Source organism: Citrobacter sp. CK194, assembly GCF_030333395.1.
In the GTDB taxonomy this organism is placed as follows: domain Bacteria; phylum Pseudomonadota; class Gammaproteobacteria; order Enterobacterales; family Enterobacteriaceae; genus Citrobacter_B; species Citrobacter_B koseri.
In genome coordinates, this window is record NZ_JAOWGA010000015.1 from 1 (window position 1) to 57671 (window position 57671).

The 57671-nt window shown below is 55.9% G+C and carries 56 protein-coding genes (1 of these 56 running past the window's edge); 15 read left to right on the forward strand and 41 right to left on the reverse strand.

From position 1 onward, the window contains the following. The 9 genes from tuf to fkpA form a co-directional block, all read right to left on the reverse strand. Positions 1-1148 (reverse strand): elongation factor Tu (tuf, locus tag OGX80_RS05515; RefSeq protein ID WP_275149288.1); only part of this gene is annotated, 1148 nt, incomplete at its 3' end. Between the two features lie 70 nt (positions 1149-1218). After that, complete coding sequence (fusA, locus tag OGX80_RS05520; protein ID WP_012135435.1) at positions 1219-3333, reverse strand: elongation factor G; 2115 nt, start codon at positions 3331-3333, stop codon at positions 1219-1221. 97 nt (positions 3334-3430) lie between these two features. After that, positions 3431-3901 (reverse strand): 30S ribosomal protein S7, encoded by a 471-nt coding sequence (gene rpsG / locus OGX80_RS05525; protein ID WP_002920113.1) that lies wholly within the window; start codon positions 3899-3901, stop codon positions 3431-3433. 96 nt (positions 3902-3997) lie between these two features. Next, positions 3998-4372: a 30S ribosomal protein S12 gene (rpsL, locus tag OGX80_RS05530; protein WP_000246815.1), complete on the reverse strand. Its 375-nt coding sequence runs from the start codon at positions 4370-4372 to the stop codon at positions 3998-4000. Between the two features lie 125 nt (positions 4373-4497). Next, entirely contained in the window at positions 4498-4785 is a 288-nt protein-coding gene (gene tusB, locus OGX80_RS05535) for a sulfurtransferase complex subunit TusB (RefSeq protein WP_024131005.1), read from the reverse strand. A 7-nt stretch (positions 4786-4792) separates the two neighbouring features. Further along, positions 4793-5152, reverse strand: a complete 360-nt coding sequence (gene tusC, locus OGX80_RS05540; RefSeq protein WP_012135437.1) for a sulfurtransferase complex subunit TusC — start codon at positions 5150-5152, stop codon at positions 4793-4795. Further along, complete coding sequence (gene tusD, locus OGX80_RS05545; protein ID WP_012135438.1) at positions 5152-5538, reverse strand: sulfurtransferase complex subunit TusD; 387 nt, start codon at positions 5536-5538, stop codon at positions 5152-5154. Before tusD ends, tusC begins: the two co-directional genes overlap by 1 nt. Beyond that, positions 5538-6260, reverse strand: coding sequence for a helix-turn-helix transcriptional regulator (locus tag OGX80_RS05550; protein WP_012135439.1), 723 nt, complete (start codon positions 6258-6260; stop codon positions 5538-5540). Before OGX80_RS05550 ends, tusD begins: the two co-directional genes overlap by 1 nt. Positions 6261-6426: 166 nt before the next feature. After that, positions 6427-7245 carry an FKBP-type peptidyl-prolyl cis-trans isomerase gene (fkpA, locus tag OGX80_RS05555; protein WP_233644199.1) on the reverse strand — a complete coding sequence of 273 codons (819 nt, stop codon included), beginning with the start codon at positions 7243-7245 and terminating at the stop codon, positions 6427-6429. A 232-nt stretch (positions 7246-7477) separates the two neighbouring features. Here fkpA and OGX80_RS05560 point away from each other — a divergent pair, with 232 nt between their 5' ends. Further along, complete coding sequence (locus OGX80_RS05560; RefSeq protein ID WP_012135441.1) at positions 7478-7696, forward strand: protein SlyX; 219 nt, start codon at positions 7478-7480, stop codon at positions 7694-7696. Positions 7697-7807: 111 nt separating this feature from the next. Here the strand turns inward: OGX80_RS05560 and slyD are convergent, their stop codons facing one another. The 4 genes from slyD to kefG all read right to left on the reverse strand — a co-directional run bounded on the left by slyD (position 7808) and on the right by kefG (position 11056). Continuing rightward, a complete protein-coding gene (gene slyD / locus OGX80_RS05565; protein WP_012135442.1) occupies positions 7808-8395 on the reverse strand; it encodes a peptidylprolyl isomerase in 588 nt (195 codons plus the stop codon). Between the two features lie 94 nt (positions 8396-8489). Continuing rightward, entirely contained in the window at positions 8490-8690 is a 201-nt protein-coding gene (locus OGX80_RS05570; protein WP_047460809.1) for a YheV family putative zinc ribbon protein, read from the reverse strand. A 9-nt stretch (positions 8691-8699) separates the two neighbouring features. Continuing rightward, complete coding sequence (gene kefB, locus OGX80_RS05575; RefSeq protein ID WP_012135445.1) at positions 8700-10505, reverse strand: glutathione-regulated potassium-efflux system protein KefB; 1806 nt, start codon at positions 10503-10505, stop codon at positions 8700-8702. Next, positions 10505-11056: a glutathione-regulated potassium-efflux system ancillary protein KefG gene (gene kefG / locus OGX80_RS05580; protein ID WP_024131006.1), complete on the reverse strand. Its 552-nt coding sequence runs from the start codon at positions 11054-11056 to the stop codon at positions 10505-10507. Before kefG ends, kefB begins: the two co-directional genes overlap by 1 nt. Before the next feature lie 128 nt (positions 11057-11184). Here kefG and OGX80_RS05585 point away from each other — a divergent pair, with 128 nt between their 5' ends. Together OGX80_RS05585 and OGX80_RS05590 are read left to right on the forward strand one after the other, a co-directional pair. After that, a complete protein-coding gene (locus OGX80_RS05585; RefSeq protein ID WP_115181050.1) occupies positions 11185-13086 on the forward strand; it encodes an ABC transporter ATP-binding protein in 1902 nt (633 codons plus the stop codon). Between the two features lie 16 nt (positions 13087-13102). Then, positions 13103-14035, forward strand: a complete 933-nt coding sequence (locus OGX80_RS05590; RefSeq protein WP_024131007.1) for a LysR family transcriptional regulator — start codon at positions 13103-13105, stop codon at positions 14033-14035. 95 nt (positions 14036-14130) lie between these two features. Here OGX80_RS05590 and mdcH read toward each other — a convergent pair whose 3' ends face one another. The 8 genes from mdcH to mdcA all read right to left on the reverse strand — a co-directional run bounded on the left by mdcH (position 14131) and on the right by mdcA (position 21180). Then, complete coding sequence (gene mdcH, locus OGX80_RS05595; protein ID WP_047460795.1) at positions 14131-15027, reverse strand: malonate decarboxylase subunit epsilon; 897 nt, start codon at positions 15025-15027, stop codon at positions 14131-14133. Then, positions 15028-15645: a malonate decarboxylase holo-ACP synthase gene (locus OGX80_RS05600; RefSeq protein ID WP_115181049.1), complete on the reverse strand. Its 618-nt coding sequence runs from the start codon at positions 15643-15645 to the stop codon at positions 15028-15030. A 3-nt stretch (positions 15646-15648) separates the two neighbouring features. Then, positions 15649-16608, reverse strand: coding sequence for an AEC family transporter (locus OGX80_RS05605; protein ID WP_115181048.1), 960 nt, complete (start codon positions 16606-16608; stop codon positions 15649-15651). 124 nt (positions 16609-16732) lie between these two features. After that, a complete protein-coding gene (gene mdcE, locus OGX80_RS05610) occupies positions 16733-17533 on the reverse strand; it encodes a biotin-independent malonate decarboxylase subunit gamma (protein WP_071259392.1) in 801 nt (266 codons plus the stop codon). Further along, the gene (locus OGX80_RS05615) at positions 17533-18366 is read right to left on the reverse strand and encodes a biotin-independent malonate decarboxylase subunit beta (protein WP_058668181.1); all 834 of its coding nucleotides are present in this window, start codon (positions 18364-18366) and stop codon (positions 17533-17535) included. Before OGX80_RS05615 ends, mdcE begins: the two co-directional genes overlap by 1 nt. After that, a complete protein-coding gene (gene mdcC, locus OGX80_RS05620; protein ID WP_047460783.1) occupies positions 18359-18658 on the reverse strand; it encodes a malonate decarboxylase acyl carrier protein in 300 nt (99 codons plus the stop codon). Before mdcC ends, OGX80_RS05615 begins: the two co-directional genes overlap by 8 nt. Positions 18659-18667: 9 nt before the next feature. Beyond that, complete coding sequence (locus tag OGX80_RS05625; RefSeq protein WP_115181047.1) at positions 18668-19525, reverse strand: triphosphoribosyl-dephospho-CoA synthase; 858 nt, start codon at positions 19523-19525, stop codon at positions 18668-18670. Beyond that, the gene (mdcA, locus tag OGX80_RS05630; protein WP_047460778.1) at positions 19525-21180 is read right to left on the reverse strand and encodes a malonate decarboxylase subunit alpha; all 1656 of its coding nucleotides are present in this window, start codon (positions 21178-21180) and stop codon (positions 19525-19527) included. Before mdcA ends, OGX80_RS05625 begins: the two co-directional genes overlap by 1 nt. Positions 21181-21429: 249 nt before the next feature. Here mdcA and OGX80_RS05635 point away from each other — a divergent pair, with 249 nt between their 5' ends. Genes OGX80_RS05635 through OGX80_RS05645 form a run of 3 tightly spaced genes read left to right on the forward strand, consistent with a single transcriptional unit; the run spans position 21430 to position 23590 of the window. Beyond that, complete coding sequence (locus OGX80_RS05635) at positions 21430-22452, forward strand: hydrolase (protein WP_012135458.1); 1023 nt, start codon at positions 21430-21432, stop codon at positions 22450-22452. Next, complete coding sequence (locus tag OGX80_RS05640; protein ID WP_047460774.1) at positions 22449-22667, forward strand: YheU family protein; 219 nt, start codon at positions 22449-22451, stop codon at positions 22665-22667. Before OGX80_RS05635 ends, OGX80_RS05640 begins: the two co-directional genes overlap by 4 nt. Before the next feature lie 53 nt (positions 22668-22720). Further along, on the forward strand, positions 22721-23590 hold the full coding sequence (locus tag OGX80_RS05645) for a phosphoribulokinase (protein ID WP_012135460.1): 870 nt from the start codon (positions 22721-22723) through the stop codon (positions 23588-23590). Between the two features lie 149 nt (positions 23591-23739). Here the strand turns inward: OGX80_RS05645 and OGX80_RS05650 are convergent, their stop codons facing one another. After that, a complete protein-coding gene (locus OGX80_RS05650; RefSeq protein WP_012135462.1) occupies positions 23740-24144 on the reverse strand; it encodes an OsmC family protein in 405 nt (134 codons plus the stop codon). 307 nt (positions 24145-24451) lie between these two features. Here OGX80_RS05650 and crp point away from each other — a divergent pair, with 307 nt between their 5' ends. Together crp and OGX80_RS05660 are read left to right on the forward strand one after the other, a co-directional pair. Further along, entirely contained in the window at positions 24452-25084 is a 633-nt protein-coding gene (gene crp, locus OGX80_RS05655) for a cAMP-activated global transcriptional regulator CRP (protein WP_000242758.1), read from the forward strand. 51 nt (positions 25085-25135) lie between these two features. Further along, entirely contained in the window at positions 25136-27223 is a 2088-nt protein-coding gene (locus tag OGX80_RS05660; protein ID WP_012135464.1) for a YccS/YhfK family putative transporter, read from the forward strand. A gap of 112 nt (positions 27224-27335) precedes the next feature. On the opposite strand, the gene argD is transcribed toward OGX80_RS05660, so the two are convergent. The 5 genes from argD to ppiA form a co-directional block, all read right to left on the reverse strand. Next, on the reverse strand, positions 27336-28553 hold the full coding sequence (gene argD, locus OGX80_RS05665) for a bifunctional acetylornithine/succinyldiaminopimelate transaminase (protein WP_115181046.1): 1218 nt from the start codon (positions 28551-28553) through the stop codon (positions 27336-27338). Positions 28554-28626: 73 nt separating this feature from the next. After that, positions 28627-29190 carry an aminodeoxychorismate synthase component 2 gene (gene pabA / locus OGX80_RS05670; protein WP_115181045.1) on the reverse strand — a complete coding sequence of 188 codons (564 nt, stop codon included), beginning with the start codon at positions 29188-29190 and terminating at the stop codon, positions 28627-28629. Between the two features lie 31 nt (positions 29191-29221). Beyond that, positions 29222-29824, reverse strand: a complete 603-nt coding sequence (locus OGX80_RS05675; RefSeq protein WP_012135469.1) for a putative adenosine monophosphate-protein transferase Fic — start codon at positions 29822-29824, stop codon at positions 29222-29224. Then, positions 29814-29981, reverse strand: coding sequence for a FicA/YhfG family antitoxin (gene ficA, locus OGX80_RS05680; protein ID WP_012135470.1), 168 nt, complete (start codon positions 29979-29981; stop codon positions 29814-29816). Before ficA ends, OGX80_RS05675 begins: the two co-directional genes overlap by 11 nt. Before the next feature lie 106 nt (positions 29982-30087). After that, positions 30088-30660: a peptidylprolyl isomerase A gene (ppiA, locus tag OGX80_RS05685; RefSeq protein ID WP_012135471.1), complete on the reverse strand. Its 573-nt coding sequence runs from the start codon at positions 30658-30660 to the stop codon at positions 30088-30090. Between the two features lie 280 nt (positions 30661-30940). Here ppiA and tsgA point away from each other — a divergent pair, with 280 nt between their 5' ends. From tsgA to OGX80_RS05720, 7 genes are all read left to right on the forward strand, one after another. Further along, positions 30941-32122: an MFS transporter TsgA gene (gene tsgA, locus OGX80_RS05690; protein ID WP_012135472.1), complete on the forward strand. Its 1182-nt coding sequence runs from the start codon at positions 30941-30943 to the stop codon at positions 32120-32122. 370 nt (positions 32123-32492) lie between these two features. Further along, positions 32493-35036, forward strand: coding sequence for an NADPH-nitrite reductase large subunit (gene nirB / locus OGX80_RS05695; protein ID WP_115181044.1), 2544 nt, complete (start codon positions 32493-32495; stop codon positions 35034-35036). Next, a complete protein-coding gene (nirD, locus tag OGX80_RS05700) occupies positions 35033-35359 on the forward strand; it encodes a nitrite reductase small subunit NirD (RefSeq protein WP_012135476.1) in 327 nt (108 codons plus the stop codon). Before nirB ends, nirD begins: the two co-directional genes overlap by 4 nt. Positions 35360-35541: 182 nt before the next feature. Beyond that, positions 35542-36351, forward strand: coding sequence for a nitrite transporter NirC (gene nirC, locus OGX80_RS05705; protein ID WP_012135477.1), 810 nt, complete (start codon positions 35542-35544; stop codon positions 36349-36351). Between the two features lie 11 nt (positions 36352-36362). Further along, complete coding sequence (gene cysG, locus OGX80_RS05710) at positions 36363-37736, forward strand: siroheme synthase CysG (RefSeq protein WP_115181043.1); 1374 nt, start codon at positions 36363-36365, stop codon at positions 37734-37736. Between the two features lie 327 nt (positions 37737-38063). After that, on the forward strand, positions 38064-43592 hold the full coding sequence (locus tag OGX80_RS05715) for a pectate lyase-fold domain-containing protein (protein WP_286471151.1): 5529 nt from the start codon (positions 38064-38066) through the stop codon (positions 43590-43592). A gap of 208 nt (positions 43593-43800) precedes the next feature. Next, positions 43801-43971 carry a YhfL family protein gene (locus OGX80_RS05720; RefSeq protein WP_012135480.1) on the forward strand — a complete coding sequence of 57 codons (171 nt, stop codon included), beginning with the start codon at positions 43801-43803 and terminating at the stop codon, positions 43969-43971. A gap of 455 nt (positions 43972-44426) precedes the next feature. Here OGX80_RS05720 and OGX80_RS05725 read toward each other — a convergent pair whose 3' ends face one another. The 14 genes from OGX80_RS05725 to aroB all read right to left on the reverse strand — a co-directional run. After that, positions 44427-45503 (reverse strand): aminotransferase class I/II-fold pyridoxal phosphate-dependent enzyme, encoded by a 1077-nt coding sequence (locus OGX80_RS05725; RefSeq protein ID WP_115181041.1) that lies wholly within the window; start codon positions 45501-45503, stop codon positions 44427-44429. A gap of 12 nt (positions 45504-45515) precedes the next feature. After that, on the reverse strand, positions 45516-46820 hold the full coding sequence (locus OGX80_RS05730; RefSeq protein WP_047460741.1) for a YhfT family protein: 1305 nt from the start codon (positions 46818-46820) through the stop codon (positions 45516-45518). A gap of 11 nt (positions 46821-46831) precedes the next feature. Continuing rightward, entirely contained in the window at positions 46832-47185 is a 354-nt protein-coding gene (locus OGX80_RS05735; RefSeq protein ID WP_012135484.1) for a DUF2620 domain-containing protein, read from the reverse strand. 10 nt (positions 47186-47195) lie between these two features. Then, positions 47196-48074 (reverse strand): phosphotriesterase-related protein, encoded by an 879-nt coding sequence (locus tag OGX80_RS05740; RefSeq protein ID WP_012135485.1) that lies wholly within the window; start codon positions 48072-48074, stop codon positions 47196-47198. Next, entirely contained in the window at positions 48071-49297 is a 1227-nt protein-coding gene (locus OGX80_RS05745; protein WP_115181040.1) for a phosphopentomutase, read from the reverse strand. The genes OGX80_RS05740 and OGX80_RS05745 overlap by 4 nt, the downstream gene beginning before the upstream one ends. Continuing rightward, positions 49297-50460 carry a YhfX family PLP-dependent enzyme gene (locus tag OGX80_RS05750; RefSeq protein ID WP_114848055.1) on the reverse strand — a complete coding sequence of 388 codons (1164 nt, stop codon included), beginning with the start codon at positions 50458-50460 and terminating at the stop codon, positions 49297-49299. Before OGX80_RS05750 ends, OGX80_RS05745 begins: the two co-directional genes overlap by 1 nt. Positions 50461-50544: 84 nt before the next feature. After that, complete coding sequence (locus OGX80_RS05755; RefSeq protein WP_049011738.1) at positions 50545-50907, reverse strand: hypothetical protein; 363 nt, start codon at positions 50905-50907, stop codon at positions 50545-50547. A 20-nt stretch (positions 50908-50927) separates the two neighbouring features. Continuing rightward, positions 50928-51833 carry a GntR family transcriptional regulator YhfZ gene (yhfZ, locus tag OGX80_RS05760; RefSeq protein ID WP_024131011.1) on the reverse strand — a complete coding sequence of 302 codons (906 nt, stop codon included), beginning with the start codon at positions 51831-51833 and terminating at the stop codon, positions 50928-50930. Positions 51834-52070: 237 nt separating this feature from the next. Continuing rightward, the gene (gene trpS / locus OGX80_RS05765; protein WP_012135491.1) at positions 52071-53075 is read right to left on the reverse strand and encodes a tryptophan--tRNA ligase; all 1005 of its coding nucleotides are present in this window, start codon (positions 53073-53075) and stop codon (positions 52071-52073) included. Then, positions 53068-53826: a phosphoglycolate phosphatase gene (gph, locus tag OGX80_RS05770; protein WP_115181039.1), complete on the reverse strand. Its 759-nt coding sequence runs from the start codon at positions 53824-53826 to the stop codon at positions 53068-53070. The genes trpS and gph overlap by 8 nt, the downstream gene beginning before the upstream one ends. Next, entirely contained in the window at positions 53819-54496 is a 678-nt protein-coding gene (rpe, locus tag OGX80_RS05775) for a ribulose-phosphate 3-epimerase (protein ID WP_012135493.1), read from the reverse strand. The genes gph and rpe overlap by 8 nt, the downstream gene beginning before the upstream one ends. Before the next feature lie 17 nt (positions 54497-54513). Continuing rightward, on the reverse strand, positions 54514-55350 hold the full coding sequence (gene dam / locus OGX80_RS05780; protein ID WP_115181038.1) for an adenine-specific DNA-methyltransferase: 837 nt from the start codon (positions 55348-55350) through the stop codon (positions 54514-54516). A 72-nt stretch (positions 55351-55422) separates the two neighbouring features. Then, on the reverse strand, positions 55423-56697 hold the full coding sequence (gene damX / locus OGX80_RS05785; RefSeq protein ID WP_115181037.1) for a cell division protein DamX: 1275 nt from the start codon (positions 56695-56697) through the stop codon (positions 55423-55425). A gap of 96 nt (positions 56698-56793) precedes the next feature. Next, positions 56794-57671, reverse strand: the 3' portion of a protein-coding gene (gene aroB, locus OGX80_RS05790) for a 3-dehydroquinate synthase (protein ID WP_047460717.1). 211 nt of this gene lie beyond the right edge of the window; 878 of the gene's 1089 nt are visible here — the last part of the coding sequence; its start codon lies off the right edge, out of view; its stop codon occupies positions 56794-56796.

The window sequence follows — 57671 nt, forward strand, 5'->3', positions numbered from 1 at the left end:
GTACGGCCGCCTTCACGGATTGCGAAACGCAGACCGTCGTCCATCGCGATCGGGTGGATCAGGGTAACAACCATTTTGATGTTGTCGCCCGGCATTACCATCTCTACGCCTTCCGGCAGTTCGATGGTGCCAGTCACGTCAGTTGTACGGAAGTAGAACTGCGGACGGTAGCCTTTGAAGAACGGAGTATGACGGCCGCCTTCATCTTTAGACAGAATGTACACTTCAGATTCGAACTTGGTGTGCGGCTTGATGGTGCCCGGCTTAGCCAGTACCTGACCACGTTCGATTTCTTCACGTTTGATACCACGCAGCAGAACACCTACGTTCTCACCAGCACGGCCTTCGTCCAGCAGTTTGCGGAACATTTCAACGCCAGTACAGGTAGACTTCGCAGTCTCTTTGATACCAACAATTTCAACTTCTTCGCCCACTTTGATGATACCGCGCTCTACACGACCGGTAACAACGGTACCACGACCGGAGATGGAGAATACGTCTTCGATCGGCAGCAGGAACGGCTTGTCAATCGCACGCTCTGGTTCCGGGATGTAGGAATCCAGGTAGCCAGCCAGTTCGATGATTTTCGCTTCCCACTCAGCTTCGCCTTCCAGCGCTTTCAGAGCAGAACCACGAACGATCGGCGTGTCGTCGCCCGGGAAGTCGTACTGAGACAGCAGTTCACGCACTTCCATCTCAACCAGTTCCAGCAGCTCTTCGTCATCAACCATGTCGCATTTGTTCAGGAACACGATGATGTACGGAACGCCTACCTGACGACCCAGCAGGATGTGCTCACGGGTCTGCGGCATCGGGCCGTCAGTCGCAGCAACAACCAGGATCGCGCCGTCCATCTGCGCAGCACCGGTGATCATGTTTTTAACATAGTCGGCGTGGCCCGGGCAGTCTACGTGCGCGTAGTGGCGAGTCGGGGTGTCGTATTCAACGTGAGAAGTGTTGATGGTGATACCACGAGCTTTTTCTTCCGGCGCGTTATCGATCTGGTCGAATGCACGAGCAGCACCGCCGTAGGTTTTAGCCAGTACGGTAGTGATTGCAGCAGTCAGAGTAGTTTTACCATGGTCAACGTGGCCGATGGTGCCGACGTTAACGTGCGGTTTTGTACGTTCAAATTTTTCTTTAGACACGGCTATATTCCTTACTATAGTGCTCTCCCCTTCAGGAGAGAGCACGGGACTTAGGTTTTAATCCTGTGGATTATTTACCACGGGCTTCAATAACGGCCTGAGCAACGTTGCTCGGTGCATCATCATACTTCAGGAATTCCATAGTGTATGATGCGCGACCTTTGGTCAGAGAACGCAGCTGAGTTGCATATCCGAACATTTCAGACAGCGGTACTTCAGCGTGGATCTTAACGCCAGTAACTTCGGATTCCTGACCGCGCAGCATACCGCGACGACGGCTCAAGTCACCAATTACGTCACCGGTGTTCTCTTCCGGCGTTTCTACCTCAACCTTCATGATCGGCTCAAGCAGAACAGGTTTCGCTTTCTTAAAGCCTTCTTTAAAGGCAATAGACGCAGCCAGTTTAAACGCCAGTTCAGAGGAGTCAACGTCATGGTAAGAACCGAAGTGCAGACGGATACCGATGTCAACAACCGGATAGCCAGCCAGCGGGCCTGCTTTCAGCTGCTCCTGGATACCTTTATCAACGGCCGGGATGTATTCGCCAGGGATTACACCACCCTTGATGTCGTTGATGAACTCGTAGCCTTTCGGGTTGGAACCCGGCTCCAGCGGGTACATGTCGATAACAACATGACCGTACTGACCGCGACCACCAGACTGCTTGGCGTGTTTACCTTCGATATCGGTAACTTTCGAGCGAATCGCTTCGCGGTAAGCAACCTGAGGTTTACCGACGTTCGCTTCAACGTTGAATTCACGCTTCATACGGTCAACGATGATGTCGAGGTGCAGCTCACCCATACCGGCGATAATGGTCTGGTTAGATTCTTCGTCAGTCCATACGCGGAAAGACGGGTCTTCTTTAGCCAGACGGCCCAGAGCCAGACCCATTTTTTCCTGGTCAGCTTTGGTTTTCGGTTCTACTGCGATGGAAATTACCGGCTCAGGGAATTCCATACGTTCCAGAATGATCGGCGCGTCCGGGTCACACAGGGTGTCACCCGTAGTTACGTCTTTCAGACCGATAGCAGCAGCGATGTCGCCCGCGCGAACTTCTTTGATCTCTTCACGTTTGTTAGCGTGCATCTGAACGATACGACCGAAACGCTCACGTGCGGATTTCACGGAGTTCAGTACGGTATCACCAGAGTTAACCACACCAGAGTACACACGGAAGAAGGTCAGGTTACCCACGAACGGGTCGGTAGCGATTTTGAATGCCAGTGCAGAGAAAGGCTCATCATCGCTAGCATGACGCTCAGCCGGAGTATCTTTACCGTCGTCCAGGATACCGTTGATCGCAGGTACGTCAACCGGGGATGGCAGGTAATCAATTACCGCATCCAGCATCGCCTGAACACCTTTGTTCTTAAATGCAGAACCACAGGTTACCAGGATGATTTCGTTGCTCAGAACACGCTGACGCAGAGCTTTTTTGATCTCTTCTTCAGTCAGTTCTTCGCCACCCAGGTATTTTTCCATCAGCTCTTCAGAAGCTTCCGCAGCGGACTCGATCAGGTTCTGGTGCCATTCTTCAGCCAGTTCCTGCATGTCAGCCGGGATATCTTCGTAAGTGAAGGTAACGCCTGCATCTGCTTCGTTCCAGTTGATGGCTTTCATTTTCACCAGGTCAACAACACCGGTGAACGCTTCTTCAGCGCCAATCGCCAGTTGCAGCGGAACAGGGTTCGCGCCCAGACGGCTTTTGATCTGACCAACAACTTTCAGGAAGTTCGCACCCATACGGTCCATTTTGTTAACGAACGCAATGCGCGGAACTTTATATTTGTTTGCCTGACGCCATACGGTTTCAGACTGCGGCTGAACACCACCAACTGCGCAGTAAACCATTACTGCACCATCAAGAACACGCATGGAACGTTCTACTTCGATAGTGAAGTCAACGTGCCCCGGGGTGTCGATGATGTTTACGCGATGCGGTTCATACTGCTTAGCCATACCAGACCAGAATGCAGTAGTCGCTGCGGAGGTGATGGTAATACCACGCTCCTGCTCCTGCTCCATCCAGTCCATGGTAGCTGCGCCGTCATGAACTTCACCGATTTTATGGTTTACACCGGTGTAGAACAGAATACGTTCGGTAGTAGTGGTTTTACCGGCGTCGATGTGCGCACTGATACCGATGTTACGGTAGCGTGCGATGGGTGTTGTACGAGCCATTTGATTCCTCGTTTTATCTTCTAGGCGTTCAATTTAAGTAGCCCAAAGCGGGCTGCTTGCTGGAAGCGCCCGCCTGGTGACTAAAATTCCGAAGGGATTACCAACGGTAGTGTGCGAACGCCTTGTTGGCTTCTGCCATACGGTGAACGTCTTCACGTTTCTTAACTGCAGTACCTTTGTTGTCTGCAGCATCAGTGAGTTCGTTCGCCAGGCGCAGAGCCATGGATTTATCACCGCGTTTACGAGCAGCTTCAACGATCCAACGCATTGCCAGAGCATTACGACGAACCGGACGGACTTCAACTGGTACCTGATAAGTAGAACCACCAACGCGGCGAGACTTAACTTCGACAGTCGGGCGCACGTTTTCGAGAGCTACTTCGAAAGCTTCCAGTTCAGATTTACCAGAACGCTGAGCCAGGGTCTCCAGCGCGCTGTATACGATAGTTTCGGCAGTAGATTTTTTACCATCTACCATCAGGATATTTACAAATTTAGCCAGCAGTTCTGATCCGAACTTCGGATCCGGAAGAATTTTACGCTGACCAATGACGCGACGACGTGGCATGGAAATACTCCGTTGTTAATTCAGGATTGTCCAAAACTCTACGAGTTTAGTTTGACATTTAAGTTAAAACGTTTGGCCTTACTTAACGGAGAACCATTAAGCCTTAGGACGCTTCACGCCATACTTGGAGCGAGCTTGCTTACGGTCTTTAACGCCGGAGCAGTCAAGCGCACCACGTACGGTGTGGTAACGAACACCCGGGAGGTCTTTTACACGACCGCCACGGATCAGGATCACGGAGTGCTCCTGCAGGTTGTGACCTTCACCACCGATGTAGGAAGTCACTTCAAAACCGTTAGTCAGACGAACACGGCATACTTTACGCAGCGCGGAGTTCGGTTTTTTAGGGGTGGTAGTATATACACGAGTACATACGCCACGTTTTTGCGGGCATGCTTCCAGCGCAGGCACGTTGCTTTTCGCAACTTTGCGAGCACGTGGTTTGCGTACCAGCTGGTTAACTGTTGCCATTAAATAGCTCCTGGTTTTAGCTTTTGCTTCGTAAACACGTAATAAAACGGCCTCACACAATATGAGGACGCCGAATTTTAGGGCGGTGTCGAAAAGGTGTCAAGAAATATACAACGATCCCACAATCACCAGGCCATCTGGCTGGGATGCTTAACCGCAAGTCTGACGAAGTCAGTATAGTCAACCCTGACGACACTGTCTGAAATTTGACCGCTCAAACCGCGAGCATCGATATCTTCTTTCAGTGCGTAAACCGTTATGGGGGCGTTACGCAAACTTTCAAGGAAACGGCTACCTTCGATGGCCGCCGTAACGCCATCCTGTAGCAATAAAAGCGCATCGCCTTCTTTGCACACGCGAAGAAGCGCGGAAACGTCACTGAGCCATGCGGAACGATGTAATGTATGCAGGATAGTCACGTCAGAACCTCAGGATAACATCATAATTGTCCAGTTCACCGCGCAACGCTTCAGGTTCAAGCGGCGTCGCATCCACAATGAAACTCGCCCCCGTCTCCAGACCGCGCTCACGCAACGAAGCGGCGCACAGCCAGCATTGCTCGATATCGTACAGCCCCAGCAGTTTGAAGGTGGCGATGTAATCCCGCGCCAGCACGACATCAGGCGTTTGTCCCGAAAGAATCTGAAAAACGCCGTCGCCGATAAAAAAGACGCCAGTCTCTTCCGTCAGCGCCGACGTCGCCAGTAACGCATCCAGTCCTTCGCGGCCCGACGCGCTGCCGTGCGGCGTGGTGGAAAATACAAAAGCAATACGTTTCATCAAAACTGCACCACGCGATCGCAGGTCAGGGAGGCTTCCGCCAGCGCGCCAAGCCCGCTCAACGAAAACCCTGGCTGTAAGTTGGCTGATGCCAGCGCCAGCCTTTTTGCTTCGGTCTCATCCACAATGCCGCGACGTAGCGCCGCCGCAACGCAGATATTCAACGCGACGCCATGCTGCGCGCCCAACTGCTGCCATGCGCGCACCAGGTCGAATTCATCGCTGGCCGGAGAGGTCAACTGGTTGGCGTTATACACGCCTTCCCGGTAGAAAAAGACGCTGCTCAACTCATGCCCTTCGTTAACTAAGGCATGTGCAAACTGCAACGCGCTGCTCGCTTGCTGCGTTCCGTACGCTGGCCCCGTCACCACAATGGCAAAACGCATTACTTATCTTGCCCCTGGAAGTCGCCGCTTTTGAACTGACGAATATAGAGGTAGACCGTATGTTTGGAGATGTTCAGGCGGTCAGCCACCTGGTTAATCGCATCTTTAATATCGAAGATCCCCTTCTCATACAGATTCAGCACAATCTGACGATTCTTCGCGTTATTAGAGACATTGCGATCGGCATTCACCTCTTCAATGGTGAATTCCAGCGTCTGAGTGACCAGATCCTCCACCGAGGAGGCAAAGTTCACGGCGGAACCCACTTCCGGCGTTTCCGGAGGAATAAAGGTATTCATAATCTGCGAGAACGGCACATCAAGGTTCATGTTGATGCACAGCAGACCAATTACGCGATGCTCGCGGTTGCGAATGGCAATCGTCACTGACTTCATCAGGACACCGCTTTTCGCGCGTGTGAAGTAACACTTCGATACGCTGCTATCCGCACCCGTCATATCATGCAGCATGCGCAATGCAAGGTCAGTGATCGGCGAGCCAATTTTGCGCCCCGTGTGTTCACCGTTGGCAATGCGAATGGCTGAGCATTTCAAATCCTGCAAAGAGTGCAATACGATTTCACAATGGGAACCAATGAGCATCGCTAACCCGTCCACCACCGCTTCGTAGGATTTCAGAATATCAAAGTCGGTTTGATCGAAAGGACGTTGATCCAGTAAGTCAAGCTCACTGGTTTCGTTGGTTAAAAGCGACCTGGTCATGAAAAAAAACACTCCTTTTCAGGAGCCTGTCGTTATGTTTTCAGGGCAGGCTCATTATTTACGCGGATGATTAAATTAATACAGCGGGGGTTCCGCTTTCCAGTATTAATTATATCCGGCCTGCAATAAAAAAACCGCCGCCATGACAGGCGGCGGTTCTCAGTTTTTATTTTTTAGCAGCATCTGCCGATTTGGCGTCGGCCGCTGCGTCTGGTTTCGCATCGGCTTTCGGCGCCGGTTTGATGTCCAGCAGCTCTACATCGAATACCAGCGTGGAGTTAGCCGGAATACCCGGAACGCCCGTTTTACCGTAGGCCAGATCCGGTGGGATAACCATCTGAATCTTACCGCCTTTCTTAATGTTCTTCAGGCCTTCAGTCCAGCCTGGGATCACGCCGTCCAGACGGAAAGAGAGCGGTTCGCCACGGGTGTAGGAGTTATCGAACTCTTTACCGTCGATCAGCGTACCTTTGTAGTTAACCACAACGGTGTCGCTGTCTTTTGGCGCTTCGCCAGTACCGGCTTTCTCTACTTTATAAACCAGACCTGTTGAAGAGGTTTTCGCCCCTTTCTCTTTAGCAAATTTCTCGCGGAACACTTTACCTTTCGCTTCGTTATCAGCGGCGTCTTTTTCCATCTTCGCCTGAGCGGAGGTCTTCACGCGCGCTTCAAATGCCTGCAAGGTCTGCTCGATTTCCTGGTCAGACAGTTTGCTCTTGTCTGCAAATGCATCCTGGACACCCGCGATCAGCTGATCTTTATCCAGTTTGATCCCCAGTTTTTCTTGTTCCTTCAGGGAGTTTTCCATGTAACGACCCAGCGAAGCGCCCAGCGCATAAGCAGATTTCTGGTCGTCATTCTTGAACGCGGCTTTGCTGTCAGCAGTTGCAGCTGGTTTCGCGGCGTCCGCAGCGAAAGTGAGCGGTGCATGCAGAGCAACGGCCATCGTGGTCGCCAGCAGCGTTACTTTAAACAGTGATTTCATCCATATCTCCAGGGCCGGGGCATCTCACCCCAAGGTTAACTTACATGAGAAGCGTACTATAAAACGTTGTAGAACAAATCAACATACGGACACGCCCTATTATCACCCCTTTTCAGACTCTTTTTGTTTAAATTAGTTTCGTAGAGGGCGAATGAGTGCTGTGTAATCCGATAAAGTTCAGTAGAATCCGCCGCGACCCAAGAAGTGCCGGAGACAACAAGAGAGGTGAATCATGCAAGATATAACGATGGAAGCTCGCCTGGCTGAACTGGAGAGCCGTCTGGCGTTTCAGGAGATCACCATTGAAGAACTCAACGTAACGGTGACCGCGCACGAGATGGAGATGGCGAAACTACGCGATCATCTGCGCCTGCTGACGGAGAAGCTTAAAGCCAGCCAACCGTCGAATATCGCCTCGCAGGCCGAAGAGACGCCGCCACCGCATTATTGAGACGTAAAAAAAGCGGGATATTCCCGCTTTTTTGTGCCGATGGCGGCGTAAACGCCTTATCCGGCCTACTGTAGCCCTGATAAGCGTAACGCCATCAGGCATTACAGACGATTAATGGCAACCGCAGCCGCCGTTACCGCCACAACCACCTTTGCCATGCTCATGACCGTGGTCATGATCGTGGCCGTGGCCGCCGCAGCAACCGTCGTGACCGTGGTCGTGGTCGTGACCGTGCGCGCCGTGAACGTGGCCATGAGCCAGTTCTTCTTCGGTCGCTTCGCGGATCGCCACAACTTCCACGTTAAATTTCAGGTTCTGGCCAGCCAGCATGTGGTTACCGTCAACCACAACGTGGTCGTCTTCCACTTCGGTAATTTCTACCGGTACCGGGCCCTGGTCAGTTTCCGCCAGGAAACGCATGCCAACCTGCAACTCGTCAACGCCCATGAAGACGTCTTTAGGCACGCGCTGCACCAGGTTTTCGTCATACTGACCGTAAGCGTCGTTCGCGCCAACAGCCACATCGAATTTGTCGCCAACGTCGTGACCTTCCAGCGCTGTTTCCAGGCCAGAGATCAGGGAACCGTGACCATGCAGGTAGTCCAGCGGCGCACTCACCGGAGACTCATCAACCAACACACCGTCTTCTGTACGTACCTGATAGGCCAGGCTGACCACCAGGTCTTTTGCTACTTTCATGATATCTCCTGAGCATGGGAAGAATAGTGGCGCAGATTGTAGCGGAATTCTGCACCCGTGTACCCACTAGCTTAAAAAAACCTGCGGCATATCGCTAGTCTGGATGAAAAATCCCGATCACTTGCTCTTCTTTGCGAACGTGCTCGCGGGCCGCTTTATCGGCTTCACGCATCTGATGGCCGCACTTAACACACTCAACAATATCGACATTATTTTCGCGCCACATCGCCATTGAATCCTGCGCCTGGCAGGCCGGACACGTCGCCCCTGCAATAAAACGTTTACGAATCGCCATACCTATCCTCTACTCAAACTCATCCCAGCCATCCAGCTGGCGCCGCTCTTGCTGCATCTCTCGCTGGAAAATCTCCTCCAGTTCGCGTCTGGCTTCTCTGGCACGAGAAATTTGCACCATATCGGTATGCATCGGAATAAGCTCCCTTAGCATACGCATATCCAGCCGACGGAAATGCAGTTGCGCACGCTGCGCCTGGTGTGGGTGCATCCCTAACGACACCAGCGTCTTACGCCCCAGTTCCAGCGCGCTGGAAAACGTCTCGCGGGAAAACTGCGTGACACCCGCCTGTAATAACTCATGCGCTTCCACACGTCCGCGCGCTCGCGCAAGAATATGCAAATGCGGGAAATGCTGCCGGCATATCTCTACCAGCTTCATGGTGTCTTCCGGTTCATTACAGGTAATGACGATAGACTCCGCCGCTTCCGCTCCCGCCGAACGCAGTAGCTCCACCTGAGTCGCATCGCCGTAATACACTTTGTAGCCATATTTTCGCATCAGGTTAACGGCGCTGATATCGCGCTCCAGTACGGTGATGCGCATTTTATTCGCCATCAACAAACGGCCAATTACCTGACCAAAACGCCCGAATCCCACGACAATCACCTGCGGTTTATCATCATCCACCCAGGGCTTTTCATCTTCCTCTTCCGGGCCGTTAAGCTGTCTGGAGAGCCATTTATCAACGAGCTTCATCAGCAGCGGCGTGGTCATCATCGACAACGTGACGGTGACCAGCAGCAGCGACATCTGGTCGCCCTGAAACAGCCGCTGGGATGAGGCGGTGGAAAAGAGCACAAACGCGAACTCGCCCCCCTGACTCAGCACGCCCGCAAACTGCATCCGCTCCGAACTTCGAATCCCGTACAGACGCGCCAGCAGATAAAGCACCAGCGTTTTCACCGCCACCAGCACGATGACGCTCACCGCCACCCACAGCAGGTGGGTATAGAGCACGCCAAGGTTTAACGACATCCCCACGGAGATAAAGAACAACCCCAGCAGCAGCCCTTTGAACGGATCGATGGCCGTTTCCAGCTCATGACGGTATTCGCTTTCCGCCAGCAGCACGCCTGCGATAAACGTGCCGAGCGCCATCGACAGCCCCAGCGCATCCATAAATAAAGCAGACCCCAGCACCAGCAACAGCGTGGCGGCGGTAAACACCTCGCGCACGCCGGAATCGGCGATAAAGCGGAACACCGGGCGCAGCAAATAGCGACCGCCAATCAGCATCCCGGCAAAGGCCAGCACCTTCATGCCGACTTTAATCCAGTCAAAATGTTCATCTGCCGAGCCAGCCAGCAGCGGCACCAGCGCCAGCGCGGGGATCACCGCCAGATCCTGAAACAGCAGCACCGAAAAACCCAACTGGCCGGATTCGCTGCGGTTCATCCCCTTTTCCCGCATCAGTTGCAGCGCCATCGCGGTCGATGACATCGCCAGACCAATCCCGCCGATCACCGCCGCCTGCCACGAGAAATCGGTAAGCATCAGCAGCCCGGCCAGCACGACAGCGCTCAGCATCACCTGAGCCGCCCCGACGCCAAAGATAGAGCGACGCAGTTGCCAGAGTTTGGAAGGGTTGAGTTCCAGGCCGATGATAAACATCAGAAAGACAACGCCCAGCTCAGAAAAGTGGAGGATTTCATCAACGTCGCTGATAAATCCCAGCCCCCAGGGGCCAATCGCAATCCCTGCCAGCAAATATCCCAGTACCGCGCCAATACCCAGCCGCGATGCCAGTGGCACCGCAGCGACCGCCGCGAAGAGGAACATCACCCCCGCCGTCAATAAATCAGAACCTTCCATTAGCGACCTCCCGCCAGAACAGGGTTTGCCAGCCATTCGCCGTAGGCTTTCGCGTGGCTGGCCAGTTCCTGCTCACTTTGTCGCCTGGCCCAGTAGATAATAATCGGACTCATCCAGTGCATCCGGCACATCGCCGCCGTCAGCTCAAACGGTCGCAGCACATCGGTCATCGGATAGCGGTTCAGCGCATCGTAGCGATACGCGCTTTCCGGCTCGCCGGTGGTAATCACGCTCCGCCAGTACTTTCCCGCCAGTTGGTTCCCCCCTGGGCCACTGGCGAAACCACGGCTGAGCACGCGGTCTAACCACTCTTTAAGCAGCGCCGGGCAGCTATAGGTATACAGCGGATGCTGGAAAACAATCACGTCATGTTCACGCAATAGCGCCTGCTCATGCGCGATATCGATAAAAAAATCAGGGTAGTGCGCGTAGAGATCGTGCACCGTCACATTACTGAGTTGCATGGCCGGTTTAAGCAGCACCCGGTTCGCGACCGAGTCCTGAGATTCTGGATGGGCATACAGCAGCAGTACCTTTGCTGGCTGGGACATCATCCCCCTCCCGGTTATTTTGTGTATCGTTATTGTTTTGGGCTACCATTGCGCTCCGGCGCGGCAGAATGCCCGCATATTACATTATCATAATGATAAATTAACATAGTCTGAACATACGGCGCCTTATGATTGTTTTCTCCTCGTTACAAATTCGTCGCGGCGTGCGCGTCTTGCTGGACAATGCCACCGCCACCATCAACCCGGGACAGAAGGTCGGTCTGGTGGGTAAGAATGGCTGCGGTAAATCTACCCTGCTGGCATTGCTGAAAAATGAAATCAGCGCCGATGCAGGCGGCGTGACCTTTCCCGGTAACTGGCAGCTGGCGTGGGTGAATCAGGAAACACCCGCGCTTGCACAACCTGCGCTGGAGTACGTGATTGATGGCGACCGCGAATACCGCCAGCTGGAAGCGCAGTTGCACGACGCCAACGAACGTAACGACGGGCACGCCATCGCCACCGTACACGGCAAGCTCGACGCCATCGACGCCTGGACCGTGCGCTCACGCGCCGCCAGCCTGCTCCACGGCCTCGGTTTTAGCAACGAACAGCTTGAACGTCCGGTCAGCGACTTCTCCGGTGGCTGGCGTATGCGCCTTAACCTGGCCCAGGCGCTGATTTGCCGTTCTGACCTGCTGCTGCTCGATGAACCGACCAACCACCTCGATCTTGATGCCGTTATCTGGCTGGAAAAATGGCTGAAGAGCTATCAGGGCACTCTGATTCTGATTTCGCACGACCGCGACTTCCTCGATCCGGTGGTAGACAAAATCATTCATATCGAACAGCAAACCTTGTTCGAATACACCGGCAACTACAGCGCATTTGAAGTGCAGCGCGCGACCCGGCTGGCCCAGCAGCAGGCGATGTACGAGAGCCAGCAGGAGCGCGTGGCGCATCTGCAAAGTTATATCGACCGTTTCCGCGCCAAAGCGACAAAAGCGAAGCAGGCGCAGAGCCGTATCAAAATGCTGGAGCGTATGGAGCTTATCGCCCCCGCGCATGTCGATAACCCGTTCCACTTCAGCTTCCGCGCGCCGGAAAGCCTGCCCAACCCGCTGCTGAAAATGGAGAAAGTGAGCGCCGGGTATGGCGATCGCATCATTCTGGACTCCATTAAGCTGAATCTGGTGCCCGGTTCACGCATCGGGTTGCTGGGGCGCAACGGCGCCGGTAAATCAACGCTCATCAAGCTGCTGGCGGGCGAGCTTGCGCCTGCCAGCGGTGAAATCGGTCTGGCGAAGGGCATTAAACTCGGTTACTTCGCTCAGCATCAGCTGGAGTATTTGCGAGCGGATGAATCGCCGCTGCAACATCTGGCGCGACTGGCGCCGCAGGAACTGGAGCAGAAGCTGCGCGATTACCTCGGCGGGTTTGGCTTCCAGGGCGATAAGGTCAGCGAAGAGACCCGTCGCTTCTCCGGTGGTGAAAAAGCGCGCCTGGTGCTGGCATTGATCGTCTGGCAGCGCCCTAATCTGCTGCTGCTTGATGAACCGACCAACCACCTTGACCTCGATATGCGTCAGGCGCTGACCGAAGCGCTCATCGAATTTGAAGGCGCGCTGGTGGTCGTCTCGCACGACCGTCACCTGCTACGCTCCACCACCGACGATCTCTATCTGGTTCACGACCATAAAGTCGAGCCGTTCGATGGCGATCTGGAAGACTATCAGCAGTGGCTGAGCGACGTGCAGAAACAGGAAAGCCAGCCTGATGACGCCCCGAAAGAGAACGCTAACAGCGCCCAGGCGCGTAAGGATCAGAAGCGTCGCGAAGCCGAACTGCGTGCCCAGACCCAGCCGCTGCGTAAAGAGATCGCCCGTCTGGAAAAAGAGATGGAGAAGCTGAACGCGAAACTGGCGCAAGCGGAAGAAAAACTGGGCGACAGCGAACTGTACGACCAGAGCCGCAAAGCGGAACTGACGGAATGCCTGCAACAGCAGGCCAGCGCCAAATCCGGGCTGGAAGAGTGCGAGATGGCCTGGCTGGAAGCACAGGAACAGCTTGAGCAGATACTGGCCGACTAACTTCGGGAATATGACGATGAATCCGCTGATAACCAACGATATCACCTTTCGCAAGTTAAGCATCTTCATGACGTTTATGGAGAAAGGCAATATTGCCCGGACGGCGGAGGCGCTGGATATCAGCGGGGTCAGCGTTCATCGCGCGCTGCATACGCTGGAAGAGAATGTTCGCTGTCCGCTGTTCGTGCATAAAGGACGTAATCTGATCCCGCAACCGGCGGCGTGGACGCTGCTGGAGTATTGCCAGGAGGTCAGCCAGTTGATGGCGCGCGGGCTGGAAGAGGCGCGCAAAACGGCAGGGATCGGCCAGGGGCGTCTGCGCGTAGGTACGCTCTACTCTCTGACGCTGGAAACCGTCCCGCATCTGATCATGGGGATGAAACTGCGCCGACCGGATCTCGAACTGGATCTGACAATGGGCTCCAACGAAGCGCTGCTGAGAATGCTGGAAGACGGAATGCTGGATGCGATCCTGATCTCCATTTCGGAAAGCGCTATCGATCGCAACAGTCTGGAAGTGCTGCCGCTGTTTCATGACGATATTTATCTCGCCGCACCGGCGACGGCGACGCTTGACACCTCCTCGCCCGCCGATCTGCGTGATTACCGGGATCAGAAGTTTGTCTCACTGGCGGAAGGCTTTGCCACCTATGCGGGCTTCCAGGAAGCCTTTCATATTGCCGGGTTTGAACCAGAGATTGTCACCCGTGTGAACGACATCTTCTCGATGCTCAGTCTGGTGCAGGCGGGTGTCGGTTTCACTCTGATGCCGGGACGCATGAAGAAGATGTACGAGAATTCCGTACAGTTGCTGAAGCTGTCGCAGCCGTACCAGATGCAGCAGCTCATCGCCATTGTCTTCGCCCGCAACCGCGAGCGCGACCCTAATCTGCTGGCGCTGGCCGCCGAAGGGCGCATGTACGCGCGTAGCCTTAATCCGGGCGCCTGATCGCCGGATGGCGGCGCTGCGCGCCTTATCCGGCCTACAACTACAACGGGTGCGAGCCGTAGGCCCGATAAGCGCAGCGCCATCGGGCAACCGCACTAGCCTCTAAGCCGTTTTGCCAGATGCACCGCGACATCCACCCCGCTGCGCTCCAGCGAAACAGACTCACCTTCCCACTCCGCCTGTCGCGTTAAGCAGGTCAACACACCGCCGGGCGGCATTTCAATCGCCAGCCGCGCCTCGCGCTCGTTGGCGGAGATCGCCGCGTCCTGCCAGCGCACCGTCCGCGCCATGTTCATCGCCAGGTCGTCAGCAATACGTTCCGGCTGCCACAGCACGCGCCCGGTACTACCGCTGAGGTATGCACAGCGCGGACGGGAGAGCGTCACATGACGGAACGCCTCCACCAGCCGCTGTGCCGGTTCCGCCAGCAGAGCGCAGTGCGACGGCACGCTCACCGCCAGACGGTGGGCTTTACTCGCGCCTTTATCCAGCGCCCGCTTCGCAACATCCGCCATCGCCTCATCGCTACCGGCAATCACAATCTGGGTTTCCGCATTCAGGTTAGCGATAAAGGTTCCACTGCCTGCAACCAGCGACTCCACCTGCGGCAAGGTCAGCCCCATAATCGCCGTCAGGCCGTAACCGTGCGGATACGCCTGCTCCATCAAATCACCGCGCAGGGCCACCAGCGTCAGCGCGTCGGTAAACTCCAGCGCTCCGGCGATCACCGCCGCTGGATATGCGCCGATGGACAGGCCGCTGACAATATCCGGCGCGACGCCGCGACGTTCCAGCTCGCGCGCCCACGCCACCCCGGCAATCAGCAGAGCAAGCTGTACCGCCCGGGTGTGTTGCAGCGCGTCCGGGGTATCAAGCGTATTCGCCTCCGCCCCCAGCACCTCGCGCGCCAGCGCTAACTCCGTTCCCGGAAGGTTTTGCAGCATACCTGCATGCTGCGTCCCCTGTCCCGGAAAGGTAAACAGGATTTTCATTTACTCCTCCCTGTGCCACGGGTCGCTGACCAGCCGCGGCCCCTGCGACGTTTTTAACAGCGCCTTGCCATCGCGCAGCCATTCGTTCAGCGCAAACGCGCCGTGCGGCGTTTCCACCTGGGTATCCGCACGGCAAAGCCCGCCCGTCAGTTGCTGCCGCCATTTCTCCAGCAGCTCGCGAGAGAGCGGCTGCCGGGCGCGAATCAGCAAATCCAGATCGCTTGCGGCGTGGATCACCGGGAGCCCGGTCGCCAGCGCGTAACCGGTACTGCCGGTAATCCCCCACGTCCACGGCCATGCCTGTTGCGTCAGTAATAAAGCCACCTGAACCGGTGGCTGCGAGATAAAGGGCGAGCGCAGCAGCGTCTGTGGGTCAACCAGCGATTCCGGCGTACAGACGCGGGTAATGGCGTCCGGTTGAGCCCAGCCCGCCGCGCGCTGGTCGCGCTTTATGCCGCGAACGCCGACGGGAATGCGCCCCTGCGCATCAACATCACGCCGTACCACCACCGGCAGGCGGGTATGCCAGACGTCATCCACCCAGGATTCCGTGACACCTTCCAGCGCGCTCCGCGCGTTAAGCCAGATAAGATCGTGGGGGCGTAATGTTGTGTTCATGCTTTAGAGTCCTGAAGTCAACGAGATAAACAACGGCAGCGACAGGATACACAGGACCGAGCTTAGCAGCAGCACGGCTTCTGCATCCGGCGACTGCACGCCGAAGCGATTACCGAACACCACGCCGAAGAAACCGGCAGACAGCGCAATCATCAGGATAGCGGTGATCGCCACCGAGCCATGCAGACCGAAAATCAGCACGATCCCCCAGGCAATCGCCGGTTGAATCAGCAGCTTGGCAATGGTGGAGGTAATAACCATCGTGTTGATCTGCAACTTACGCGCAGAAAGAATCACCCCGGTCAGGAACAGCGCCGCCGCAGTGGCGGACAGGCCCAGCGGTTTGATCGCCGCCAGCACCAGCTCCGGCATCTTGATACCGATAGCAGAGAGAATAACCCCCAGCAGCGGCCCCATCACGATCGGTTTCTTGATTGAACGCCACATCAGCACCGGCAGCATCGACAGAGTAGAACCTGAGTTGCCGCCTTCCGCACGCGCCTTCTCACGCTCCAGAATCAGCAGGCAGAACGGCGTCATCAGCACAGAACCGCAGGCGATGGAAACCGCGACGGAGAGCGACGTTGACGGCCCTTCGCCCAGCACGCTACCGAGAATCGGCAGGCCAAGCGCGGCATAGTTTGGCAGAGCGACGGTCAGGGTCAGCACGGCCGCATCCTGCGGTGATTTTTTAAATACCTTCGTTGCCAGAAAATAGATAGCGACGTAGGTGATCCACATCGCCAGCGTCAGCACCAGAATCAGCGGCGACTGCGCGACAATACCCGTCCAGGGCGTTTGTACCGTGGCGCTAAACAGCGCAGCGGGGAGTGCAAAATCCATGACGAAAATGTTGAGCAGGGAAACATTCTTGTTATCAACCATTTTGGCCTTCCCGGCCCAGAACCCCAGCAACATGATGACAAAAATCGGTGCAAGAGCATGAACAATCACGTAAGTCATAAATCACCTGTAATGAATAAAAGAGTTAGCACGGACGCGATGATTATTATTTTCAGGATGCAGGTCGCCTCACGGACGCAACGGGCGCGCCCGTGGGGTTATGCATCTGGCAGGTCTCTTTTACTTACCAGCTCGCCCGCATGCGTTCGCGTACAAGAGCAGAACTACGACGATTGTCGGCACCCAGACGATTTTTCAGCGTCGGCTCCTGACGAGCATCGCTGATGGCCTGTTGCAGAGTAGCCGTCACCAACGTCAGATCGTTTGCCGAAGGAGCATCTGGATTACTGATATCCAGCAGACTGGAGAGCAGTCCCAGCGTGGCGTAGTTACTGATGTCGTACGCCATCGGCGGAATGGTGGCCGCCAGTTTTTCCAGCGACTCAACGGTACGCAGGGTGATACGTGCCGCAGACTCTTTGCCCATCGCGTGGATCAGCACGCCTTTGTCGTTGAAGGCAATCAGACGGTTGGCCTGATAACCGTGCGCCAGAAACGCGCCGGACATCGCCTTGCCGACGATAAGGCCAATCACCGGATGTCCCGCCAGACGCGCATTGGCATACGCCGCTGCCGCACCGGCCAGCGCCTGGTGAATACCAAAGCCTTCTTCACGGCGACCGTAGGCCTGGCTGGGCACATCAATCACCGCCACGATCGGGCGCTTAACAGCGTTGTCAGCATCGGCAGCCACGGTTTCGCTGACCACTTTTGCAAGCGTCCAGCCTTCCAGCAGACCAACCTCGCCTTTTGCGGCGCGTGGGTAATGGTTGTTAGCATCCGGCACTACCGCGATAAAGCGCGCCGTTTCACCGTTCAGCTCACCGTCTGCGGCCTGCACGGAGGGGCACAGCCCTTCGAGCCGTCTGGCGTTCGGTACGAGGGCTTGCAGCCATAACTCGCCACGACTTATTGCGTTACTCATCATTTCACCTCCCGGGCAAAGAGCGCGTTAATCTGTTCTGAATCGGCCTGTTTGCGGGTGTCGAACTGGCTCAGACGGTTCAGATAATCGTCGTAGTTATCGGTGCGGTGTTTTGCCGGAACGCCTTTCGCCAGCGCATCGTTCATCGCCGCTTTCACCGCGTTGACGCCATCGCCAACCAGCGCATCCACCAGCCCGCTTTGATAGCGCACTTCGCCACCGGTCATGCTCCAGATAAACGGGCGGTCACGGGAGTCATATTCTTCAATCCCGGCTTCCTGTTCGATAACCTGCGGGCCGTTCAGACCCAGACGCGCTTCGCGGGTGACAATCAGATAGCTACACAGCGCAGCGGCGATAGACATCCCGCCGAAGCAGCCGACAGTCCCGGCCACAATGCCGACCACCGGGGTATAACGACGCAGGTCAACAATCGCCGCGTGGATGTCGGCAATCGCCGCCAGGCCGAGGTTGGCTTCCTGCAAACGCACGCCACCGGTTTCCAGGCTCAACACCGCCTGCGTCGGAATACCGTTACGGTTATCTTCCGCCGCCAGCTCCAGCGCCGCCGCCATTTTAGCGCCGGACACTTCGCCCATGCTGCCGCCCTGGAATGCGCCCTCAATCGCCACAACCACCGCTGGTTTGCCGTTAATAGTGCCTTTCGCCACGACCATGCCGTCATCGGCCTGCGGCACGATGCCCTGCGCGCCCAGCCACGGCGACATCACGCCTTCAAACGGGTCGAGCAGTTCGCGGTAGCTGTCTTCATCCAGCAGCGCATGGGCGCGCTGACGCGCTTTTAATTCGATAAAACTGCGGTCATCACGCATAGCTCACCTCTTCAAATACCTGTTCGATACGAATGCGCGCTACGCCCGGCGTCGCGCCGAAGTCGTGGATGGTCAGTTTGCCTGCCGGCAGGCTGCTGACCGTTTGCAGACGGGTAAACAGCGCTTCCCAGCGGCTGCGGCTGTTATCGACGGAAGTGGTGATATCAATGGTTAACGTCTGGCCCTGGTCGGCGGTGAATAACACCTCCATATCCCCGGAGCCGACAACCCCTGCCAGCGCCCTGCCGCGTAACGCGCGGCTGGCTGGCACGGTCAATGTGATTTTTTCCATAACATCCTCTTAATGCTTTGAATAAGACGTTTCGACGCGATCGAGAAACAGGGTGGCGGCGAGCAAGTCCGCCGCGCCGCCCGGCGAGGCGTTCAGCGCCAGCATCTGACGGTCTAAACGGGCCAGCGCCTGCGACCCTGCCGGGTGCGCGCTACCGCCCGCATGGAGAACGGCGCGTGCGCCGTGCTGCATGGCATCCAGCCCCTCCATCCCGGCGCGAGAAAGCACGCAGGTGTCGGTCAGCGAGGTCATGATGGCCATCAGCGCATCCAGCCGGGCGTGCATTTCACTGCTGCCGTTCTGTCGGCTTAGCCGAAGCTGCGGCAGCGCACGCTGCATAATGTGTGGAAACGCCTGCTGTGCCTCTTCTCTGGCGCCCGGTACGCGATAACGATGGGTGGCGCGCAGCCCTTTACTGAAGACTTTCGGCGCGGCGTCATCCGGCAGTTTTGCCAGTTCAGCGGCGGTTGCCGTCACCTGCTGCGCCCTGCCCGCGCCGCCGTGCATCGCCACGGCGCTCACCAACAGCCCCAGCGCCCAAATCGCGCCACGGTGGGTGTTCACGCCGCCCGTTGACGCCATCATCAGTTGCTCGCCTTCGCGACCGAGTCGCCCTATGGTTTGTCTGAGCGCAATATCAGCCGGACGCCGCCAGCTTTGTTGCGCCAGCGCCTGAAACGTGGAGGTCAGGCTGTGCGCCGAGCGCTCCATCAGCGCAAGCGATAAATCGTGGTGCGCGCCGTTCCCCCGACTGTCCACCAGACCGGGCTTCGGGCTTAATCGTGCTTCGTCGATCAGACACTGTGTGGCGGTTCGCGCCAGCCATTCGGCGCCGCCTTCAACCTGAATCCGGGGCAGAAGTTTCATTACCAGCTCCGAAATTTCGCAGGTGGGTTGTAGAGCCCCCCGGACCATTCCACCAGGTCAGCAACGCTGCCGGCCGCCAGCAGAGAGCGGGTGGCGTCGGTACGACGAATGCCCATATCTTCCGGGTAAACCACCTTGCCGCTCTGACGCAGTTCGGCGACGCGCCGGGCGTCTACGCCCAGACCGATATCGGTGATACCGGCCACCGCCGCAACCATCGCGCGACGCTCTTCCAGACTTTCCGCCCGATAGAGATAAGCGATACCTTCTTCGGTCAGAACGTGGGTCACGTCGTCGCCGTAGATCATCACCGGCGCCAGCGGCATACCGGAGGCTTTCGCCACGTCAACCGCATCCAGTTTTTCCACGAAGGTCGGTTTCACGCCCGCCTGGAAAGTTTCCACCATCTGCACCACCAGCTTTTTACCGCGCTGCATGGGGTCAGGTTCGGTGATCATGTTCAGCCAGGCGGGGGTAGCGTGACGGCGACCGTGCGGGTCGTGGCCCATGTTTGGCGCGCCGCCGAAGCCGGACAGACGACCGCGAGTCACCGTTGAGGAGTTAGCCAGGCCATCAACCTGCAACGTGGAGCCGATAAACATATCGACCGCGTACTGACCCGCCAGCTGACAGAAAGCGCGGTTAGAACGCATGGAGCCGTCGGCGCCGGTAAAGAACACGTCAGGACGGGCGCGGATGTACTCCTCCATCCCCAGCTCGCCGCCGAAGCAGTGCACGCTTTCCACCCAGCCGCTTTCAATCGCCGGGATCAGCGTCGGATGCGGGTTCAGCGTCCAGTGTTTACAGATTTTGCCGCGCAGACCGAGTTGCTCGCCCCAGGTCGGCAGCAGCAGTTCAATAGCGGCGGTGTTGAAGCCGATACCGTGGTTCAGCGACTGCACCTGGTGCTCTGCGTAGATGCCTTTGATGGCCATCATCGCCATCAGGATATGTTCCTGTTTGATCAGGCGCGGGTCGCGAGTGAACAGCGGTTCGATAAAGAACGGTTTGTCGGCAACCACCACATAGTCGATCCACGAGCCCGGAATATCGACGCGCGGCAAGTCGCACTCGTCGTCCACCAGCTCATTCACCTGTGCGATAACGATACCATCGTGGAATGCGGCGGCTTCCACCAGCGCCGGGGTATCTTCGGTACTCGGCCCGGTGTAGAGGTTGCCTTTGCGGTCAGCTTTGTAACCGGCAATCAGCGCCACGTTTGGCGCCAGGTCGACGTAAAGACGGGAATAAAGTTCGATGTAGGTGTGGATGGCGCCAATTTCCAGCAGGCCATCTTCCAGCAGTTGCGAGATGCGCAGACTTTGGGTGCCGGAAAAAGAGAAGTCCAGCTTGCGGGCGATACCCTTTTCGAAAATATCGAGATGCTCGCTGCGCCCAACGCTTGGCATGATCATATGCAGGTCATGCACTATCTGCGGGTTGACCTCCGCCAGCATGCGGGACAGGAAATCTGCCTGCTTCTGGTTATTCCCTTCTAATACCACGCGGTCACCCGGCGCGATCAGTTTTTCCAGCATTGCGGTCAGGTCTGCGGTTGGCAGCACCTTGCCCTGCACCGGAACAGAAGCCAGACGCCGCTGCTTCTCGGTGCGGCGCGTGTTCCAGACTCGTGCTGGCGTTTGCCCAGATAACATTATTAACCTCCTGATTCAGCTAATCATTTTGATTGCTTAACACTGGAAAGAGTGTGCGCCCTGGTGAGAAAGTCATCAATTAAGCGTAGAGAGGAATCATTAGCCTGAGAGTAATAATTTGAGTAATGAATTGTGATTAAGATCAGCGTCAGGAAGGTGTAAATCCGCTCCCCCTGCCTCATTTTCATAAACACCAGGGGAAAGTGACGGTATAGTAGGCGGCAGATTTAAAAAAACATCGCATAATTTATGACTCAAATAACCTCCCCCGACCTTGATATCACCGGTCACGATAGTGCGGAGTTCGTGCCAATGCGCGGTATCCGCAACCGCCACCTGCAAACCATGCTGCCGCGACTCATCCGCCGCAAGGTGAAGTTCGATGCGCACTGGCAACGTCTGGAATTACCGGACGGCGATTTTATCGATCTGGCCTGGAGTGAAGATCCACAGCACGCGAAGCACAAACCGCGTCTGGTGGTTTTTCACGGCCTGGAAGGCAGCCTGAACAGCCCGTACGCTCACGGGCTGATTGAAGCGGCGCAAAAGCGCGGCTGGCTGGGCGTGGTCATGCACTTTCGCGGCTGTAGCGGCGAACCGAACCGGCTGAACCGCATTTATCACTCCGGCGAAACGGAAGACGGCACCTGGTTTTTACACTGGCTACAGCGCGAGTTTGGCGCCGTCCCCACCGCCGCCGTCGGCTATTCGCTCGGCGGAAATATGCTGGCGTGTCTGCTGGCGAAAGAAGGCCGCGAGATCCCGATTGACGCGGCGGTCATCGTTTCCGCCCCCTTCGTGCTGGAAGCGTGCAGCTATCATATGGAAAAAGGGTTTTCCCGCGTTTATCAGCGCTATCTGCTCAATCTGCTGAAGGCCAACGCCGCTCGCAAGCTGGCGGCATACCCCGGCACACTGCCGATTAATCTGGCGCAGCTCAAATCCGTGCGCCGGCTCCGTGAATTTGACGATCTGATCACCGCGAAAATTCACGGCTTTGCCGACGCGATAGACTATTATCGTCAATGTAGCGCCATGCCGATGCTCAACCAGATCGCCAAACCGACGCTCATCATCCACGCGAAAGACGATCCGTTTATGGATCATCATGTGATCCCGAAACCGGAAAATCTGCCGCCGCTGGTGGAGTATCAGCTCACCGAGCATGGCGGGCATGTTGGATTTATCGGCGGGACGCTGCGTCGCCCGGAAATGTGGCTGGAGTCGCGGATTCCCGACTGGCTGACAACGTATCTGGAGGCGTCATCATGATGATCCCCTGGCAAGAGCTGTCTTCTGAGACGCTGGACAATTTGATCGAAAGCTTTGTGTTGCGTGAAGGCACCGATTATGGTGAACATGAACGTTCGCTTGAGCAAAAGGTCGCCGACGTCAAACGACAGCTACAGTGCGGAGAAGCTGTTCTGGTGTGGTCTGAACTGCACGAGACGGTCAACATTATGCCGCGTGGACAGTTTCGCGAATAATCCGCTGCTGACGGCCGACTATACTAAAACTTTTGTTGATTCATGGAGTTGTTATGTCTGCCAAACATCCGGTGATTGCGGTAACAGGATCCAGCGGCGCGGGGACCACGACCACCAGCCTCGCGTTTCGAAAAATTTTCGCGCAGTTAAATCTGCGCGCAGCCGAGGTGGAAGGCGACAGTTTTCATCGTTACACACGCCCCGAAATGGACATGGCGATCCGCAAAGCGCGCGACGCCGGGCGGCATATCAGCTATTTCGGCCCTGAAGCCAACGACTTCAGCCTGCTGGAACAAACCTTTATTGAATACGGACAGACGGGCAAAGGCCAGGCGCGTAAGTATCTTCATACCTACGATGAGGCCGTGCCGTGGAATCAGGTGCCAGGGACGTTTACCCCGTGGCAGCCGCTGCCGGAACCCACCGATGTGCTGTTTTACGAAGGGCTGCACGGCGGCGTGGTAACGCCGCAGCATGATGTCGCGCGTCATGTCGATCTGCTGGTCGGCGTGGTGCCGATCGTCAACCTGGAGTGGATTCAAAAACTGATTCGCGATACCAGCGAGCGCGGCCACTCCCGCGAGGCGGTGATGGATTCCGTTGTCCGCTCAATGGATGACTACATTAATTTCATTACGCCGCAGTTTTCCCGTACCCACATTAACTTCCAGCGCGTGCCCACCGTTGACACCTCCAATCCCTTCGCCGCGAAAGGCATTCCTTCGCTGGACGAAAGTTTTGTGGTCATTCATTTCAGAAATCTGGAAGGGATTGATTTCCCGTGGCTGCTGGCGATGTTGCAGGGGTCGTTTATTTCCCATATCAATACACTCGTGGTGCCGGGCGGCAAAATGGGGCTGGCGATGGAGCTGATCATGTTGCCGCTGGTTCAGCGACTGATGGAAGGGAAGAAGATCGAATAATCTGTTCGCTGTTTGCCGGATGGCGGCTGGCGCCTTATCCGGCCTACAAGGTACGTTTGATATATGCCGGATGGCGGCTGGCACCTTATCCGGCCTACAGAGTGCGAATTCGTAGGCCTGATAAACGTAGCGCCATCAGGCAACCGGCATCACGCCGCAATCACTTCATACGAATGGGTAATATTCACCGCTTTTTCCAGCATCAGCGCCACTGAGCAATACTTCTCAGCCGAAAGATCGACCGCCCGCGCAACCGCCGCGTCTTTCAGGTCATTGCCGGTCACAATGAAATGCAGATTAATATGCGTAAACAGGCGCGGCGCTTCTTCACGGCGTTCGGACGTCAGCTTCACTTCGCAATTCGTCACATCCTGACGCCCTTTCTGCAAAATAGAAACCACGTCGATTGCGCTACAACCGCCTGCGGCCATCAGCACCATTTCCATCGGGCTTGGCGCTTTATCACCGGAGTTGCCATCCATTAAAACCTGGTGGCCGGAGGCAGACTCTCCCAGAAAGGTTAACCCTTCAACCCACTTTACACGCGCTTGCATATTCGGAACTCCAATGTGTCAATTTTCCTGACAGATTACGCGCACATAACAAATCTCGCAACGGAAGGCGACCTGCGTCATGCTGAAGCGAGACACCAGGAGACACACGGCGAAAGCTATGCTAAAACAGTCGGGATGCTACAGTAATACATTGACGTACTGCATGTATGCAGAGGACATCACATTCAGGCTGCAGTACATTTTCGACAGCCCCCTTCCCAGGAATTCGGGAAACCTATTTTTGCAAACCCAGAGGCAGTGTCGTGTTCTGGCTCTGGAGACAGCTTATAACAGAGGATAACCGCGCATGGTGCTTGGCAAACCGCAAACAGACCCGACTCTCGAATGGTTCTTGTCTCATTGCCACATTCATAAGTACCCATCGAAGAGCACGCTGATTCACCAGGGTGAAAAAGCGGAAACGTTGTACTACATCGTTAAAGGCTCAGTGGCAGTGTTGATCAAAGATGAAGAAGGGAAAGAAATGATCCTTTCTTATCTGAATCAGGGCGATTTTATTGGCGAACTGGGCCTGTTTGAAGAGGGTCAGGAACGCAGTGCCTGGGTACGTGCCAAAACGGCCTGTGAAGTCGCTGAAATTTCTTACAAGAAATTCCGTCAGTTGATCCAGGTAAACCCGGATATTCTGATGCGCCTGTCTTCCCAGATGGCTCGCCGTCTGCAAGTGACATCTGAGAAAGTCGGTAACCTCGCCTTCCTCGACGTAACGGGCCGTATCGCTCAGACCCTGCTGAACCTGGCGAAACAACCTGACGCGATGACTCACCCGGATGGCATGCAGATCAAAATCACCCGTCAGGAGATCGGCCAGATCGTTGGCTGCTCCCGTGAAACCGTGGGGCGTATTCTGAAAATGCTCGAAGATCAGAATCTGATCTCCGCTCACGGTAAGACCATCGTCGTCTACGGCACGCGTTAATCCCGTCGGAATGGCGCATTACCGGGTAATGCGCCATTTTTGTTTGCACCGATGTGGCGAAGACTGATTTACCATCCTGAGATCAACTACGCACTACGGCAAACGCTGGTGCTGTGCCTGCCTGTGGCTATCGGCCTGATCATCGGCCAGTTGCACCTGGGACTGCTGTTCTCGCTCGTTCCCGCCTGCTGCAATATTGCCGGTCTTGATACCCCGCATAAACGCTTTTTCAAACGCTTAATCATCGGCGGATCGCTGTTTGCCGGATGCAGCCTGATTACGCAACTGCTGCTGGCGCGCGACATCCCCCTGCCGCTGATCCTCACCGGACTGACGCTGCTGCTCGGCGTCACGGCGGAAATCAGCCCGCTGCATGCAAGGCTGCTGCCCGCTTCACTGATTGCCGCCATTTTCACGCTAAGCCTGGCGGGGAACATGCCGGTCTGGGAGCCGCTGCTCATCTACGCGCTCGGCACGCTATGGTACGGGCTGTTTAACTGGTTCTGGTTCTGGCTGTGGCGCGAACAGCCGCTGCGCGAATCGCTCAGCCTGCTGTATCGCGAGCTGGCCGACTATTGCGAGGCCAAATACAGCCTGCTCACGCAGCATATCGATCCAGAAAAAGCGCTGCCGCCTCTGCTGGTGCGCCAGCAGAAAGCGGTGGATCTCATTACCCAGTGTTACCAGCAAATGCACATGCTGTCGGCCCAGCACAATAATGACTACAAGCGCCTGCTGCGCGCCTTCCAGGAAGCGCTGGACTTACAGGAGCATATCTCCGTTAGTTTGCATCAGCCGGAGGAGGTTCAGAAGCTGGTGGAGCGCAGCCACGCGGAACAGGTTATTCGCTGGAATGCGCAAACCGTCGCTGCCCGCCTGCGCATCATCGCGGATGACATCCTGTATCACCGTCTGCCCAGCCGTTTTTCGATGGAGAAGCAGACTGGCGCGCTGGAAAAAATCGCCAATCAGCACCCGGAAAACCCTGTCGGGCAGTTTTGCTACTGGCACTTTAGCCGTATTGCCCGCGTATTACGCACTCAGCGTCCGCTGTACGCACGCGACCTGATGGCTGATAAACAGCGTCGCCTGCCGCTGCTGCCCGCGCTGAAAAGCTATTTATCGTTTAAATCGCCCGCGCTGCGCAACGCCGGGCGAATCAGCGTCATGTTAAGTATCGCCAGTCTGATGGGCAGCGCCTTACATCTGCCCAAGCCGTACTGGATTCTGATGACCATCCTGTTCGTCACGCAAAACGGCTACGGCGCGACGCGCGTACGCATTCTGCACCGTTCGGCGGGTACGCTGGCCGGTCTGGTGGTGGCGGGCGTCACGTTGCACTTTCGCATTCCTGAAGGCTACACGCTGGCATTAATGCTGATCATTACGCTGGTGAGCTATCTGACCATTCGCAAAAACTACGGCTGGGCGACGGTTGGTTTTACGGTGACGGCGGTCTATACCCTGCAACTGCTGACGCTCAACGGCGAACAGTTCATCGTGCCGCGATTTATTGATACGGTCATTGGCTGCCTGATTGCTTTTGGCGGAATGGTCTGGCTCTGGCCGCAGTGGCAAAGCGGCCTTTTGCGTAAGAATGCCCACGACGCGCTGGAAGCGGACCAGGAGGCCATTCGGCTGATCCTCAGCAACGACCCGCAGCCAACGCCGCTGGCGTATCAGCGAATGCGGGTGAACCAGGCGCACAATACGCTGTTTAACTCGCTGAATCAGGCGATGCAAGAACCGGGGTTTAACACGCACTATCTGGAAGATATGAAACTGTGGGTAACGCACAGCCAGTTTATCGTTGAGCACGTCAACGCCATGACCACGCTGGCGCGCGAGCATACGATGCTGACGCCGGATCTGGCGCAGCGCTATCTGGAATCCTGCGAAATTGCGCTCCAGCGCTGTCAGCAGCGGCTGGAGTATGACGCGCCGGGCGGTTCCGGGGATGTGAATATTCTGGAGTCATCGGAGATGCTCTCCCACGGGCCACTCAGCACGCTGGAACAGCATCTGCAACGCGTGCTGGGGCACCTGAATACCATGCACACCATTTCGTCAGTGGCATGGCGCCAGCGCCCGCATCACGGCATCTGGCTTAGTCGCCGGTTACGGGATATGAAGGGTTGACGTTGTTTGCTGTTTGTTGTTTGTTGTTTGCCGGATGGCGGCGCAAGCGCCTTATCCGGCCTACAGGGAAAACACGATTTGTAGGCCGGATAAGCGTAGCGCCATCCGGCAATCAGCCAACCACTTTCGCCACCGCCTGCGCAAAACGCTGCATCCCTTCGTCAATATCCACCTCTTCCACCACCAGCGACGGAGCAAAGCGCATGACATCCGGCCCGGCATTCAGCACCATAACGCCTTCATGCGCGCCAGCGTAAAGGAAATCCCGCGCCCGGCCTTTGTACTGCGGCTTCAGTTCCGCGCCAATCAACAGCCCCATGCCGCGAATATCGCTGAAAATGTCATACTGCGCGTCAATCTTCTGCAAATGCTGAACAAACCGCTCGCGTTTAGTCTGAACGCCGCTCAGCACGTCAGACGTATTGATGATATCGAACGCGGCCCCGGCAACGGCGCAGGCCAACGGGTTGCCGCCGTAGGTGGAACCGTGCGACCCAACGTGGAACGCGGACGCAATCTCCTGCGTGGTCAGCATAGCGCTGACCGGGAAGCCGCCGCCCAGCGCTTTCGCACTGGTAAGAATATCCGGCGTCACGCCGTAGTGCATATAGGCGAACAGATCGCCGGTGCGCCCCATACCGCACTGAACTTCATCAAACACCAGCAGCGCCTGATGCCGATCGCACAGCTCGCGCAGGCCTTGCAGAAACGCTGGCGTTGCGGCGGTGACGCCGCCTTCTCCCTGGATCGGCTCCACCACCACCGCGCAGGTATGGTCATCCATCACCGCTTTCACCGCGTGCAGGTCGTTGAAAGGAACATGGATGATATCCGCCGGTTTAGGGCCAAATCCGTCGGAATACTTCGGCTGACCACCAACGGAAACGGTAAACAGCGAGCGGCCATGAAAAGCGTTATGGAAGGCGATGATTTTGGTTTTAAACGGGCTATGACGCACGCAGGCATAGTGGCGCGCCAGTTTGAAGGCGGTTTCGTTGGCTTCGGTGCCGGAGTTCATAAACAGCACGCGCTCGGCGAAGGTCGCGTCGATCAGTTTACGCCCCAGACGCAGCGCAGGTTCGTTAGTAAAAACGTTGCTGGTGTGCCACAGCGTTTCACCCTGCGTTTTCAGCGCGTCCACCAGCGCCGGATGGCAATGCCCTAAGGCGGTAACTGCAATCCCACCCGCGAAATCAACGTACTCTTTACCCTGCTGATCCCAGACCCGGCTGCCCTTGCCTTTTACCGGAATAAACTCTGCCGGTGCATAAATCGGCAGGATAACTTCATCGAAAGTCGCGCGCGTAATTGCAGTTTGTTCAGTTGCCATCTTATGCCCATCCAGCTAAATGAAATTTCAGTCATAAAATATGCATAAAAAATCACTATATAGCAACCACAAATCAGCGCGACAGGAAATTAGCCAGCAGTTGATGTCCCTGCTCGCTCAGAATACTTTCCGGGTGGAACTGCACCCCTTCCAGATCCCACTCCCGGTGGCGAATCCCCATAATTTCCTGCGTGTCGCTCCAGGCCGTAACGTCAAAGCAGGCGGGAAGCGTCGCAGGATCGATCACCAGCGAGTGATAGCGCGTGACGGTAAGCGGGTTCGATAGCCCCTGAAAAACGCCCTGGCCGCTATGGGTGACGGGAGAGGTTTTACCGTGCATCACTTTGGCCGCCCGCACGATCGTCGCACCAAAGGCCTGCGCCATCGCCTGGTGTCCAAGACAGACGCCGAGCATGGGAAGGCGCCCGGCATAATGGCGGATTACTGCCAGGGAGATGCCCGCGTCATCCGGCGTACAGGGCCCCGGCGAGATCACGATTTTTTGCGGATTCAGCGCGTCAATTTGCGCCAGCGTCAACGCGTCATTCCGCCTGACCAGGACATCAGCGCCCAGTTCGCAGAAATACTGATAAAGGTTCCAGGTAAACGAATCATAGTTGTCGATCAGCAGAATCATGGCGGCTCCGGTACGTAAGAACCGCGCTATTCTACTCAGTTTCCTGGGCTTCGCTTACCCCTTTACGAAATATTGCCTGTAATCCCGACAGGTCGCCCATCGCGCCGCTCTGGTTCGCCTGGCTCCATTCGGCCACCTGAATGCCGCTCCAGCTCAGGATATAACCGGCGTGGAGCGCCAGTTGCTCAAAGAAGATGCGCTGCGCCAGTCCGCTGCCGATGCGAAAAGGATGCAGCACATTAATTTCACAGTAATAGTGCGCCAGACGATCGGCGAATTTCTCTTTCGTCAGCCCGACCAGATACCCCTCTTCTTCCAGATCCTGCATCAGGGCGTTGCCCTCTTTTTCGATGTAGGCAAAATGGCAAAAACGGGTATCTCCCTGATATATATCGACCTCGCGCAGTTGCCCGGCCCAGTCAAAAACATCCTGATACAGCTGACGATGAATGGCGCGAAGGTGAGGCAGTCCGCGCACCAGGGGGCCAGGTTCAATCGTCGCGGCACGCAGTGCGGTCAGTTCATACGCCGCCTGCTCCAGACGCTGAACCTGCCGGATGCCTAAGCGGTTACGCATGATATTCAGGCCGGGATACAGATAGGGGTCGCGTCCATCACCAAACTTATCGCTCATAGTGCCTCCTTAATTCTGCCAGGCGCACCAGTGCTTCTTCGGCGGTCAGGGTAACTAACGGGATGTCCACCCCTTCCAGACGTCGACTCTCCTGGAAATTGATATTTCGTCGTTGTTCCCAGAGGCGAGACTTTTGTTTATCGGTGAGTTTTTTCACGAGACCTCCCTGAATGTGCCTGCACTTGCCACAAGTATAAGCAGCAAATTCAGGTTACGCAGAGGTCAGGAATCGCGCGGGCATTACTGGCCCGCGCAGAATGCCATTACGGCAGGACTTTGGCGGAAAGGATAACTATCGGTTTTGAAGGAACATTTTGGTAAGGGCCGACATCGTGCGTCTGCACCTGGGAGATTTTGTCAGCGACATCCATCCCTTTCACAACTTTACCAAATACGGCGTAGCCAAAATCGCGCTGGCCGTGATCCAGGAAGGCGTTGTCTGCAACGTTGATAAAGAACTGGCTGGTTGCGCTGTCTTTATCTGCGGTACGCGCCATCGCAATGGTGCCACGGGTGTTGCGCAGCCCGTTGTCCGCTTCGTTCTTGATCGGCGGGTTAGGTTTCTTTTGCTGCATCTGCTCGTTAAAACCGCCGCCCTGCACCATAAAGCCGGGGATCACACGGTGGAACGTGGTGTTGTTATAGAAACCGCTGTTGACATAATCGACAAAGTTTTGCACTGAAACTGGCGCTTTCTGGCTATTCAGTTCCAGTTCAATATTTCCGGCGGAGGTCGTCAGCAGAACATGTGGGTCACCTTTCGCTGCCAACGCTACAGGAGAGAGAGCAGAAAGAGCGAGAACAGCTGCAACAGCCGCCAGAGTCGATTTGAGCATGAGATTTCCTTAACGAGAGCAGTAACAAAAGCAAGTAGATTGATTCTAAAGAGCCTTCAAGGAGCAGGCCAGCCCTTTACCTAATTTTACGTATCTGAAACAAATGTAACCTTACGATTTTGTTGTGCTTTTCGGCATATTAATGTGATCAATGTCACGTTAAAAAATGTAACGCTTACAATAATTGCTAATAAACATTTAAATACATCACTAAAACGCCTAAAATCTGCCCGCTCACGGCGCTGTCAACGCGCTTTACACCTCTATACACAGGCCAGTCATGACTAACAGCAATCGCATCAAGCTCACATGGATTAGCTTTCTCTCCTACGCCCTGACAGGCGCGTTGGTAATTGTCACCGGGATGGTGATGGGAAACATTGCAGAGTATTTCAACCTGCCCGTTTCCAGTATGAGTAACACATTCACCTTTCTTAACGCCGGTATCCTGATCTCTATTTTCCTGAATGCCTGGCTGATGGAAATTATCCCGCTGAAAACGCAGCTGCGTTTTGGCTTTGTGTTGATGGTGCTGGCCGTGGCCGGGCTGATGCTCAGCCATAGCCTGGCGCTTTTCTCTGCGGCAATGTTTGTACTGGGTCTGGTGAGCGGTATCACCATGTCGATCGGTACTTTCCTGATCACCCAGATGTATGAAGGCCGTCAGCGTGGTTCTCGCCTGCTGTTCACCGACTCCTTCTTCAGTATGGCCGGGATGATCTTCCCGATGGTCGCCGCTTACCTGCTGGCGCGCAGCATTGAGTGGTACTGGGTATACGCCTGCATCGGTCTGGTCTACGTGGCGATTTTCATCCTGACCTTCGGCTGCGAATTTCCGGCGCTGGGTAAACACGCGCCGAAAACGGAAACGCCGGTGGTAAAAGAGAAATGGGGCATTGGCGTTCTGTTCCTGTCCATAGCCGCGCTGTGCTACATCCTCGGTCAGTTGGGTTTCATCTCCTGGGTGCCGGAATACGCCAAAGGTCTGGGCATGAGCCTGAACGACGCCGGTACGCTGGTCAGCGATTTCTGGATGTCGTACATGTTCGGCATGTGGGCCTTCAGCTTCATTCTGCGCTTCTTTGATCTGCAACGTATCCTGACGGTACTGGCGGGTCTGGCGGCGGTGCTGATGTACCTGTTCATTAAGGCCCAGCCGGAGCATATGGCGTGGTTTATTCTGACGCTCGGCTTCTTCTCCAGCGCCATTTACACCTCAATCATTACGCTGGGTTCGCAGCAAACCAAAGTGCCGTCGCCGAAGCTGGTTAACTTTGTGCTGACCTGCGGCACCATTGGCACCATGCTGACCTTCGTGGTGACAGGCCCAATCGTGGCGCACAGCGGCCCGCAGGCCGCGTTGCTCACCGCAAACGGTCTGTATGCCGTGGTGTTTGTGATGTGCTTTATCCTCGGGTTTGTTACCCGTCATCGCCAGCATAACGTGCCAGCAGCGCACTGATGATGATTTGCCCGGTGGCGCAAGCTTACCGGGCCTACATGTAACTTGTAGGCCGGATAAGACGCATAGCGTCGCCATCCGGCTTTTTAGCCCGGCTTTTTAATCCTGCTTTTTCGCGCAATTTCCCCCTCCCCCTGACGGCGTAGACCTCGCATTCTTTAGAGGTAGACCTTCTTACGCTAATAACCCCTCATTTTGTACGTTATTTGCACAACAACGAAATGTCTGACAATTCCGTGACTTATAAAAATGCTGACAAATCAGCAATATACCTCTTAAGGAGTATATAAGGCCGAATTTGATTTACATCAATAAGCGGGGTTGCTGAATCGTTAAGGTAGGCAGTAATAGAAAAGAAATCGAGGCAAAAATGAGCAAAGTCAGACTCGCTATTATCGGTAATGGTATGGTCGGCCATCGCTTTATTGAGGACCTTCTTGATAAATCCGACGCTGCCAATTTTGACATTACCGTGTTCTGTGAAGAACCCCGCAAAGCATACGACCGTGTCCACCTGTCTTCCTACTTCTCCCACCACACCGCTGAAGAGCTGTCTCTGGTGCGTGAAGGCTTTTATGAGAAGCACGGCGTTAACGTTCTGGTCGGCGAACGCGCTATTACGATCAACCGTCAGGAGAAGGTCATCCACTCCAGCGCGGGTCGTACGGTTTATTACGATAAACTGATCATGGCGACCGGTTCCTACCCGTGGATCCCGCCAATTAAAGGTTCCGAAACCCAGGACTGCTTTGTTTACCGTACCATTGAAGATCTCAACGCCATTGAAGCCTGCGCCCGTCGCAGCAAACGCGGCGCGGTGGTCGGCGGCGGCCTGCTGGGTCTGGAAGCCGCTGGCGCGCTGAAAAACTTAGGTGTCGAAACCCACGTTATCGAATTTGCCCCCATGCTGATGGCAGAACAGCTGGATCAGATGGGCGGTGAGCAGCTACGCCGTAAAATCGAAAGCATGGGCGTGCGCGTACACACCAGCAAAAACACCAAAGAGATCGTTCAGGAAGGCGCCGAAGCGCGTAAAACCATGCGTTTTGCCGACGGTAGCGAGCTGGAAGTCGACTTCATCGTTTTCTCTACCGGTATCCGCCCGCGTGACAAACTGGCCACCCAGTGCGGCCTGGACGTCGCTCAGCGCGGTGGTATCGTGATTAACGACGCCTGCCAGACGTCTGACCCGGATATCTACGCGATTGGCGAATGCGCCAGCTGGAACAACCGCGTGTACGGTCTGGTCGCGCCTGGCTACAAAATGGCGCAGGTTGCCGTTGACCACATCCTCGAAACCGAAAACGTGTTTGAAGGCGCAGACCTCAGCGCCAAGCTGAAACTGCTGGGCGTGGACGTCGGCGGCATTGGCGATGCGCATGGCCGCACGCCGGGCGCGCGTAGCTACGTTTACCTCGACGAAAGCAAAGAGGTCTACAAACGCCTCATCGTCAGCGAAGACAACAAAACCCTGCTCGGCGCGGTGCTGGTGGGCGATACCAGCGATTACGGCAACCTGCTGCAACTGGTGCTGAACGCGATTGAACTGCCGGAAAACCCGGACTCGCTGATCCTGCCGGCACATTCTGGCAGCGGTAAGCCTTCCATTGGCGTTGATAAACTGCCGGACAGCGCGCAAATCTGTTCCTGCTTTGACGTCACCAAAGGGATGCTGGTCGCCGCCATCAACAAAGGCTGCCACACCGTTGCGGCGCTGAAAGCGGAAACCAAAGCCGGTACTGGCTGCGGCGGCTGTATTCCGCTGGTTACTCAGGTTCTGAACGCCGAACTGGCGAAACAGGGTATTGAAGTGAACAACAACCTGTGTGAGCACTTTGCGTACTCGCGTCAGGAACTGTTCCACCTCATCCGCGTGGAAGGCATTAAAACCTTTGAAGAACTGCTGGCGAAACACGGTAAAGGCTACGGCTGCGAAGTGTGTAAACCGACCGTCGGTTCTCTGCTGGCCTCCTGCTGGAACGAATACATTCTGAAGCCACAGCACACCCCGCTACAGGATACCAACGACAACTTCCTGGCGAACATCCAGAAAGACGGCACCTACTCCGTGATCCCGCGTTCTGCGGGCGGCGAAATCACGCCGGAAGGTCTGGTGGCCGTAGGTCGCATCGCGCGTGAGTTTAACCTGTACACCAAAATTACCGGTTCTCAGCGTATCGGTCTGTTCGGCGCGCAGAAAGACGATCTGCCAGAAATCTGGCGTCAGTTGATTGAAGCGGGCTTCGAAACCGGTCACGCGTATGCCAAAGCGCTGCGTATGGCGAAAACCTGCGTGGGCAGCACCTGGTGCCGCTACGGCGTGGGCGATAGCGTCGGCTTCGGCGTCGAACTGGAAAACCGCTACAAAGGCATCCGTACCCCGCACAAAATGAAATTTGGCGTCTCCGGCTGTACCCGTGAATGTGCGGAAGCCCAGGGTAAAGACGTGGGGATTATCGCCACGGAAAAAGGCTGGAACCTGTACGTCTGCGGTAACGGCGGGATGAAACCGCGTCATGCAGACCTGCTGGCGGCGGATATCGACCGCGAAACGCTGGTTAAATACCTCGACCGCTTCATGATGTTCTACATCCGTACCGCCGACAAACTGACCCGTACCGCACCGTGGTTAGATAACCTGGAAGGCGGTATCGACTACCTGAAGTCGGTCATCATCGACGACAAACTGGGCCTGAACGCGCATCTGGAAGAAGAGATGACCCGCCTGCGTGAAGCGGTGGTGTGCGAGTGGACGGAGACCGTAAATACACCGTCTGCGCAGGTTCGTTTCAGACACTTTATCAACAGCGATAAGCGCGACCCGAATGTTCAGGTGGTGCCTGAGCGTGAACAGCATCGTCCGGCAACGCCGTACGAGCGCATTCCGGTAACTCTGGTGGAGGAAAACGCATGAGCCAGTGGAAAAACATCTGCAAAATCGATGACATTCTGCCGGAAACCGGCGTCTGCGCGCTGTTAGGCGAAAAGCAGGTCGCCATTTTCCGTCCATATCACAGTGACCAGGTATTCGCGATCAGCAACATCGACCCGTTTTTTGAGTCCAGCGTGCTGTCGCGCGGATTGATTGCCGAGCATCAGGGCGAACTGTGGGTTGCCAGCCCGCTGAAAAAACAGCGTTTCCGTCTGAGCGACGGTCTGTGCATGGAAGATGAAAGCCATTCCGTCGCGCACTACGAAGCTCGCGTGAAAGACGGCGTGGTGCAACTGCGCGGTTGATGAATTTGGGGAGGCGCAACGCCTCCCTTTTTGACGTCTTTGTAGGCCTGATTTGTAGGCCTGATAAGCGCAGCGCCATCAGGCAAAAACATACCGCCGGATGGCGGCATAAATGCCTTATCCGGCCTACGGTTTTACGATTTCTTTTTTAATTTTATTGTTTTTACTTCAAGGATAATCAAATGTTTACAGACACTATTAACAAGTGTGCGGCTAACGCTGCGCGCATTGCACGCCTGTCGGCAAATAATCCGCTCGGTTTCTGGGTGAGTTCCGCAATGGCTGGCGCCTACGTCGGTCTCGGCATCATTCTTATTTTTACCCTCGGCAATCTGCTTGACCCTTCCGTTCGCCCGCTGGTGATGGGCGCTACCTTCGGCATCGCCTTAACGCTGGTGATCATCGCCGGTTCTGAACTCTTTACCGGCCACACCATGTTCCTGACGCTCGGCGTAAAAGCGGGCACCATCAGCCACGGTCAGATGTGGGCGATTCTGCCGCAAACCTGGCTGGGCAACCTGGTGGGCTCCGTGTTCGTCGCGCTGCTGTATAGCTGGGGCGGCGGCAGTCTGCTGCCGGTCGATACCAGCATCGTTCACACGGTTGCGCTGGCGAAAACCACCGCGCCCGCCACGGTACTGTTCTTTAAAGGCGCGCTGTGCAACTGGCTGGTTTGCCTGGCGATCTGGATGGCGATTCGTACCGAAGGCGCGGCGAAATTCCTCGCTATCTGGTGGTGTCTGCTGGCATTCATCGCGTCCGGCTACGAGCACTCCGTCGCCAACATGACGCTGTTCGCCCTCTCCTGGTTCGGTCATCACGGCGACGCCTACACGCTGGCGGGAATTGGTCATAACCTGCTGTGGGTGACTCTCGGCAATACTTTGTCCGGTGTCGTATTCATGGGATTAGGTTATTGGTATGCTACGCCAAAAGCGGAGCGTCCGGCTCCGGCAAAAATCAATCAAACTGAAGCTACTGCCAATAATTAAGAGGTAATGTCGTGGACCATTTGCCTATATTTTGTCAATTACGCGATCGTGACTGTCTGCTCGTCGGCGGTGGCGATGTCGCAGAACGCAAAGCGCGGTTACTGCTGGAAGCAGGCGCTCGATTAACGGTCAACGCGCTGGCGTTTATTCCGCAGTTCACCGTGTGGGCAAATGAAGGCATGTTGACGTTAGTTGAAGGGGCATTCGAAGAATCCCTGCTCGACGGATGCTGGCTGGCGATCGCCGCGACCGATGATGACGCCGTGAACCAGCAGGTGAGCGAAGCCGCTGAGTCACGCTGCATTTTCTGCAACGTGGTCGATGCGCCAAAAGCCGCCAGTTTCATCATGCCCTCCATTATCGACCGTTCGCCGCTGATGGTGGCGGTCTCCTCCGGCGGCACCTCGCCCGTTCTCGCACGCTTGCTGCGCGAGAAACTGGAGTCCTTGCTGCCCCAGCACCTCGGCCAGGTTGCGCATTACGCCGGCCAGCTCCGCGCGCGGGTGAAAAAGCAGTTCGCCACAATGGGCGAGCGCCGTCGCTTCTGGGAAAAACTGTTCATCAACGACAGGCTCGCGCAGTCGCTGGCGAATGCCGATGCGAAAGCGGTGTCGGAGATCACCGAGCAGATGCTTAGCGAACCGCTGGATCACCGTGGTGAAGTGGTGCTGGTGGGCGCGGGCCCTGGCGACGCCGGGCTGCTGACGCTGAAAGGGTTACAACAGATCCAACAGGCGGATGTGGTGGTGTATGACCGTCTGGTCTCCGACGACATTATGAATCTGGTACGCCGCGACGCTGACCGCGTGTTCGTTGGCAAACGCGCGGGCTATCACTGTGTTCCCCAGGAAGAGATTAACCAGATCCTGCTGCGAGAAGCGCAGAAAGGCAAACGCGTGGTGCGTCTGAAAGGCGGCGATCCGTTTATCTTCGGTCGCGGCGGCGAAGAGCTGGAAACGCTGTGCCACGCCGGTATTCCGTTCTCGGTTGTTCCCGGAATTACCGCGGCCTCCGGGTGCTCGGCTTATTCCGGCGTTCCGCTGACTCACCGCGACTACGCGCAAAGCGTGCGTCTGGTCACCGGGCACCTGAAAACGGGCGGCGAGCTGGACTGGGAAAACCTGGCGGCGGAGAAACAAACGCTGGTGTTCTATATGGGGCTGAATCAGGCGGCGACCATTCAGGAGAAGCTGATCGCATTTGGTATGCAGGCCGATATGCCTGTGGCGCTGGTCGAAAACGGTACTGCCATCAAGCAGCGCGTGGTCAGCGGCGTTCTTGCGCAATTAGGCGAGCTGGCGAAACAGGTCGAAAGCCCGGCGCTGATTATTGTCGGTCGGGTGGTCGCGTTACGCGATAAGCTAAACTGGTTCTCAAACCATTAATAAATATAGATGCCCTATATCAGGGCATCTTTTTTTTAACACTTTAACGATCATTCATTCTTACATTACACTTTAAATAAGCTAAATCCATTCATTGCGTAAATATAAAAAAGAATAACGCCATAAAATACCGCACAAAACATCCATTATCTCTTTTTTATTCGCTAAATAAATTCACCGCACAAATATCGGCAGAATAAAGGCTGGATTGACGCCCCCTGGGTAGTCAGTGGCAAAATAGCGCCATTCATTAATTTTGCAAATAAAGGTTGTCTGTCAGGGCCGCCTTATATTTCTTATTTTATTTACAGGATGGCAACTATGTTTATGCAAAGGAAAAAACTCCTTGCAGTGGGTATTGCGATTGCACTGCAAACATATTACTGCCCGGCAATTGCGGCAGAGAATACCGAAGATGAGAAAGAATGTCCGGTAAATATTTCGTCGTTATCTCAGGCGGAACGCAATAAGTTACCGGCGAAATGTCTGACGGCAGAAGCCGGGCAGGATAACCATTGGGCATGGGTCGCCAGCGGCGTAGCGGCTCTGGCGGCGGGCATCGCCATTGGCAATCACAGCGACGGCGACTCTCACCACCATTCAACAACGCCAGTCCCGCCAGACGACGGGGGCGACGTTACCCCAACGCCGCCGGATGACGGCGGAGATGTCACCCCAACGCCTCCCGATGATGGCGGCGACGTCACACCGCCCGATGATGGCGGTGATACGCCAGTACCGCCTGACGACACGTCCGTGACGACCTTCAGCAATCAGGTGACGCTGGATAAAGGCACAGACACCCTGCACTTCGACGACATCAAACTGGATAACGGCGAGCACCTCGGCGAAGCCACGCTCAGTTATTCCGAACAAGACGCGCAGTGGCAGTTAACCACCCAGGACGGCAAAACGCTGGCGATTTCCGGCTGGAACGTTACCGACAGCAACGCGGCCGTGATTGAAGGCGCTCAGGCCAACGGCTTTTACTGGAAGTACGACAGTCGGGGCTATCTGATCCTCGCGGATAACAATACTCAGGTTGTCACCGGAGACGGCAAGACGCACACCACCGATCGCGAACTGGATATCAGCGGGAAAAATCGTACCGGCGTCATTATCTCGGGCGATAACACCCGTAATACGCTGAACGGGGATTCCACCGTAACCAATGGCGCAGTTGGCCTGGTTATTAGCGGCGACGGCACCACTAACGCTATTTCAGGCAAAAGTACGGTAGATGGCGCTACCGGGGCGTTAATTTCCGGTAATGGCACCTCGACCTCGCTCTCCGGCGATATCACCATCAGCGGCGGCGGTACGGGCATCGTTATCGATGGTGATAACACCCTCATTGATAATGCGGGGACTTCCAGCATTAGCGGCGCAGGTTCTACCGGTTCCATCATTAACGGCAATAACATTCGCCTCATCAACAAGGGGGAATTAAACGTTTCTGACGGCGGCACCGGGGCAAAAATCACCGGCGACAATGCTATTGTCGATAACAAAGGCCATTCGACAACCCGCGGTACCGGCTCTACTGGGCTATATATTGAGGGCGATCATGCGCTGGTGATTAATGAAGGTAATCAGCTCATCGCCGATGGCGCGACGGGCGTGCGCATTGATGGCGACAACGCCCGCGTACTCAATACCGGCAATATGGCTGTCGACGGCGCTGGCTCAACAATCGCCACCATTACGGGCAATAACGCTGACATGACGCAGAATGGCGATCTGTTGGTTATGAATGGCGCGACGGGCCTGACCATCAACGGCGAAGAAAGCGAACTCACAAACAGCGGCAACACCACCGTGCGTAACGACGGCTCTGTCAGCTTCGTTGTGGCTGGTACACAAAACGCCTTCAACAACAAAGGTGATATCAACGCCAGCCTTAACGGTACGGGAACGCTGATCAGCGGTACTGAATCGCAGGTCAGTCTGACGGGCGATATTAACGTTGTCTCAGTGCAGGACAGCAGCGGCGTATTTCGTGGGGCAACCGGTCTTAACGTTTCTGGCGACACGAATACGACAACTATTCTGGGTAATGTGAACATCGAGGGCAGTTACGCGCAAGACGCTCAAATTAAAAGCTATGAGCAGTTACAAGGCATTACCGTCAACGGCAATCAAAATACGGTCAATCTGGATGGCGCGATGAATATCCATCTTGACAGTTCTGATATCAGCTCTGGGTATGCGAGCGTTGTCGGCCTCGATATCAGCGGCAGCGGTAACACCGTGAATGTCGCCGGTGGTATAAACATCGACTTTTCCCAAAACGAAGCGGCTGCTGGCTCTGAAGCTATCGGTATCAACATTGATGGTGACAACACGTTAACGCTAAGCGGTAAATCTACCGTGGATATGACCACTATCTCAGGTGGCCAGGCCACGCTGGCAAACGTTAATAATGGCGGCTCCCTGCTCGTTACCGATGACGCCACAATTGAAGTGAACGCCGACTATCTGTACTCATATTACTCCGTCGGAAATAAAGCCCTGCTGTCAGCTCATGGCCAGGGCTCGACGATTGAAAATCAGGGCGATATTACCACCCACGGAACGGCCAACGTTCTCCTTGCCGATCAGGGAGCGGAAGCGAGCAACAGCGGCAATATTCTCGTCTACGGAAGCAGTGACGATACGGGAGATGACCGTTCTGCCATCACCCGTGCAAATCGCGAAGATGCGGTCGTACACAACAAAGCGGGGGCCGATATCACCCTCTTTTCTAACCAAACGCCAGAGTACATTGACGGCATCAATCTCTACCCGGAAAGATGGTATACCCACACGCTTTACGCCATGCTGGCGTCCCAGGGCGGCAGCGTCGTTAATGATAAAGGAGCGACCGTCCATTTACAGGGCGCGGGAGCATATGGCGTCAGTGCCAGTGTAGGGACGGCGTTAAACGAAGGCGATATTTATCTGGACGGTTTTATCCCGACGCTGGACGATGAAAACAATATCATCAGCACAGACTACTGGCAGCCGACACACCTCTATTTGACCAGCTCGGCAATGGTTGCCGGTTCCACCGACATCGGCTACGGTGACGCCACGGCCATCAACACCGGCACCATCACCGTCAACAACGCCGGGTTCGGTATGATGGCGCTCAACGGCGGCACGGCCGTTAACCAGGGTACTATTACGCTGACCGCTGATGAAGGTGTGACCGGCGAGGAAAACCAACTGGTGGGGATGGCCGCATTAAACGGCGGCACCGTCGTGAACGACACCACCGGCACCATCAATATTGATGCCGACTACGGTCAGGCGTTCCTTAGCGACAGCAACAGCTACATCATCAATAACGGCGCCATCAACCTGAACGGCAGCCCGATGGACGAAAACGACCCGCATATGGGTTCCACGCCAACCGATAAAATCTGGATACGGTCGCTGCCCGGCAGCGGCGACAGCGATAGCCAAACTTCAGAAGCGGGCTTTTTCACCACCGGAGCGCTGGCGAATTACGGCAATGAAACGCTGAACGGCGATATCGATGTTAACGGCTGGCTGTACAACGAAGCAGGCGCCACGCTGACCATCAACGGCGATATGGCGATGAATGCCGGAGGCGATCTGGAAAACCACGGGACGATGCATGCCGATACGATCAGTACGTATCACAGCCTGTTCAACCGCGCAGACGGCAGCCTGACCACTGACCTCCTGACGCTTAATGGCGATATCACCCTGTTCAACGAGGGCAGCTTTACCGGCTCAATTACAGGAACCTCTTACGCCCAGGAAGTCGTCAATACCGGCAATATGACGGTGGCGGAAGATGGCAAATCGCTCATCAACGGCAGCTTTGCGTTTTATAACCAGGAAGGCGCAACGCTTACCAACAGCGGCAACGCGGTAGAAGGCGGCGAAAACACCATCATCAACATGACGCGAACCGACAGTTCCATCGCTCAGGTGAACAGCGGCACCATTACCGCCACCAACGGTTACAGCGCCATCACCACCGCGAATGCCAGCAACACCCCGATGTGGATCTGGAACACGGAAACCGGCGTGATTAATGGTATTAACCCGGACGCCCCTCTGATCAACCTCAGCCGTGGCTATAGCTTTGGCAACGAAGGGACCATTAACGTCCAGGGCGACAATGCCGTGGCGATCAGCGGCGGCACCAGCAGTTATATCATCGACCTGGTCAACAGCGGCACCATCAACGTCGGCACCGAACAGGGGCAAATAGACGGAACCAACGGCACCGGACTTATCGGCATCAAAGGCAACGGCAACGCCACCACCATCAACAACACCGCCGATGGCGTGATCAACGTGTACGCGAATGACTCTTACGCGTTTGGCGGCCAGAGCAAAACCATCATCAATAATGGCGAAGTGAATCTGCTGTGCGACACCGGCTGCGGCATCTACGCCCCTGGCACTACGGGTACGCAGGACGATCACAACGGTACGGCGGATATCGTGATCCCGGATGCGATTGTCGCGCCGACGCAGGGTGATATTCCAGCGCCTCCGGCCGATCCGAATGCGCCGCAGATGTTAAGCAACTACATTGTGGGCACCAATGCCGACGGCAGTTCCGGTACGCTGAAAGCGAATAACCTGATGATTGGCGACGACGTGAAGGTGAATACCGGCTTTACCGCAGGTACGGCAGAGACCACCGTCGTGGTCGATAACGCCTTTACCGGCAGTAATATCCAGGGCGCGGACAATATCACCTCCACCAGCGTGGTGTGGAACGCCCAGGGCAGCACCGACGGCGACGGCAACGTTGACATCACCATGACCAAAAACGCCTATGCGGATGTGGCGACGGAGAGTTCCGTCAGCGACGTCGCACAGGCGCTGGACGCCGGGTATACCAACAATGAGCTGTACAACAGCCTGAACGTTGGCACGACCGCAGAGCTGAACAACGCCCTGAAACAGGTCAGCGGCAGCCAGGCGAACACCGTCTTCCGCGAAGCCCGCGTACTCAGCAATCGCTTTACGATGCTGGCGGACGCCGCGCCGCAGGTGAAAGACGGTCTGGCGTTCAACGTGATGGCGAAAGGCGATCCGCGTGCCGAACTGGGTAACGACACCCAGTACGACATGCTGGCGCTGCGCCAGACGCTGGATCTGACCGCCAGCCAGAACCTGACGCTGGAATACGGTATTGCGCGTCTGGACGGCGACGGTTCGCAGAAAGCGGGCGACAACGGCGTGACCGGCGGCTACAGCCAGTTCTTCGGCCTGAAGCACAGCATGACCTTTAATGAGGGTCTGGCCTGGAACAACAGCCTGCGTTATGACGTGCATAACCTCGACAGCAGCCGCTCTGTCGCCTATGGCGACGTCAATAAAGTGGCGGATTCTGACGCCCGTCAGCAGTACATGGAGTTCCGCAGCGAAGGGGCAAAAACCTTTAACCTGATGGACGATGCGCTGAAAATCACGCCGTATGCGGGCGTTAAGCTGCGTCACACACTGGAAGAAGGTTACAAAGAGCGCAGCGCCGGGGACTTCAACCTGTCGATGAACAGCGGCAGCGAAACGGCCGTAGATTCCGTGCTTGGCCTGAAAATGGACTACGCCGGGGAAAACGGCTGGAGCGCAAGCGCCACGCTGGAAGGCGGCCCGAACCTGAGCTACACGAAAAGCCAGCGTAGCGCCACGCTGGCGGGTGCAAGCGACCAGCGCTTTAGCGTTGACGACGGCCAGAAAGGCGGCGGTCTGAACGGTCTGGCAACGATGGGCGTGAAGTACAGCGCCCAGGACAGCAGTCTGCATCTCGACGCTTATCAGTGGAAAGAGGACGGCATCAGCGATAAAGGCTTTATGCTGAACTTTAAGAAAACATTCCGTTAATTAAATAAACGCCACGGCCTGGAGAATATACATCATCTCCAGGCCGTTTTTATTATGCTGAATCTACGCAAAGCATATTACCCGCAGAATAAGAAGTCCTTATCTGGACTACCTCGCCCCCTTATTAATTGATATGGTAACGTCCGCAAAATGGATTTTTCCATTTATCTCATACAATTAAAATTGTTTTATTTACAAGGATTTTGTCATGTTTAAAATTGCAAAGATTGCCGTTGTGGCAGGGATGCTGGCTACGCTCACCGCGTGTACGGGTCATATCGAAAACAAAAAGAATGATTGCAGTTACGATTATTTACTTCACCCGGCAATTTCTATTTCAAAAATTATTGGTGGTTGCGGCCCAGCCGCGGATCAATAATCGAAACCGTTGTCGCACGATACAAAAAAACCGGGGATTCCCCGGTTTTTTCATGTGTATCATTGTAGGCCTGATAAGCGCAGCGCCATCAGGCTTCCGTGCGCGCATACATGCCGGATGGCGGCGCAAACGCCTTATCCGGCCTACGGTGCTGTACGCTGTAGGCCTGATAAGCGCAGCGCCATCAGGCTTTCGTGCACGCATACATGCCGGATGGCGGCGCAAGCGCCTTATCCGGCCTACGGTGCTGTACGCTGTAGGCCTGATAAGCGCAGCGCCATCAGGCTTCCGTGCGCACATACATGCCGGATGGCGGCGTAAACGCCTTATCCGGCCTACGGTGCTGTACGCTGTAGGCCTGATAAGCACAGCGCCATCAGGCTTTCGTGCACACATACGCGCCGGATGGCGGCGCAAGCGCCTTATCCGGCCTACGCGGTGTTGTGCCATCAGGCTCACAGGCTTTCCCGCAAAATACGTAACACCGTTTCTTCGCCGCTGCGGTTGGGATTAATACGAATCGCATAACGCGCCAGACCCGGACGGGCCGCACGAAACGTACCGGAAAGGCGATAAAACAATGGCGGGATTTCATATTTGGACTCCGCGCCCACCGGGTAAGGCAACGCCCCGCGCTTTTGCGCCTCCTCCAGCACCTTTTCGGCAACGGGCTGGTGGAACTCCACAATCAACACTTTCGATTGCGCATTCGCAATCACCGCCTGCTTCACTTCCGGCACGGTTCCACTGTTTAACAAGGCGAGTAAACGTTCCGTCACCCCGGCCTGCACTGCGTGCATCACTGGCGCGAAAACCAGGCCACGAAGCACCGCCTGCGCCTGCGCGCCCTGAATCTGGCTGCCGCCGGAATACATCGTCGCACGTATTCTGGCGATGGCTTCCGCCTCCCCCACCACCGCGCCGGTGCCTTCAGGCCCGAAGAGTTTAAAACAGGAAAACGTGGACAGCGTGGCCCCACATTCACAACCAATACGCGCCACTTTCATCACCGCATAATTATCGTCGGTCAGCGTGGGGACGCCGCATCGCGCAAGCTCCGCCAGCACCCCGGCCAGAGAATAGCAATCCTGCGGTTGCTGACGCGTATGTTGCACCAGCGCCGCATGGGGCCGATGCTCTGCGATAACCTGCGTTATCGTCTCCAGATCGTTGAAATCCGCTCTGACAAGCACAATCCCCATCTGCTCGACGATCCCCTGCGTTGTGGGATAAACCGGCGCATCATGCACCAGAAGGCGTTGCCCCGGTTTCAGCAGCGCGGCCAGCCCGGCCCGAATCGCGCCAGTTCCCGCGCCCTGCACCAGCACCGCGTCCTCAGCATGAAACGCCTCCGCCAGCACCTTTTCCACTTGTCGGGTGGTTCCCGGCTGGTTAAGCCCCGGACTTAACCCCAGATCGCCACCCTTTAAAAAATCCGCGCCCGGAAAATAACGACACACCGTGTCCACCAGCGCAAACTGCTTCTGCTGCGCCTCGGCGAGCGTCAGGCTTTGCAGGGGGAAGGTTTTCATTTAGACGCCTCCTCAGGCCGGAATAAACAAACCGAACCAGTAGAGAATATTCAACAAGATACCGGTAATCATCACGGCCACGACCGGCGCGGCCATCTTCTGCACCGGGCGCCCCAGCGACTCGTTGAGGAAGTAGATAGCAATCGCAATCGAGAAGCCGGTATAACCCGCCATCTTGATCGCCGCAAAAATAGAGCCGATCAGTAGCGCGGTTTCCATCAGCATATTCATCGCGTTACGGATATTGTCCGACGCATTGCGCACCGACGGGTAGCGTCCAAGCCACTTCCCAATCGAGCGCAACAGCAGCACTTCCGCAGAAATCACGACCGCCCCCAGGATGGCGGCAATCCACGGATTCGGCGCCAGATAGCCCACGGAATACACAAAGGTAAAACCGGCCACCGCATACACGCCCGTCGCCAGCGCCGTTGTGGCGATCATCGGCACAAAGCCAAGCCCACGCATGAACTCCGCCAGCGCCGCCTGATGAAGCAAGGTCTGCGACTCTTCAGGCGTAACGCCAGCAGAATAGGCTTTCTCAAGGGTAAAGATCGACACCTCGCTGCCGGCAAAAATATTCATACTGGCGACCGCCGCAATCAACGCGCCGACGATCGCGATATACGGTAAGTTTTTAATAATGCGGGAGGTGCGCTCCTCAAAGACGGATAACCCACTGCTATCCATCTCCTCATCGCCACGGTGGCGCAGGTCGTGCGTAATCGCAATCGCCAGCAGCATCACCATGCCGATAAAAATCTCAATCGATTCCGGGTTCAGATGCGGGAAGTAACGCACCACCAGGACACGCGCCATCAGCACCACAACCGCAGCGATAAGACTGTGTTTCCAGCCGAATTGATAAAAAATCGCCACCAGCGGGAACAGCGCAAAACCGGCGACAACCGGGGAACTCAACTCGCCAAGGCTCCCCAGCACGTCAACCGGCAAGGCGGTAAGCAGATGGTTCACCGGCAGCAGACAGGTCAGAATCAGCACGCCCCAGGCGGCGCCAAGCCCAAACGCCAACAGGCTATTGATCGCCAGTACGCCAAGAATATCGGTAGGTAAAAACAGCAGCCAGGCGTTAAGCAGCCCCGTTTTGAGGGTAAATGAGATCCCCACCGACGCCACAAAACCGATACTCAAACCAAACGCGATACTCCCCGCCTCCCGGCGGTTCATATAGCCTTCGATCAGCTGCGGTAAGATCGGGCGAATCCCGTCATGGAAAACGGCGGCTGAGCGATGCGCCAGTAGCGACGTCATCCCCGTCAGGCAGGCCACCACCAGAATCTGAATATACAGCTCCATAAGCATGCCTTTTATTTCAAGTGGTTAACCAGCATGGGAATCGCATGCTCAACATGTTCGACAGAGAGGCCAAACGCCACTTTCCCTTCCGCGACCATCTTTGCGATATGCTCGTCTTTCGCTTTAATACCCGGCTTAGCGATGGTGCAGCTTTTGTTGTAGCCAATCACCGCAATCGCTATCGACAACGCCGCGCCAGCGCCGGTATTACACGCGCCGATGTAATAATCCAGTTGCCCGGACTTCACTTTCATCGCCGCTTCCATATCGTTGTGAATGGACACGTCAAAGCAGCCGGGCGCCACGGTCTCGATGGTTTTTTTAATCTGCTCACGCTGTAAGCCAGCAACACCAATCTTTTTCATCTTTCTGTCCTTATTGGAAAAATTGTGAGGGGTTATCACGCAACATCGTGTCCACATCGGCCTGACTGAATCCTGACTGGCGCAGCTGTGGGATAAAGGTGGTTAACAGGTAGTCGTAGCCATTGCCGCCATTGGCTTTTAGATGGGAGCGGCGGGTAATATCCATCGAAAGCATCACGCGGTTGAGCAAACCACGCTGGCGCAGCGCATTCAGCATGTCGATGCGCTTTTCATCCGGGTAGTAGTTGTTTTTGCCGATGGTGTCGAACTGCACGTATGCGCCGAGATCGATCATCTGCAAAATGCCGTCGAGGTTATCTTTCAGATCGCAATGACCAATCACCACGCGGGAGAGATCGACGCCCTGCGCCTGCAACAAGGCCAGTTGCTCCAGCCCCATCGTACTGAACGAGGTATGGGTGGAAATGGGGCGTCCGGTTTCATTGTGGGCGCGCGCGGCGGCGATAAACACCTTCTCTTCCAGCGGCGTAATCACCCCTTCACTGGAGCCGATTTCCGCAATAATTCCGGCTTTCAGCGTCGTGTTATCAATACCGATGACGATCTCATCGATCATCTCCTGCGCAAGCTGTTCCACGCTGCGGGTCGCGACATGCTCAGGGAAAAATGCGTCCTGGTAGTAACCCGTGCAGGCCACCACGTTTATCCCGCTATCCCGCATCAAATCGAGCATGAATTGCGGGTTGCGCCCCATATAGCGGTTGGTCATTTCAATGATGTTGCGCACGCCCAACGCCCGCAGATCTTTCATCTCCTGACAAATGAGATCGTACTGATCTAACCGGCAGTCGAGGTTATTTTTGAACCCGGAGAGATCGATGTGCAGATGCTCATGGGCCCAGGTGTAGCCTGACGTATCAAAATTCATACGGCGTCTCCTGTGAGCTGTAATGACGAAAAGAAAGAGGTGCCGTTTTGTGGCGCGGGCGCGCCAAAGAACTCACAGACTGTCGCGCCCACATCCGACAGCGTGGCGCGAAGGCCTAACTGAACAGGCTTCAGCCCCTGCCGGTAGACCAGAATCGGCACTCTTTCACGGGTATGGTGACTGTGACCTATCGTCGGATCGTTGCCGTGGTCGGCCATCACCAGCAGACAATCATCGGGTGTCATCTCGCTTGTCAGCCGCGCAAGATTACGGTCAACCACCTGCAAACGTTCCGCATAACGTGCGACATCCTGGGCGTGTCCCGCCAGATCGGTTTCCTGGATGTTGGTGCAGATAAACGCGTGCCGGGCGGCACTGAATTCATCGCGCGTGATATCCATGATGCGCTGGCTGTCCACCAGGTTTTGCCAGCTACGTCCGTGAGGATTCGCCACGATATCCGCCACTTTGCCGATCAGCACGGTCGGCACGCCAACCTCATGCAGTTTTTGCGGCACCTGAACCCGCTCATCCACGCCATAGCCCATATGAACAACCTGAAAACCGCTCTCATATGCGCCGGATCGCGGCGCATTGATGCCAATAAAACGCCCCTCTTTCGCTTCTGCGGCGTCCAGAATCCGCTGGCTGTCGTGAAGCGTGCCACCGAATGCAATGACGCGCCCCACCTGCGCGTGTTCACGCACAATGCGGCCAATCTTCAGCACCTCGTCAAAGGCGATGGCGGAAAGGTTGGCGGTAATGTTGTAAACCTGCCCTAAATCCGCTTCGAGGTTATCGCCTATCGCCACCGACTCATTGACCCACAGGAACGCCAGTTCGCCGCCACGTCGCTCTACCTGCCAGCCCGCCGCCTTCAGCGCCAGCTCAACGCAATCAATCACCTCGCTAAACGGCATACGCAGCGGCGCCTGCGGACGCGTGCCTAAAATCTCCTGATGCCCCATGAAGGTATCCCCGCCTTCATGCTGCAATTCCGCGATCCCCCACACTGCCGATGCCGAGGGAGCCATAACGCCTGGCGCATAGCCCAGCGCGTTAATCAGCCCCAGTTTCTCCAGCGTCGGCAGATGTAGCTGCGGGAGCTGACGCAGAATATGTCCGCAGGTATTCGCCCCGACATCCTGCGGGCGAACCTCCGCCACATCCTTCATTGCGCCGACGCCGAAGCTATCAATCACCAGCACCACAAAACGAGCCATTACGCCTCCAGTACGTTTCCGAGACTGTCATAACGGGCGACGATTTCCGCCGCGCCGCGCTGAATGCCAGACACCAGCACCACATCACTGCGCGTCACAAAAATTTGGGTACGAAAACAGAGCACCACGGCGCTGCTCACCGGAAACGTCCCTGCAAGCGGCAGGTAGTAGTCGATACTGCTGTCATCGACGGGTTCCAGCGTCGTCTTCGCGGGAACGTCGTTTTCCGGCGTAAAAACGAGCGCGTTGCGCGCATGTCCCCGGCGGTAATAGCCGCCGCCATAGCAGTAGCTGTTGCCACGAAAATGGTGCGAAATTTCACTCAGCCAGAGCATCGCAATGCGTTCAGGCTGATCGCCTTGCTGATTCGACGGAATGGTGCCGGTCAGCGCATGGCCCGGTTCGGCATGGGTGACGCCATACCGCGCCAACAGCGGCAAAGACGCGCAGCTGGTTGCAGAGGGCGCATTAAGCTGCTCAATGGCAATCTCCCGCTCTTCCAGTTGCTGCCTCGCCTTGACCAGGGAATGCAGATTGGGCGTCGGCCTGGTCTCACCTGATGCGTCATCCCACAGCAGGCAGGGGAAATGCGTTAACCCCGTGATATGGAGCCCCGGCAGACGGCGAATGTCATTCACCGCGTCATCAAGGCGCGCCAGCGGGAAGCCGCTCTCCTGCCCCGGATAAAGAAAATCCTGCTCGCCGTAAATCTTCAGCATTACCGCCTGCACGCGCCCGGCCTTCACCGCCGCCGCCGACACTTCACGCGCCTTCTCCAGCGAAAAGAGCGTAATAATGTCCGTCCCTTGCTCCACCGCTTCGCCAATCTGCCGGGAGGGGATCTGCACTAAATGCCCCTGATGCGCCACCGGCAATCCGGCGCGACGCATGACCCTGGCCTCTTTGTAATCCACCGTGACAATTCCGGCATATCCCAGCGCCAGCAGCTTTTCCGCCAGCCAGGGATTGCGCCCAAGCTGTTTTGTCATCAGATACAGCGTGATGCCGTATTGATGAGCCGTATCAACCAGGCGCTTCCCGTTTTCCAGCACCTGATCAACATCAATCACCCAGCTGTCCGGGACGATCCTTCCCTGCTGCCAGAGTCGGATCGCGGCGGTAATCAGCGCCGGATTCTGGCGTTTCAATGCGTGTATAAACATCTTTGTGCCTCGGTTTCTAATCCCTGAATTAAATATTCATTTTTTTGAATATTTAAGGTGTGGTACGTTGATGTACGGTGTTCCTCACGACGCTTCGTGCGCCGCCATCCACAGCCCATATAGATTTGCCAACAAATAGCCTTCCTCATTGGCATGAAGCGAAACCGTAAACTCCGCCAGCAGCGCCTGGTGCGCCAACAAAATCGCGGGCCAGTGGGGAGATTGCGTCAGTTCCGCCAGCAGCTCGCGATCCAGCGCGTCAATCACCTCTCCCCGACGACTGCGCATTAACGCGCTGGCCATGTGGGTTATCGCCATCGTTCCCTGCTCGGTATGCACCGGCAGCTTCCACTCCTCGTCCAGTCGTCTGACGACCTGCAACATGCCACGGCAAATATCTTCGTCGATAACCCCTGCGTCACACAGCAGGCTGAGTCTGTTTTCCATTTACAATGCCTTTGATTAACTTAGTAACTGGGTTCCTGTTCACCGCTGACCACACGTTGCTGATGGGCGAGCAGCGCCTGTTTGTCCACCACGGCGCGCAGCAGTTGCTGCATCGGGTAATCGTCCGACCGGGTCAGCACCACGGCTTCGGTGGCCTGCAAGAATCGGGGATCGCGGGTGAGCGGCGTCGCTTCTAACCCCAGCAATGCCAGCTCCGCTTCCGCCACCACATTCCAGATCACCGCATCCACATCGCCTTTTACAATGCGCTGGAGACTTTCGTGATAAGAGAGGTCTATCAGCTCCACATCACTTTTGCCGAAACAGGCTTCAGTCATGATTTTCTGATCTGCCGAACGGTTATCCAGCCCCACTCGCTTCACCCGGTCGGATTCGCCTTTACGGCAGATCAACTGGTGCTCGCCGACATAGGTGTGTGGCCCCAGTTCCAGCGCGATGCGCAACCCGTTTTGCGCCAGATAGCTCTCTGCGGCCAGACGCGACACCACGGCCATGTCGTAGACGCCATTCAGCAGGCACTCAACCCGGATGTCCGCCCCACGCATGTGCGCGTAATAAAATGGAATCCCTTCAAACTGCGCTTTCAGCCCGCTCGCCAGCCCTTCATACAGACGGGTGTACGGCAGCGGCATCGCGCAAACAACGTTGCTGATGTCCACATGCGACAGCAACGTTTTGTTATCCATCTCCACCAGGAAGCTGCCGTTGCGCCCACGACGCTCAATACGGATCGCCCCGGAAGACTCCAGCGTTTTTAATGCGGCCTGCGTTAACCCCACTGATGAGTGGCATTCATTAGCCAGTTCATCTATCGTTTTCAAACGGTTACCGCATTTCTCACCTAGCAGGTAGCGGGCCAGGGTCGTCAGCACGACCCCCTCTTTTTTGATAAATGTTCGACGCATCATAAATTTTCAGTAAAGTGAATATTTATATATTCATTAAAATGAAGATATCGCGCAATGACGATGTGCGTAAACGGCGAGACGCCTCACAGTTTTTCGTCACGGGTACGCAGAGAGACAAAAAAACCGGGAAATCCCCGGTTTTTTAATGTGTGGTGTCGCACCACTGTAGGCCCTCGCCGTGTTTACGCCGGGTGGCGGCGTAAACGCCTTATCTGGCCTACGGCGCGGTGCGCATTACGGCTTGGCGACAAAGCCGATCGCTTCGTAGACCGCTTTCAGCGTTTCGGAAGCACGGGCGCTGGCTTTTTCCGCCCCTTCTTTCATCACTTTCTGCAAGAAGGCTTCGTCGCTGCGGAAGCGATGATAACGCTCCTGCAACTCGGTCAGCATACCGGAAACAGCTTCAGCCACTTCACCTTTCAGATGACCATACATCTTGCCTTCGAAATGCTGCTCCAGCTCAGGGATGCTCTGGCCGGTTACGGCGGAGAGGATATCCAGCAGGTTAGACACCCCCGCTTTATTCTGGATGTCGTAGCGCACTACCGGCGGCTCGTCGGAATCCGTCACCGCACGTTTGATTTTTTTCACCACCGATTTCGGGTCTTCCAGCAGGCCGATGACGTTGTTACGGTTATCGTCCGACTTGGACATCTTTTTGGTCGGTTCCAGCAGTGACATCACGCGCGCGCCGGATTTTGGAATAAACGGCTCAGGAACGTTAAAGATATCGCCATACAGCGCGTTAAAACGCTGCGCGATGTCGCGGCTCAATTCCAGATGCTGTTTCTGATCTTCACCCACCGGCACCTGATTCGTTTGATACAGCAAAATGTCTGCCGCCATCAGAACCGGGTAATCAAACAGACCGGCGTTGATGTTCTCGGCATAGCGCGCGGATTTGTCTTTGAACTGGGTCATCCGGCTCAGTTCGCCGAAATAGGTGTAGCAGTTCAGCGCCCAGCCCAGCTGCGCGTGCTCCGGCACATGGGACTGAACAAAGATGGTGCTTTTCTCAGGATCGATACCACACGCCAGGTAGAGCGCCAGCGTATCCAGCGTCGCCTTACGCAGCTGCTGTGCATCCTGACGCACGGTGATCGCATGCTGGTCAACGATGCAGTAAATGCAATGATAGTCATCCTGCATGTTCACCCACTGACGCAGCGCACCCATATAGTTGCCAATGGTCAATTCACCTGAGGGCTGTGCGCCACTAAAAACGATGGGCTTAGTCATTTTTCGATTCCTGATTTTCGCTATGCGGAAGCCCGAGAGCGGGCAGAAGGTCATTAATAGTGTCGTAAATCACATCCGGCTGGCTAAGAGCGATTGATTCGCCATAGTTGTAGCCGTACGTGAGGCCGACCGACGGGCAGCCAGCCGCTTTTGCAGCCTGAATGTCGTTACGCGAATCGCCCACAAAGAGCATCTGTTCAGGCGCGACGCTCATCCGCTTTGCCACCAGCAGCAGCGGATCGGGATGCGGCTTTTTGTTCTGCACATCGTCGCCGCCAATGACCACGCTGAAGTATTTGGCGATATCCAGCGCTTCAAGCAGCGGCGCCACAAACGGCGTCGGCTTATTGGTCACCAGTCCAAGCGGCAGCCCTTTGGCATGCAGCGCGCCCAGCGTATCGGCTACGTGCGGGAACAGGAACGTCCCTTCTTCCGCCACATCGCCATAGTAGCGGTCGAACAGCTTACGCAAAATACGCACCTGCTCTTCGGCGGGGATCTCATCATCAACAGGCGGTTTGCCCATTGTTTTACGTAACGTAGCGCGTTCCTGGCGAGCCCAGGCGAGCGCACGCTCCATCAATACATCCGCGCCGTTACCAATCCAGGTAATTACGCGATCTTCGCCAGCGGTAGGCAGTTCCAGCGCGTATAACGCCATATCTACCGCAGCGGCTAATCCCGGCGCGCTGTCGACCAGCGTGCCGTCGAGGTCAAAGGCGACACCCCGAATATCCTGCAATTTATCCATGACTTACCTTTGCCAGTTCACTGCGCATTTCATCAATGACTTTTTTGTAGTCTGGTTGGTCGAAAATCGCGGAGCCTGCCACAAACATGTCTGCGCCCGCCGCGGCGATTTCGCCGATGTTGTTCACCTTGACGCCGCCGTCCACTTCCAGGCGAATGTCATAACCTGACTCATCAATACGACGGCGCACTTCACGCAGCTTCTCCAGCGTGTGCGGAATAAAAGACTGGCCGCCAAAACCCGGGTTGACGGACATCAGCAGGATCACATCCAGCTTATCCATCACGTAATCCAGATAACTCAGCGGCGTGGCCGGGTTAAACACCAGACCCGCTTTACAGCCGTTTTCTTTAATCAGCTGCAAGGTACGATCGACATGCTCGGAGGCTTCGGGATGAAACGTAATGATGCTGGCGCCCGCTGCGGCGAAATCCGGCACGATGCGGTCAACCGGCTTCACCATCAAATGCACGTCGATGGGGGCGGTAATACCGTATTTGCGCAGGGATTTCAGCACCATCGGGCCGATGGTCAGGTTCGGCACATAGTGGTTGTCCATGACGTCAAAATGCACGACATCCGCACCAGCAGCCAGCACTTTCGCGGTGTCCTCACCCAGGCGGGCAAAATCAGCCGACAGAATTGAGGGGGCAATCAAATACTGTTTCATCCGCTTCTCCTTGAGAATTATTTTTTCGCAGGCGTTACGACTCCTGGTTGGTACAGAGCCAGCAGTTCGTCCACCTTTTTACGTGTGCCGCCATTGCTGCTTATACTGCGACGCACTTTGACCTGAAAATGTTTCGCCGCTTTGTACCACTCGCGGGTATCGGGCGTGTCATGGTTCGAAATTAACACCGGGATCCGCTTGCTGACCAGCTTTTCTGCCATCTCCGCCAGGCGCGCCTGCTCTTTTGGGCTGAAGCTATTGGTATGATAAGCGGTGAAATTCGCCGTCGCAGAAAGCGGTGCGTAAGGCGGATCGCAATAGACCACAGAATTGCTATCAGCACGATCCATACACTCTTCATACGAAAGGCAATGAAACTCTGCATTCTGCGCTTTTTTGGCAAAATGGTACAACTCCGTCTCCGGGAAGTAGGGCTTTTTGTAACGGCCAAACGGCACGTTAAACTCCCCACGCAAGTTATAGCGGCACAGGCCATTGTAACCATAGCGGTTCAGGTATAAGAACAGGACCGCGCGACGGAACGACTCCCGGCTCGTATTGAACTCTTCACGGAGTTGATAGTAAACCTCGGCCTGATTCGTCTCAGGCGTAAACAGCTCGCGGGAAGCCCGCACATACTCTTCAGTACGCGACTTCACGATTTTATAGAGGCTGATAAGGTCACTATTAATATCGGCAAGAATATAACGAGAAAAGTCGGTGTTAAGAAACACCGACCCGGCACCCACAAAGGGCTCAACCAGACATTCACCTTTCGGTAAATGCCGTTTGATGTCATCAAGCAGGGGGTATTTCCCCCCTGCCCACTTCAGAAAAGCGCGATTCTTTTTCATGCTGACTAACTAATTACACCTTCTCCGGCTGTGGAGAAAGCTCCGACAGCATCCTGCGCTTTAACATGACTATTACTTCAGATCGGCCTGCACCTGATGCAACGGTTTTGCCCACGGGTTTTTCGCCTGCACATCGGCTGGCAACGTAGACACCGCACGTTTGGCATCATCTTTAGACGCATACACACCCGTTACCAGAACATACCACGGCTGACCGTTACGCGTCGTCTGATACACCACATAGTTTTTCAGGTTTTCTTTCTTCGCCCAACCGTTCAGGTTGTCGTAGTTAGAAGAACTGCTGAGTTGCAGGGTGTAATGGCTGGAAGGCGCAGACTTCAGCGAACCCACGTTACCTGTGCTTTTCGTACCAGCCGCACTGCCGGCTGCCGCTGTGGTTTGCGCTGGCGCAGTGCTGGCGGTGGCTTTCGGCGCGGTCGTTGCCGCTGGCGCGGAAGTTGCTGGCGCTTTCGTCGTCGCGACCGGCGCGGCAGGTTCGCTACGTTTCGGCTGCGTGGTCGGCTTCGGTTCCACTGGCGTCGCTTTCGCGGTGGTCTGCGGTTTCTTCGGCTCAATCACAACCTGCTTACGTTCCGGGCGCGTAGTGGTCTGACGCTCGCCCGATTGCGTCGTCGCCGTCTGACGCGGCGCATTGCCGTTGCGGATTGGCGCAACGGTGGCTGGTTCCGTCGGCAGCGTGGAGTTCGCCACCACATTGTTAACCTGTTCCTGACCCTGCGGCTGAGTCAGCGCATTGTTCAGATCGCCCTGAACTTCCACACGCTGTTGGCCTTCGGTCGCGGCAGGTGCCTGACCCTGCGTTGGCGTTGAGGCGATCGGCGGCAGAGAAACATCCTGCTGCGTGTTTCCGGCGGTCTGTTCAGCGTCTGGCGCAGGCTGCGTGGCGCTCGCCTGATCGGTCGCGTTATTGCCGGAAAGATCGATGCTTTTCTCGGCAGACGCCGTTTGATCGCTGGAAGAGGAGGGTGAAGGGGCTTTCAGCGCGGAACCAATACCGATGATCAACAGCAGCAACACCAGAACGCCGACACCCATCATGATGTACTGACGGGAAGCGGGTTTGCTGGCGGCTTTCTTACGTTTGCGGGGACGACGCTCTACGCGCTCTTCATCCACTGCATCATCGGATTCATAATCGTCTTCGCTGTACTGCTCTTCCTCACGCGCCTTTCGCGCACGCCCTGGACGACGATCGTCCGTATCCAGGTCGACGTCATCGAAATTGATCTGTGGATCATTATCGCGTTCAGAAGATTGACGAGTACGACCAGTACGACGATCGCTGGGATCGGGTTTCAGCTCGTCTTCTGGTTTGAATTCATCCATTTAACACCCCACTCAAAGGTTAATGCTTACGACGTTGCAGTTAACCTGAATTTAAATGACCAATACCGTGCAGTATCAGTCCGACCTTTCTTGTTGTTACGCCTGCTGACAGTCAGCAATAGCGCTGAGAACGATTTCGTGCGGCACTCCGCCGCGTACTTCACTTTTCCCTATCGCCAGCGGGAGCACTAAGCGCATCTCGCCCGCCAGGACTTTCTTATCGCGCAGCATGTGTGGCAAATACGCCTGAGCAGACATCTCACGCGGCCCGTGAACAGGCAGACCTGCGCGCTGGAGCAGCGTAATAATGCGTTGCGTATCCGCAGCGCTAAACTGACCGAGACGCTCTGACGTGCGCGCCGCCATCACCATACCAGCGGCGACGGCTTCACCGTGTAACCAATTGCCATAACCCATTTCAGCTTCAATGGCATGACCAAAGGTATGTCCCAGATTCAGTAAAGCACGTAAGCCCGTTTCACGCTCGTCTGCTGCGACAACTTCGGCTTTCAGCTCACAACAACGGCGGATACAGTACGCCATTGCCGGACCTTCCAGACGTAATAACGCGTCCAGATTGTCCTCAAGCCAGGTGAAAAATTCACCGTCAAGAATGATGCCGTATTTGATCACTTCCGCCAGACCCGATGCCAGCTCACGCGCAGGAAGCGTTTTCAGACAGTCGAGATCCACCACCACAGAAGCAGGCTGGTAGAACGCGCCGATCATGTTCTTGCCGAGGGGATGGTTTACAGCGGTTTTCCCGCCTACGGAGGAGTCGACCTGCGACAGCAATGTCGTCGGGACCTGGATAAAGCGCACGCCACGCTGATAGCTGGCGGCGGCGAAACCGGTAAGGTCGCCAATCACGCCGCCGCCGAGGGCAACCAGCGTGGTATCGCGACCGTGCGGTTTTTGCAGTAACGCGGTGAAAACCGTATCAAGTACCGTCAGGCTTTTATACTTTTCGCCAT

Excerpts from the sequence above, each read along its gene's own strand:
- fusA (WP_012135435.1), bottom strand. The coding sequence starts at position 3,333 with ATGGCTCGTACAACACCCATCGCACGCTACCGTAACATCGGTATCAGT.
- rpsG (WP_002920113.1), bottom strand. The coding sequence starts at position 3,901 with ATGCCACGTCGTCGCGTCATTGGTCAGCGTAAAATTCTTCCGGATCCG.
- rpsL (WP_000246815.1), bottom strand. The coding sequence starts at position 4,372 with ATGGCAACAGTTAACCAGCTGGTACGCAAACCACGTGCTCGCAAAGTT.
- tusC (WP_012135437.1), bottom strand. The coding sequence starts at position 5,152 with ATGAAACGTATTGCTTTTGTATTTTCCACCACGCCGCACGGCAGCGCG.
- tusD (WP_012135438.1), bottom strand. The coding sequence starts at position 5,538 with ATGCGTTTTGCCATTGTGGTGACGGGGCCAGCGTACGGAACGCAGCAA.
- OGX80_RS05550 (WP_012135439.1), bottom strand. The coding sequence starts at position 6,260 with ATGACCAGGTCGCTTTTAACCAACGAAACCAGTGAGCTTGACTTACTG.
- fkpA (WP_233644199.1), bottom strand. The coding sequence starts at position 7,245 with ATGAAATCACTGTTTAAAGTAACGCTGCTGGCGACCACGATGGCCGTT.
- OGX80_RS05560 (WP_012135441.1), top strand. The coding sequence starts at position 7,478 with ATGCAAGATATAACGATGGAAGCTCGCCTGGCTGAACTGGAGAGCCGT.
- slyD (WP_012135442.1), bottom strand. The coding sequence starts at position 8,395 with ATGAAAGTAGCAAAAGACCTGGTGGTCAGCCTGGCCTATCAGGTACGT.
- OGX80_RS05570 (WP_047460809.1), bottom strand. The coding sequence starts at position 8,690 with ATGGCGATTCGTAAACGTTTTATTGCAGGGGCGACGTGTCCGGCCTGC.
- kefB (WP_012135445.1), bottom strand. The coding sequence starts at position 10,505 with ATGGAAGGTTCTGATTTATTGACGGCGGGGGTGATGTTCCTCTTCGCG.
- kefG (WP_024131006.1), bottom strand. The coding sequence starts at position 11,056 with ATGTCCCAGCCAGCAAAGGTACTGCTGCTGTATGCCCATCCAGAATCT.
- OGX80_RS05585 (WP_115181050.1), top strand. The coding sequence starts at position 11,185 with ATGATTGTTTTCTCCTCGTTACAAATTCGTCGCGGCGTGCGCGTCTTG.
- OGX80_RS05590 (WP_024131007.1), top strand. The coding sequence starts at position 13,103 with ATGAATCCGCTGATAACCAACGATATCACCTTTCGCAAGTTAAGCATC.
- mdcH (WP_047460795.1), bottom strand. The coding sequence starts at position 15,027 with ATGAAAATCCTGTTTACCTTTCCGGGACAGGGGACGCAGCATGCAGGT.
- OGX80_RS05600 (WP_115181049.1), bottom strand. The coding sequence starts at position 15,645 with ATGAACACAACATTACGCCCCCACGATCTTATCTGGCTTAACGCGCGG.
- OGX80_RS05605 (WP_115181048.1), bottom strand. The coding sequence starts at position 16,608 with ATGACTTACGTGATTGTTCATGCTCTTGCACCGATTTTTGTCATCATG.
- mdcE (WP_071259392.1), bottom strand. The coding sequence starts at position 17,533 with ATGAGTAACGCAATAAGTCGTGGCGAGTTATGGCTGCAAGCCCTCGTA.
- OGX80_RS05615 (WP_058668181.1), bottom strand. The coding sequence starts at position 18,366 with ATGCGTGATGACCGCAGTTTTATCGAATTAAAAGCGCGTCAGCGCGCC.
- mdcC (WP_047460783.1), bottom strand. The coding sequence starts at position 18,658 with ATGGAAAAAATCACATTGACCGTGCCAGCCAGCCGCGCGTTACGCGGC.
- OGX80_RS05625 (WP_115181047.1), bottom strand. The coding sequence starts at position 19,525 with ATGAAACTTCTGCCCCGGATTCAGGTTGAAGGCGGCGCCGAATGGCTG.
- mdcA (WP_047460778.1), bottom strand. The coding sequence starts at position 21,180 with ATGTTATCTGGGCAAACGCCAGCACGAGTCTGGAACACGCGCCGCACC.
- OGX80_RS05635 (WP_012135458.1), top strand. The coding sequence starts at position 21,430 with ATGACTCAAATAACCTCCCCCGACCTTGATATCACCGGTCACGATAGT.
- OGX80_RS05640 (WP_047460774.1), top strand. The coding sequence starts at position 22,449 with ATGATGATCCCCTGGCAAGAGCTGTCTTCTGAGACGCTGGACAATTTG.
- OGX80_RS05645 (WP_012135460.1), top strand. The coding sequence starts at position 22,721 with ATGTCTGCCAAACATCCGGTGATTGCGGTAACAGGATCCAGCGGCGCG.
- OGX80_RS05650 (WP_012135462.1), bottom strand. The coding sequence starts at position 24,144 with ATGCAAGCGCGTGTAAAGTGGGTTGAAGGGTTAACCTTTCTGGGAGAG.
- crp (WP_000242758.1), top strand. The coding sequence starts at position 24,452 with ATGGTGCTTGGCAAACCGCAAACAGACCCGACTCTCGAATGGTTCTTG.
- OGX80_RS05660 (WP_012135464.1), top strand. The coding sequence starts at position 25,136 with ATGTGGCGAAGACTGATTTACCATCCTGAGATCAACTACGCACTACGG.
- argD (WP_115181046.1), bottom strand. The coding sequence starts at position 28,553 with ATGGCAACTGAACAAACTGCAATTACGCGCGCGACTTTCGATGAAGTT.
- pabA (WP_115181045.1), bottom strand. The coding sequence starts at position 29,190 with ATGATTCTGCTGATCGACAACTATGATTCGTTTACCTGGAACCTTTAT.
- OGX80_RS05675 (WP_012135469.1), bottom strand. The coding sequence starts at position 29,824 with ATGAGCGATAAGTTTGGTGATGGACGCGACCCCTATCTGTATCCCGGC.
- ppiA (WP_012135471.1), bottom strand. The coding sequence starts at position 30,660 with ATGCTCAAATCGACTCTGGCGGCTGTTGCAGCTGTTCTCGCTCTTTCT.
- tsgA (WP_012135472.1), top strand. The coding sequence starts at position 30,941 with ATGACTAACAGCAATCGCATCAAGCTCACATGGATTAGCTTTCTCTCC.
- nirB (WP_115181044.1), top strand. The coding sequence starts at position 32,493 with ATGAGCAAAGTCAGACTCGCTATTATCGGTAATGGTATGGTCGGCCAT.
- nirD (WP_012135476.1), top strand. The coding sequence starts at position 35,033 with ATGAGCCAGTGGAAAAACATCTGCAAAATCGATGACATTCTGCCGGAA.
- nirC (WP_012135477.1), top strand. The coding sequence starts at position 35,542 with ATGTTTACAGACACTATTAACAAGTGTGCGGCTAACGCTGCGCGCATT.
- OGX80_RS05715 (WP_286471151.1), top strand. The coding sequence starts at position 38,064 with ATGCAAAGGAAAAAACTCCTTGCAGTGGGTATTGCGATTGCACTGCAA.
- OGX80_RS05720 (WP_012135480.1), top strand. The coding sequence starts at position 43,801 with ATGTTTAAAATTGCAAAGATTGCCGTTGTGGCAGGGATGCTGGCTACG.
- OGX80_RS05725 (WP_115181041.1), bottom strand. The coding sequence starts at position 45,503 with ATGAAAACCTTCCCCCTGCAAAGCCTGACGCTCGCCGAGGCGCAGCAG.
- OGX80_RS05730 (WP_047460741.1), bottom strand. The coding sequence starts at position 46,820 with ATGGAGCTGTATATTCAGATTCTGGTGGTGGCCTGCCTGACGGGGATG.
- OGX80_RS05735 (WP_012135484.1), bottom strand. The coding sequence starts at position 47,185 with ATGAAAAAGATTGGTGTTGCTGGCTTACAGCGTGAGCAGATTAAAAAA.
- OGX80_RS05740 (WP_012135485.1), bottom strand. The coding sequence starts at position 48,074 with ATGAATTTTGATACGTCAGGCTACACCTGGGCCCATGAGCATCTGCAC.
- OGX80_RS05745 (WP_115181040.1), bottom strand. The coding sequence starts at position 49,297 with ATGGCTCGTTTTGTGGTGCTGGTGATTGATAGCTTCGGCGTCGGCGCA.
- OGX80_RS05750 (WP_114848055.1), bottom strand. The coding sequence starts at position 50,460 with ATGTTTATACACGCATTGAAACGCCAGAATCCGGCGCTGATTACCGCC.
- OGX80_RS05755 (WP_049011738.1), bottom strand. The coding sequence starts at position 50,907 with ATGGAAAACAGACTCAGCCTGCTGTGTGACGCAGGGGTTATCGACGAA.
- yhfZ (WP_024131011.1), bottom strand. The coding sequence starts at position 51,833 with ATGCGTCGAACATTTATCAAAAAAGAGGGGGTCGTGCTGACGACCCTG.
- trpS (WP_012135491.1), bottom strand. The coding sequence starts at position 53,075 with ATGACTAAGCCCATCGTTTTTAGTGGCGCACAGCCCTCAGGTGAATTG.
- gph (WP_115181039.1), bottom strand. The coding sequence starts at position 53,826 with ATGGATAAATTGCAGGATATTCGGGGTGTCGCCTTTGACCTCGACGGC.
- rpe (WP_012135493.1), bottom strand. The coding sequence starts at position 54,496 with ATGAAACAGTATTTGATTGCCCCCTCAATTCTGTCGGCTGATTTTGCC.
- dam (WP_115181038.1), bottom strand. The coding sequence starts at position 55,350 with ATGAAAAAGAATCGCGCTTTTCTGAAGTGGGCAGGGGGGAAATACCCC.
- damX (WP_115181037.1), bottom strand. The coding sequence starts at position 56,697 with ATGGATGAATTCAAACCAGAAGACGAGCTGAAACCCGATCCCAGCGAT.